Source organism: Rubrobacter sp. M3-4, from assembly GCF_059772285.1.
Window position 1 is genome coordinate 1 of the sequence record NZ_JCBAJP010000010.1, and the last position, 57,671, is coordinate 57,671.

48 protein-coding genes and 2 tRNA genes (1 of these 50 running past the window's edge) are annotated in these 57,671 nt (G+C 65.9%); 34 read left to right on the plus strand and 16 right to left on the minus strand.

Annotation, left to right across the window (positions count from 1 at the left end; all coding sequences use genetic code 11):
* Positions 1-121 precede the first annotated feature (121 nt).
* The 4 genes from AC6EKW_RS11335 to AC6EKW_RS11350 form a co-directional block, all read right to left on the minus strand.
* Positions 122-937 (minus strand): IclR family transcriptional regulator, encoded by an 816-nt coding sequence (locus tag AC6EKW_RS11335; RefSeq protein WP_498514438.1) that lies wholly within the window; start codon positions 935-937, stop codon positions 122-124.
* Between the two features lie 81 nt (positions 938-1,018).
* Positions 1,019-2,950 carry a primary-amine oxidase gene (locus AC6EKW_RS11340; RefSeq protein WP_498514439.1) on the minus strand — a complete coding sequence of 644 codons (1,932 nt, stop codon included), beginning with the start codon at positions 2,948-2,950 and terminating at the stop codon, positions 1,019-1,021.
* A gap of 62 nt (positions 2,951-3,012) precedes the next feature.
* The gene (locus AC6EKW_RS11345) at positions 3,013-4,512 is read right to left on the minus strand and encodes an APC family permease (RefSeq protein WP_498514440.1); all 1,500 of its coding nucleotides are present in this window, start codon (positions 4,510-4,512) and stop codon (positions 3,013-3,015) included.
* A 903-nt stretch (positions 4,513-5,415) separates the two neighbouring features.
* Positions 5,416-5,502, minus strand: a tRNA-Leu gene (locus AC6EKW_RS11350).
* 72 nt (positions 5,503-5,574) lie between these two features.
* Here AC6EKW_RS11350 and AC6EKW_RS11355 point away from each other — a divergent pair.
* The 4 genes from AC6EKW_RS11355 to AC6EKW_RS11370 all read left to right on the plus strand — a co-directional run bounded on the left by AC6EKW_RS11355 (position 5,575) and on the right by AC6EKW_RS11370 (position 10,643).
* A complete protein-coding gene (locus AC6EKW_RS11355; RefSeq protein WP_498514441.1) occupies positions 5,575-8,103 on the plus strand; it encodes a DNA polymerase I in 2,529 nt (842 codons plus the stop codon).
* 76 nt (positions 8,104-8,179) lie between these two features.
* Complete coding sequence (rpsA, locus tag AC6EKW_RS11360; RefSeq protein ID WP_273889031.1) at positions 8,180-9,415, plus strand: 30S ribosomal protein S1; 1,236 nt, start codon at positions 8,180-8,182, stop codon at positions 9,413-9,415.
* A gap of 17 nt (positions 9,416-9,432) precedes the next feature.
* Positions 9,433-10,047 (plus strand): dephospho-CoA kinase, encoded by a 615-nt coding sequence (coaE, locus tag AC6EKW_RS11365; protein ID WP_273889032.1) that lies wholly within the window; start codon positions 9,433-9,435, stop codon positions 10,045-10,047.
* Positions 10,008-10,643, plus strand: a complete 636-nt coding sequence (locus AC6EKW_RS11370; protein WP_273889033.1) for a lytic transglycosylase domain-containing protein — start codon at positions 10,008-10,010, stop codon at positions 10,641-10,643. The genes coaE and AC6EKW_RS11370 overlap by 40 nt, the downstream gene beginning before the upstream one ends.
* Here the strand turns inward: AC6EKW_RS11370 and AC6EKW_RS11375 are convergent.
* Positions 10,640-11,386, minus strand: a complete 747-nt coding sequence (locus tag AC6EKW_RS11375) for a MerR family transcriptional regulator (RefSeq protein ID WP_498514442.1) — start codon at positions 11,384-11,386, stop codon at positions 10,640-10,642. The two genes, AC6EKW_RS11370 and AC6EKW_RS11375, sit on opposite strands and share 4 nt — an antisense overlap.
* A gap of 133 nt (positions 11,387-11,519) precedes the next feature.
* Here AC6EKW_RS11375 and uvrB point away from each other — a divergent pair, with 133 nt between their 5' ends.
* Positions 11,520-13,523, plus strand: coding sequence for an excinuclease ABC subunit UvrB (gene uvrB, locus AC6EKW_RS11380; protein ID WP_498514443.1), 2,004 nt, complete (start codon positions 11,520-11,522; stop codon positions 13,521-13,523).
* Positions 13,524-13,595: 72 nt separating this feature from the next.
* Entirely contained in the window at positions 13,596-14,507 is a 912-nt protein-coding gene (locus AC6EKW_RS11385; protein ID WP_273889036.1) for a dihydrodipicolinate synthase family protein, read from the plus strand.
* Here AC6EKW_RS11385 and AC6EKW_RS11390 read toward each other — a convergent pair.
* The 3 genes from AC6EKW_RS11390 to AC6EKW_RS11400 all read right to left on the minus strand — a co-directional run bounded on the left by AC6EKW_RS11390 (position 14,504) and on the right by AC6EKW_RS11400 (position 18,066).
* Positions 14,504-14,788: a PH domain-containing protein gene (locus AC6EKW_RS11390; RefSeq protein WP_498514444.1), complete on the minus strand. Its 285-nt coding sequence runs from the start codon at positions 14,786-14,788 to the stop codon at positions 14,504-14,506. The two genes, AC6EKW_RS11385 and AC6EKW_RS11390, sit on opposite strands and share 4 nt — an antisense overlap.
* A gap of 6 nt (positions 14,789-14,794) precedes the next feature.
* Entirely contained in the window at positions 14,795-16,159 is a 1,365-nt protein-coding gene (locus AC6EKW_RS11395) for an ammonium transporter (RefSeq protein WP_498514486.1), read from the minus strand.
* A 230-nt stretch (positions 16,160-16,389) separates the two neighbouring features.
* Positions 16,390-18,066, minus strand: a complete 1,677-nt coding sequence (locus AC6EKW_RS11400; protein WP_273889039.1) for a PucR family transcriptional regulator — start codon at positions 18,064-18,066, stop codon at positions 16,390-16,392.
* Positions 18,067-18,344: 278 nt separating this feature from the next.
* Between AC6EKW_RS11400 and uvrA the strand changes: the two genes are divergently transcribed.
* Both uvrA and AC6EKW_RS11410 read left to right on the plus strand, forming a co-directional pair.
* Complete coding sequence (uvrA, locus tag AC6EKW_RS11405; RefSeq protein ID WP_498514487.1) at positions 18,345-21,194, plus strand: excinuclease ABC subunit UvrA; 2,850 nt, start codon at positions 18,345-18,347, stop codon at positions 21,192-21,194.
* Positions 21,195-21,283: 89 nt separating this feature from the next.
* Positions 21,284-22,156, plus strand: coding sequence for a hypothetical protein (locus AC6EKW_RS11410; RefSeq protein ID WP_498514445.1), 873 nt, complete (start codon positions 21,284-21,286; stop codon positions 22,154-22,156).
* Positions 22,157-22,216: 60 nt separating this feature from the next.
* Here AC6EKW_RS11410 and AC6EKW_RS11415 read toward each other — a convergent pair whose 3' ends face one another.
* Entirely contained in the window at positions 22,217-24,076 is a 1,860-nt protein-coding gene (locus AC6EKW_RS11415) for an APC family permease (RefSeq protein WP_273889042.1), read from the minus strand.
* Between the two features lie 142 nt (positions 24,077-24,218).
* Between AC6EKW_RS11415 and AC6EKW_RS11420 the strand changes: the two genes are divergently transcribed.
* From AC6EKW_RS11420 to secG, 11 genes are all read left to right on the plus strand, one after another.
* Positions 24,219-25,706 carry an alkaline phosphatase family protein gene (locus AC6EKW_RS11420; protein ID WP_498514446.1) on the plus strand — a complete coding sequence of 496 codons (1,488 nt, stop codon included), beginning with the start codon at positions 24,219-24,221 and terminating at the stop codon, positions 25,704-25,706.
* The gene (locus tag AC6EKW_RS11425) at positions 25,696-26,388 is read left to right on the plus strand and encodes a hypothetical protein (RefSeq protein WP_498514447.1); all 693 of its coding nucleotides are present in this window, start codon (positions 25,696-25,698) and stop codon (positions 26,386-26,388) included. The genes AC6EKW_RS11420 and AC6EKW_RS11425 overlap by 11 nt, the downstream gene beginning before the upstream one ends.
* A gap of 39 nt (positions 26,389-26,427) precedes the next feature.
* Entirely contained in the window at positions 26,428-28,260 is a 1,833-nt protein-coding gene (uvrC, locus tag AC6EKW_RS11430; protein WP_498514448.1) for an excinuclease ABC subunit UvrC, read from the plus strand.
* Between the two features lie 56 nt (positions 28,261-28,316).
* Positions 28,317-29,240: an RNase adapter RapZ gene (gene rapZ, locus AC6EKW_RS11435; RefSeq protein WP_498514449.1), complete on the plus strand. Its 924-nt coding sequence runs from the start codon at positions 28,317-28,319 to the stop codon at positions 29,238-29,240.
* A gap of 39 nt (positions 29,241-29,279) precedes the next feature.
* Positions 29,280-30,236 carry a glutathione S-transferase family protein gene (locus AC6EKW_RS11440; RefSeq protein ID WP_498514450.1) on the plus strand — a complete coding sequence of 319 codons (957 nt, stop codon included), beginning with the start codon at positions 29,280-29,282 and terminating at the stop codon, positions 30,234-30,236.
* A gap of 22 nt (positions 30,237-30,258) precedes the next feature.
* Complete coding sequence (locus tag AC6EKW_RS11445) at positions 30,259-31,218, plus strand: gluconeogenesis factor YvcK family protein (protein ID WP_273889048.1); 960 nt, start codon at positions 30,259-30,261, stop codon at positions 31,216-31,218.
* Positions 31,219-31,231: 13 nt separating this feature from the next.
* On the plus strand, positions 31,232-32,059 hold the full coding sequence (gene whiA / locus AC6EKW_RS11450) for a DNA-binding protein WhiA (protein ID WP_498514488.1): 828 nt from the start codon (positions 31,232-31,234) through the stop codon (positions 32,057-32,059).
* Positions 32,060-32,128: 69 nt separating this feature from the next.
* Entirely contained in the window at positions 32,129-33,130 is a 1,002-nt protein-coding gene (gene gap / locus AC6EKW_RS11455) for a type I glyceraldehyde-3-phosphate dehydrogenase (RefSeq protein WP_273889049.1), read from the plus strand.
* Positions 33,131-33,207: 77 nt separating this feature from the next.
* On the plus strand, positions 33,208-34,386 hold the full coding sequence (locus AC6EKW_RS11460) for a phosphoglycerate kinase (protein ID WP_273889050.1): 1,179 nt from the start codon (positions 33,208-33,210) through the stop codon (positions 34,384-34,386).
* A 6-nt stretch (positions 34,387-34,392) separates the two neighbouring features.
* Positions 34,393-35,154 (plus strand): triose-phosphate isomerase, encoded by a 762-nt coding sequence (tpiA, locus tag AC6EKW_RS11465; RefSeq protein WP_273889051.1) that lies wholly within the window; start codon positions 34,393-34,395, stop codon positions 35,152-35,154.
* Between the two features lie 72 nt (positions 35,155-35,226).
* A complete protein-coding gene (gene secG / locus AC6EKW_RS11470) occupies positions 35,227-35,451 on the plus strand; it encodes a preprotein translocase subunit SecG (protein WP_273889052.1) in 225 nt (74 codons plus the stop codon).
* A gap of 202 nt (positions 35,452-35,653) precedes the next feature.
* Here secG and AC6EKW_RS11475 read toward each other — a convergent pair.
* Positions 35,654-35,740, minus strand: a tRNA-Leu gene (locus tag AC6EKW_RS11475).
* A 102-nt stretch (positions 35,741-35,842) separates the two neighbouring features.
* Here AC6EKW_RS11475 and AC6EKW_RS11480 point away from each other — a divergent pair.
* Genes AC6EKW_RS11480 through AC6EKW_RS11490 form a run of 3 tightly spaced genes read left to right on the plus strand, consistent with a single transcriptional unit; the run spans position 35,843 to position 38,805 of the window.
* Positions 35,843-36,676, plus strand: coding sequence for a glycerophosphodiester phosphodiesterase family protein (locus AC6EKW_RS11480; RefSeq protein WP_498514451.1), 834 nt, complete (start codon positions 35,843-35,845; stop codon positions 36,674-36,676).
* Positions 36,673-37,923: an adenosylhomocysteinase gene (locus AC6EKW_RS11485; RefSeq protein WP_498514452.1), complete on the plus strand. Its 1,251-nt coding sequence runs from the start codon at positions 36,673-36,675 to the stop codon at positions 37,921-37,923. Before AC6EKW_RS11480 ends, AC6EKW_RS11485 begins: the two co-directional genes overlap by 4 nt.
* 9 nt (positions 37,924-37,932) lie before the next feature.
* Positions 37,933-38,805, plus strand: a complete 873-nt coding sequence (locus tag AC6EKW_RS11490) for a GNAT family N-acetyltransferase (protein WP_498514453.1) — start codon at positions 37,933-37,935, stop codon at positions 38,803-38,805.
* A gap of 3 nt (positions 38,806-38,808) precedes the next feature.
* On the opposite strand, the gene AC6EKW_RS11495 is transcribed toward AC6EKW_RS11490, so the two are convergent.
* Positions 38,809-40,302, minus strand: a complete 1,494-nt coding sequence (locus tag AC6EKW_RS11495; RefSeq protein WP_498514454.1) for an arylsulfotransferase family protein — start codon at positions 40,300-40,302, stop codon at positions 38,809-38,811.
* A gap of 77 nt (positions 40,303-40,379) precedes the next feature.
* Here AC6EKW_RS11495 and AC6EKW_RS11500 point away from each other — a divergent pair, with 77 nt between their 5' ends.
* Positions 40,380-40,664 (plus strand): hypothetical protein, encoded by a 285-nt coding sequence (locus AC6EKW_RS11500; RefSeq protein ID WP_273889057.1) that lies wholly within the window; start codon positions 40,380-40,382, stop codon positions 40,662-40,664.
* Here AC6EKW_RS11500 and AC6EKW_RS11505 read toward each other — a convergent pair.
* Positions 40,621-41,058: a hypothetical protein gene (locus AC6EKW_RS11505; protein WP_273889058.1), complete on the minus strand. Its 438-nt coding sequence runs from the start codon at positions 41,056-41,058 to the stop codon at positions 40,621-40,623. The two genes, AC6EKW_RS11500 and AC6EKW_RS11505, sit on opposite strands and share 44 nt — an antisense overlap.
* A 73-nt stretch (positions 41,059-41,131) precedes the next feature.
* Here AC6EKW_RS11505 and AC6EKW_RS11510 point away from each other — a divergent pair, with 73 nt between their 5' ends.
* From AC6EKW_RS11510 to AC6EKW_RS11520, 3 genes are all read left to right on the plus strand, one after another.
* Positions 41,132-41,752, plus strand: a complete 621-nt coding sequence (locus AC6EKW_RS11510; protein WP_273889059.1) for a TetR/AcrR family transcriptional regulator — start codon at positions 41,132-41,134, stop codon at positions 41,750-41,752.
* A 79-nt stretch (positions 41,753-41,831) separates the two neighbouring features.
* Complete coding sequence (locus AC6EKW_RS11515) at positions 41,832-43,103, plus strand: YhgE/Pip domain-containing protein (RefSeq protein ID WP_498514455.1); 1,272 nt, start codon at positions 41,832-41,834, stop codon at positions 43,101-43,103.
* Between the two features lie 57 nt (positions 43,104-43,160).
* A complete protein-coding gene (locus AC6EKW_RS11520; protein WP_498514456.1) occupies positions 43,161-45,575 on the plus strand; it encodes an MMPL family transporter in 2,415 nt (804 codons plus the stop codon).
* Here AC6EKW_RS11520 and AC6EKW_RS11525 read toward each other — a convergent pair.
* Both AC6EKW_RS11525 and AC6EKW_RS11530 read right to left on the minus strand, forming a co-directional pair.
* Positions 45,572-46,798 carry a DUF790 family protein gene (locus tag AC6EKW_RS11525; protein WP_498514457.1) on the minus strand — a complete coding sequence of 409 codons (1,227 nt, stop codon included), beginning with the start codon at positions 46,796-46,798 and terminating at the stop codon, positions 45,572-45,574. The genes AC6EKW_RS11520 and AC6EKW_RS11525 overlap by 4 nt on opposite strands.
* Positions 46,798-48,150, minus strand: coding sequence for a DEAD/DEAH box helicase family protein (locus tag AC6EKW_RS11530; protein WP_498514458.1), 1,353 nt, complete (start codon positions 48,148-48,150; stop codon positions 46,798-46,800). The genes AC6EKW_RS11525 and AC6EKW_RS11530 overlap by 1 nt, the downstream gene beginning before the upstream one ends.
* Positions 48,151-48,273: 123 nt before the next feature.
* On the opposite strand from AC6EKW_RS11530, the gene AC6EKW_RS11535 reads away from it, so the two are divergent.
* The 3 genes from AC6EKW_RS11535 to AC6EKW_RS11545 all read left to right on the plus strand — a co-directional run bounded on the left by AC6EKW_RS11535 (position 48,274) and on the right by AC6EKW_RS11545 (position 51,566).
* On the plus strand, positions 48,274-49,047 hold the full coding sequence (locus AC6EKW_RS11535; RefSeq protein ID WP_498514459.1) for an endo alpha-1,4 polygalactosaminidase: 774 nt from the start codon (positions 48,274-48,276) through the stop codon (positions 49,045-49,047).
* Positions 49,048-49,235: 188 nt separating this feature from the next.
* Positions 49,236-50,222 (plus strand): glycoside hydrolase family 3 N-terminal domain-containing protein, encoded by a 987-nt coding sequence (locus AC6EKW_RS11540; RefSeq protein WP_498514460.1) that lies wholly within the window; start codon positions 49,236-49,238, stop codon positions 50,220-50,222.
* Between the two features lie 111 nt (positions 50,223-50,333).
* A complete protein-coding gene (locus AC6EKW_RS11545) occupies positions 50,334-51,566 on the plus strand; it encodes an ABC transporter ATP-binding protein (protein ID WP_498514461.1) in 1,233 nt (410 codons plus the stop codon).
* Positions 51,567-51,582: 16 nt separating this feature from the next.
* On the opposite strand, the gene AC6EKW_RS11550 is transcribed toward AC6EKW_RS11545, so the two are convergent.
* A complete protein-coding gene (locus AC6EKW_RS11550; protein ID WP_273889067.1) occupies positions 51,583-52,638 on the minus strand; it encodes a LacI family DNA-binding transcriptional regulator in 1,056 nt (351 codons plus the stop codon).
* Between the two features lie 92 nt (positions 52,639-52,730).
* Between AC6EKW_RS11550 and AC6EKW_RS11555 the strand changes: the two genes are divergently transcribed.
* The 4 genes from AC6EKW_RS11555 to AC6EKW_RS11570 all read left to right on the plus strand — a co-directional run bounded on the left by AC6EKW_RS11555 (position 52,731) and on the right by AC6EKW_RS11570 (position 56,902).
* Positions 52,731-54,074, plus strand: coding sequence for an ABC transporter substrate-binding protein (locus AC6EKW_RS11555; protein ID WP_498514462.1), 1,344 nt, complete (start codon positions 52,731-52,733; stop codon positions 54,072-54,074).
* Between the two features lie 22 nt (positions 54,075-54,096).
* The gene (locus tag AC6EKW_RS11560; protein ID WP_498514463.1) at positions 54,097-55,014 is read left to right on the plus strand and encodes a carbohydrate ABC transporter permease; all 918 of its coding nucleotides are present in this window, start codon (positions 54,097-54,099) and stop codon (positions 55,012-55,014) included.
* 72 nt (positions 55,015-55,086) lie between these two features.
* On the plus strand, positions 55,087-55,896 hold the full coding sequence (locus AC6EKW_RS11565; RefSeq protein WP_420542107.1) for a carbohydrate ABC transporter permease: 810 nt from the start codon (positions 55,087-55,089) through the stop codon (positions 55,894-55,896).
* Between the two features lie 67 nt (positions 55,897-55,963).
* On the plus strand, positions 55,964-56,902 hold the full coding sequence (locus AC6EKW_RS11570) for a 3'-5' exoribonuclease YhaM family protein (RefSeq protein WP_273889445.1): 939 nt from the start codon (positions 55,964-55,966) through the stop codon (positions 56,900-56,902).
* 9 nt (positions 56,903-56,911) lie between these two features.
* Here the strand turns inward: AC6EKW_RS11570 and tatB are convergent, their stop codons facing one another.
* Positions 56,912-57,271, minus strand: a complete 360-nt coding sequence (gene tatB / locus AC6EKW_RS11575; RefSeq protein WP_498514464.1) for a Sec-independent protein translocase protein TatB — start codon at positions 57,269-57,271, stop codon at positions 56,912-56,914.
* Between the two features lie 99 nt (positions 57,272-57,370).
* On the opposite strand from tatB, the gene AC6EKW_RS11580 reads away from it, so the two are divergent.
* On the plus strand, positions 57,371-57,671 hold the start of the coding sequence (locus tag AC6EKW_RS11580; RefSeq protein WP_498514465.1) for a zinc-dependent metalloprotease. 728 nt of this gene lie beyond the right edge of the window; only the first 301 of its 1,029 coding nucleotides appear in the window; the start codon lies at positions 57,371-57,373; its stop codon lies beyond the right edge, outside the window.

Sequence of the window (57,671 nt, forward strand, 5' to 3'; positions counted from 1 at the left end):
CCTTCCGCCCGCATGTCCGACCGCCCATATAGTGCCTGCTGGCAGGCTTTGAGGAAGGCGGTGCATCTCACAGAGAACAAAGGTGGATGGATCCTACAGGGGCGGACATGTACAGGATGTCTCACGCGCTACCCCGGTATCTGTACCCTCGGATTCCCGAAGCCTCCCTGCCCGCGACTCGGATCATGTCCAGAAAATAGCGCGGCTTGGAGTAGAAGTGGCGTGAGGGGACTGAGATGCCCACCGAGGCTTCTACCTCTCCTGCGGCGTTTCTCACGGGTGCCGCGACACAACAGAAACCCTCAGCGAATTCATCCAGGTCCATGGCGAATTCCTGCGCCCTGACCTGGGTCAACTCACTCTCCAATTTCCTCGGGGATATGATGGTTCTGGATGTGAACTGGCAGAGGGTTCCCTCCTCTTCTGCCATATCCTTCTCATCCGAGTAGGCGAGCAGAACCTTACCTATGGCCAACGCATGGCTCCCGTCCCCGAAACCTATACAGACATCCGGGAGCCTGGGGGCTCCTGGGATAGATTTGATGTCCAATATTACCATCCGACCATCCTGGCGTACCGCCAGGTAGGCACGCTGACCAGAACGTTCCGCCAGATCCTTGAGCACCGGCTCTATATCAAGCGTTATGTCCGAACCGCCCAGAGACCTTTGGTAGAGTACAGAGATCATCGGTCCTAGACGGTAGCCTCGCCTCCCGGGAACACGCTCCACGTACCCCTCCCGTATGAGTGCGTTGATAAGATTGTAGGCAGTGGGCAGGCTGACCCCCGCGAGGCGGGCTATCTCCTTGGCGGTTATCTCTCCTCCATACTCCCCGATCAGTTTCAACACCTTCAAGACGCGGCGGGCACTTTTCTCTCCCTTCTGACTCTCGCCTGCCACATCTACGGATGACGTCTCAAGCTCGTTCCTGTGCATATCTCCACCTTTGTCCAGACTCCTCCGGAGAGCAGAGGCGGGCGCCATGGTGGTCTCCCTGCCGCCCGCCCCTGTTCTTACTCACCCGGCGTGGTGGTTGCAGTGACCGTTGTGCTCCGGCCTCGGTACGTCGAGCGCCGGGTTTTGATCAAAGAAACCTTCAGGCTTGAGCATGAAGCTGGCCGTCTCTACCGGCATCACCGGCCAGTCCTCAAGCCTCACCGGATGGTGCATCCCGAGTGTGTACCAGACGACGATATCCTGGTTTCTTACGGTGCGCTTCTGCTTTATCCAGCGGACCAGTCCATCATCGCCAGGGTTCTGGTTCGGATAGGCCCCAGCAGCATGTCTCTCGGCAGGCTCGTAGGGAGTCACCCAGAGGTGGCCCTTTACGAAACCTCCTCGCTTCATTACCTGTCCATCGGGTTGAGCGAAAGGTACCGTGTTGGTCTTGGGCATAAGCTTGTACGCAACGGGCTCACCCACTCGATTTTGGGAGGATTCATTCACTATCCTCCAGTAGCGAGAACTATCGGTATTCACGTTCCTCGGGCTCTCGGACTCGTTCTCTATGGGAGTGGCCTTGGCGTAGAAGGCGTTGCCATAAGGGTTCTCTTCACCGGGAGGGACCGGGACGGTATTGACCTCGTAGACCGTATTCTGTTGTCCGTCGACATCCATGTCCAGCCGGAAGTTGAAGAAGTGCTGGTGTATGGGGCCGTAGAGCCCATCATTGTTGAGAAGCTGACCGTGGCGTGTCTTCTCCCCCGGAGGGAGTGCTCCTGTGGAGACGATGCCTGTGGCCTTCATCTCGAACTCTATAGAGCCGTCCTGGTAGAAGTACCAGTAGAAGCCGTACTCGTAGTTTGCAACCGTGGCGATGAAGGAGACAACGAGCCTTCTGGAACGTCGCACTTCTGCTTTGTCAGTGCGCATGTCGTAGTGCTTCCAGAGGATGCTGTAGTCCTCCTCGTGCATGCAGACAGCGTTCTTGATGATGCGGGGACGCCCTGCCCCATCACAGACCACACCATCGAAGTAACGTATCTCCCCAAGACAGTCGCACCCGAGCTCGAGGGAATTAGCAAGAGAGCCAACATTGTATTCTCCGGCGTCGAAGGCGTTCTTGCGCCAGTGGCCGGGTCGGGGATCGCCGTAGGGCACGACCATCTCCGAGAGGGAGGCCCGGTAGAGTATGGGGCGTTCTCTTCCTCCGTCGTTGTAGCTCACGGTATAGAGAACCAGACCTTCACGGGGTGTGAATCCTATCCGGAAGCGCCACTTCTGCCAGCGTATCTCGTGCCCGTCTATCTCGAAGCTGGGACCTTCAGGCTGGGTGATCTCGATAGGCTTGAGATCTGTACGCATTTGCCCCACGGCCTCGGGGGTATAGTTGCCCTTCTCTTTTGGTACGGGCACCACACCGTAATCCTCGATCCTGACAACCTCCATTTTGTCGAGGTCAACGATCGCGATGAGGTTGTCTATGGGATGTGCGTAGGCGTTGTCTTCGGGGTCCAGCCTAACCCAGGAGAGTGCTCTCGAGAGCCTGCGTCCTTCTTCGTCTCCGTAGCTCCCTGCCGACCAGGGATCGACTAGGACCAGGTCCATGTTGGTGATCCCGCGCTTCCTGAGCGCCTCTTGGTACTCGGGGTTTGCCTTGCAAGCCGCCTCGCACTCGTCGAACTCCTCGAGAGCGATCGGTGCTTGGACATCCAGGATTCGTTCCCATGAGACGACCTCGCCTCGGCTGAGCGAGACCACCGCCTCGTAGTTGACATTCTCTTCTCTGTCGTGCACGACGATGAATGCCTCTCGGTCGAAGCTGTCGCCTGGTTTGAAGGAGAGAACCTTCTCTTTCGGCGGCTCGTTAAGTGTGACCCCCGAGAAGCGGTAGCTCTCCCCGAGATTTCTGTCCTTGCGCAAGATATTCACTGCCTGCTCTATTTCCCTGGCGCTAAGCGGCTCTAGGGGATGGCCGATCCTGGCAGAAGTTTCTTCCAAGGCCGACAATGTGTCACCTCCTCCTTTCTTGAAGTAATTACCCCGGTAGAAGGGTACCTATCCTTTATGGCTCAGGCGAGCTCCTGCTGTGTTCCTTCTCGTCCGGTCTCTCTGGTACCCTTTTCCGAGATCTTGTGATCTTCTCGCACCGAAGTATCTACGGTCACTTTCTCTGCAGACGGGTCGAAGACTACATGTCCGAGAATTGCGTAACGCTCGGGTTTTCTTGCCCTGAGATAGAGTGAGAAGGCCATCCCTCCTATGGCAATGGCACATACGATCCAGGGGATGAGTTTGAACGCCAGGCTGCTCGAAGCACTACCGGCGGCGGTCGAGAAGTTAGTGATCAGAAGGAAGACAACGACGATCATTCCGATGCCACCTACCAGAGGTGCGGCGAAGGTGGTCAGCCAGTTGCGTGCCTCTGGATGGTATCCTTTGACGTGAAAGTAGCCGATGACCGCAAACGAGCAGAGCGTCTGCACTAGCAGAAGCGCCAGCGTTCCACCCATCGCCAGTATGGTGTACAGATTGGCGTAGGGGTCCTGCCCTGTCGCCCAGAAGACCGCAACCAGAAGGGTCGCTATTGCCGTCTGGGTGAAGGAAGCTATATGCGGAGATCCGTGGACCGGATGTGTCTCACCCAGCCTCCGGCTGAAGAACCCTTCCCTGCCGAAGTTGTAGAGGTAGCGTGCTGCATCGTTGTGGAACGCCATCCCGCAGGCGAACGACCCGGTTATGAGCAGCCACTCGAAGAGGGTGACCGCCCATCCTCCGACGAATTCACGCGTCGGGTTAATGAAGAGTGCGAAGGGGTTGCTACCCTTGGCCAGCGCTACCGACTGATGCAGCCCGTTGCCGTCTATGGCCATCCAGGAAACGAAGGTGTAGAAGATCCCTACCCCGACAACGGAGATAAGGATGGCAAGTGGAACGTTGCGTTTGGGGTTCTTGGATTCCTCCCCGTAGACCGCACTTGTCTCGAATCCGACCCAGGACCAGAAAGCAAAGATCAAGCCGAGACCGGGAGCAACGCCCTTGAAGGCGTTAATGGGGTTCAGCGGAGCGAGCGATATTCCATCCGGTCCTCCCCCCGAAAAGAGCACCCCGAATGCCATGAACAGGAGCACCGAGATCTCAGTGAGCAGGAAGACCGCCAGCACCTTTGCCGTCAGGTTGATGTCGAAGTAGGTGAGTATGGCGATGGCTGCAAGCATTATCCCGGCGAAAACGGGCCAGGGAACGTTGAGTCCGAGCTGTGCTCGAACCGTATCATGGGCGAAGGCAGAGAAAATGCCGACCAATGCAGGCTCGAAGATCATGTAGCAGAAAACACACAAAAGCCCAGAGGCAAGCCCGACGACGCGCCCGAGGCCGTGGGAGATAAAGCCGTAGAACGCTCCAGCCGTCGTGATGTAGCGTGCCATCATCAGAAAACCCACGGAGAATATGGTCAGCACGACAAGGGCGAATATGTAACCTCCAGGGGCCCCTATACCGTTACCAAACCCCACGGCTATTGGTACGTTGCCCGCCATCGCCGTGATCGGGGCACACGTGGCCACGGCCATGAACAAGACTCCAACAAGTCCGACAGCGTTTGGCTTGAGGGAACGGAAGGTCTGTTCCTCACCAGCTCGCGCTTCATCCTGGGTAGTACTACTGTCCCGTTCTTGCACTTCAACCTCCTTTCTGCTCTTTCCAGGTGATTTGTTTAACAATTGCGCATCTACTACCGCAATCACTATCCAGTCTTTTTCTAGCCATGTAAGAAAAAATGGTTACGAAGATAGGAATCACCTGCTTGGAGTTGGTAGCTGAAGCTTGCAGATCAGCCAACCTAGTGAAGGGACGATCTTTTGAAATGTCATGGCTTCATTGGATCAGAGTGACTCTCAGGAGTGGCAAGCTACCCGATAAGGACTCGGTTTTACAGCAGTTACCTATACTGGCAGAGATGCTGTCCAAGGACAGAGCCCGAGTTTCCTATGCCTAAAGGGGGTGCTCGGGACAACCTTTGGATTGAATCGTGCTGGGGCGGGCTTGAGACCGAGAGCGGTAAGCTGATCCTGGATACAGAAACTGTGAGGAGAGGTCAAGAGGTCAAGAAAATAGTACGTGGAGCGCCTTTCGGATGGCAAGATACTCGGGTTTTGGACGGTTGTTTCGCTCAGCCTTACAGGGGAGTGCTATCCCATTACACTTCGGGGTCTACTCGGAGAAGACGTTAAAAGGTGGGTGGTGAGGCCTCACCTCACGCCGGTTCAGATTGCCGGAGAAAACCAGCTTCCGCGACCTGCGCCACACCTGCGTAACGCCGCTTATCAAGAATGTTAACCCAAGATCATCTACGAGATGCTAGGCACTCCAACATCTCCCGCGCCCTCGAAGAAGCCCTCGGTTGAGGGGTCGCAGTAAACGGCTCCGGCGTTCCCTTGCGGCCCAGATTTTCGCCGCTTTGCAGGGATTTCGTCTGGTGCCGGAGGTGGGACTCGAACCCACACGACCTTGCGGCCACCGGATTTTGAGTCCGGCGCGTCTACCGGTTCCGCCACTCCGGCTCTCGGGCGGGGCAAGTATAGCATGTAGCCTTCTGGTCCCGGCCGCACGACCCAGTATAATCACGATACATCATGCGCCTGTATTTGATCGACGGATACTCACTGCTCTACCGGGCTTTCTATGCTCTTCCGCAGAGCATATCCACCCGTGAGGGGCTCATGACCAACGCCCTCTACGGGTTCACGAGCGTCCTGCTCAAGATCCTCGGTGAGGAGGGCGAGAAAGGGGTCGCGGTCGTCTGGGACGGTGGGTTGCCCAGCTCCCGGACCGGGCTCTACGAGGGGTACAAGGCGCAGAGGAAACCCATGCCGGAGGAGCTCAAGGACCAGCTCGAGCACCTCGACGACATCCTCCGGGCGATGAACGTGCCGGTCGTCAGGGTCGAGGGGCACGAGGCCGACGACGTCATAGCCACCCTCTCGCGGCGGGTACCGGAGGGGAGCGAGCTCATGATCGTCACCGGGGATCAGGACGCCATGCAGCTCGTGGACGGCAACGTCAGGGTGATGCGCACCAGCTCCAGGAGCGGCTTCTCCGAGACGAAGGTCTACGGGAGGGAGGAGGTCGTCGAGGAGTACGGGGTCACCCCGGAGCAGATCCCGGACTACAAGGCGCTCACCGGGGATCCTTCGGACAACATCCCCGGCGTGCGGGGGATCGGCCCCAAGAGCGCCTCGAAGCTCCTGCAGAGGTTCGGGAGCCTGGAAGGCATCTACGAGCACCTGGACGAGGTCTCTCCCGAGGGGACGCGCCGCAAGCTCGAGGAGGGAAGAGAGAGCGCTTTCATGTCGCTCGAGCTGGCGCGGATGCACTTCGACGTACCGGTGGATTTCGATCTCGAAGGGCTCAAGTTCGAAGGGGTCTCGCCGGAGTGCCGGGAGGTCTTCGAGCGCTACGAGTTCAACAGCTTCCTCGAGAGACGGCTGCCGGAGCTCCCGGTGGCCGGTGGCGGCAGGGTCGAGGCGCCGCGCCGGAGGCGCGTCCGGATCGCGGGAGAACCATCGGAGCCGAGCCTCGACCCGGTGGCCGTGGCGCCGGTCGGCGACGGGCGCTGGGCCGTCGCCACCGCCGAGGACGAGGCGTACGTCTCAGGGGAGCTCCCGGCCGGACAGCTCTGGGTACACGACGCCAAGGGCTGCGGCGTGAGGCGGGCCAGCTTCGACACCTACCTCGCCGCCTACCTCATACAGCCCGGCACCCGCAGCTACGAGCCCGAGACGCTGGCCCGGGAGCGGGGTCTCGAGGGGGTCGAAGTCGAGCACGAGGACCCCGAGGTGGCCGGCGCCGCGCGGCGGGCGGCGCTGGTCTACGCGCTCGTCCCCGGTCTGCGCGACGAGCTCGAGGAGATGGAGCTCTCCCGCCTCTATTACGAGGTCGAGCTCCCGCTCGCCGACGTGCTCGCGAAGATGGAACGGGTGGGGATGCCGGTGGACGTGGGGACGCTCGAGGAGGTCGGGCGGGAGATAGAGGGCAGGATCTCCGAGCTCGAGGCCAGGATCTTCGAGGAGGTGGGGCACCCGTTCAACATCAGCTCGCCCAAGCAGCTCGGGGAGGTTCTCTTCGAGGAGCTCTCCATACCCCCCGTCAGGAAGACCAAGACCGGATACTCCACCGACGCCAAGGTGCTCCAGCAGCTCGCGCTGCAGGGGTACACCGTGGCCGGGCGGGTCATCGAGTACCGCGAGCTCACCAAGCTCCGCGGCACCTACGTGGAGGCCCTGAGCAGGCTCGTCGGCGAGGACGGACGCATCCACACCACGCTGAACCAGACCACCACGGCCACCGGGCGCATCTCGAGCGACTCGCCCAACCTGCAGAACATCCCCGTGCGCACCGAGCTCGGGGCGCGCATCAGGGACGCGTTCACCGCCTCCGAGGGCCGCGTCCTGCTCGTCTGCGACTACTCGCAGATAGAGCTCAGGATCCTCGCGCACATGACCCGGGAGCCCGCGCTCGTCGAGGCCTTCCGGAGCGGGGAGGACATCCACACCCGCACCGCCTCAGAGGTCTTCGACGTCAGGCCGGAGAGCGTGACCCCCGAGCTCAGGCGGAGGGCCAAGATGGTCAACTTCGGCATCCTCTACGGCATCTCCGGATACGGGCTCGCCACGCGTCTCGGCAACGTCCATCCCTCCGAGGCCGAGCGCTACATAAAGCGCTACCTCGAGCGCTACCCCAGGGTCAGCGAGTTCATCCGCAAGACCAACGAGGAGGCGAGGGAGCTCGGGTACACCACCACCCTCTTCGGCAGGAGACGCTACGTCCCCGAGCTCAGGAGCAAGAACAAGAGCGTCCAGAGGCTCGGCGAAAGGCTCGCGTTCAACGCCCGGGTGCAGGGGACGGCCGCGGACATCATCAAGATCGCGATGGTGGACATAGACGGGCGGCTGCCGGAGGGGGCGGATATGATCATGCAGGTCCACGACGAGCTCGTCTTCGACGTCGAGAGGGATCTGGTCGGGGAGGTCGCCGCGCTCGCCGCCGCGCGCATGGTCGCGGCCTGCGAGCTCGACCCCCCGCTCGAGGTCGAGGTAAAATCCGGGGAGAGATGGGGCAGCGTCGCGCCCCTGTCCCTGCAAAAGAGTGATAGAATGAGCTAGGATATCGCTCCAGGAGCGTGATCCTTGAGATAGTCGTCTGTTCGTAAGCCATGTGGAAGAGGAAAGTTACTGTTAGATGACGGAAGCCACTGAAAAAACGTCCCGAGAGCTGACGATGCGGGACTTCTTCCGCGAGGAGAACGGGGAGATAGTCCCGGTAGACGAGAGCATCCTCATAGACTTCAGCGACGGGGACATAGTCGAGGGCGAGGTCGTCCGGATAGACAAGGACGAGGTCCTCGTGGACATCGGGTACAAGTCTGAGGGCTTGATCCCGGCCAACGAGCTCTCGATCCGCAAGGGCGTCGACCCGCACGAGATCGTCGAGCTCGGCCAGCGCATCGAGGCGCTGGTGCTCCAGAAGGAGGACGCCGACGGGCGTCTGATCCTCTCCGCCAAGCGGGCGGCCTTCGAGAAGGCCTGGAACCGGATCGAAGAAGCCTACGCCGCGCAGGAGAACGTCGAGGGGCCGGTCATAGAGGTCGTCAAGGGCGGTCTGATCCTGGACATCGGGCTAAGAGGCTTTTTGCCGGCGAGCCTGGTGGACATCCGGAGGGTCAGGAACCTCGACGCCTTCCTGGGTCAGAGGCTCGAGTGTAAGGTCATAGAGCTCAACCGCAGCCGCAACAACGTCGTGCTCTCCCGCCGCGCGGTCCTCGAAGAGGAGCGCAAGGAGGAGCGTGAGAGGATCCTTACCTCCCTCAAGGAGGGCGACATCGTCGAGGGTACGGTCTCGAACCTCGTCGACTTCGGCGCGTTCGTGGACCTCGACGGGATAGACGGTCTGATCCACATCTCCGAGCTCTCCTGGAACCACGTCGACCATCCGAGCGAGGTCGTACAGGTCGGGGAGAAGGTCAAGGTCAAGGTGCTCGAGGTGGATCAGGAGCGCGAGAGGATCTCGCTCGGCCTCAAGCAGACCCGCAAGGATCCCTGGCAGGAGGTCGTCGAGCAGGTCGAGGTTGGTCAGACGATCCATGGCCGGGTGACCAAGCTCGTCTCCTTCGGAGCGTTCGTCGAGGTCGCCGAGGGGGTGGAGGGTCTGATCCACATCTCCGAGCTCGCCGACCACCACGTGGAGACGCCGGGCGAGATCGTGCGCAGCGGCGACGAGGTGGACGCGCGGGTGATCGACGTCGACCCGAAGCGCCGGCGGCTCTCGCTCTCGCTGCGTCCCGAGCGCTCCGAGAAGGAGGAGCGGCGCCGCGAGGAGCGTGAGGACCGTCCGCGCCGAGACCGGCCCAGGGACACCGGCGTGCGTACGGCTGGTGCCTTCGACCAGCTCTCCAACCTGGATCTGGAGAGGGAGTAAGCGCCGGGAGGCCGGGTGTGTCGGAAGAGGGAGGGCCGGTGACGCTCGCCGTCACCGGCCCTCTGGCCTGCGGGAAGAGCACCTTCGTGGCGATGCTCGGTGAGCTGGGGGCAGAGACCATCTCGGCCGACGGGGTGGTGCACGATCTCATGGCCACGGATGCGGAGCTGATCGAGAAGATCGTACGCCGCTTCGGGGAACACGTGCGGGGGGAGCGGGGGATAGACCGCCGGGCGCTCGGACGGGAGGTCTTCGGCGACCGGCGGGCCCTCGAGGATCTGGAAGAGATGGTCCACCCGCTCGTCTGGCGTGAGGTCGGGCGCAGGATCTCCGCCAGCCGCGCCCCGCTCTTCGTGGCCGAGGTGCCGCTGCTCTTCGAGGGTAAACACGCCTCCGACTTCGATTTCACCCTGACGGTGCTCGCTCCCCGGGAGCGCCGGCTGGGGTGGGCGCGGGAGAGGGGGATGCCCGAGAGGCAGTTCGAAGCCGTGGAGGCGAGGCAGCTCAGCGCTGAAGAGAAAGCTCGCCGGGCCGACATCGTCGTGAACAACGACGGCGGGATGGAGCGCCTCAGGGAGCAGGCCGTGAAGGTGTGGGAGCGTCTTCTGTCCGGAGGAGGGCGGGGACGGTAGTCTACACGACCAGAGGTGGACGCCGCAGGGCGGCCAGACGCAGGGCCCGGCGCAGGAGGAGGAGCGTGCTGCTCGCCGTCGTGTTGCTGCTCGCCCTCACCGTCTTCTGGCCCCGGCTCTACGGGATCTTCGAACGCGCGACACATCCTCTGGAGTACGCGCCGCAGATACGCGCCGCGAGCCAGAAGTTCGGCGTCGACCCCACGCTCGTGGCCGGTGTGATCTACACCGAGAGCCGCTTCGGTCACGACTCGGAGTCTTCGAAGGGGGCCTACGGCCTGATGCAGATCATGCCCTCCACGGCGCGCTTCATCGCCGAGCACGGCGGCATACGGGGGGATTACCGGGATCCCGGGGTCAACATCGAGATGGGCACCTGGTATCTGAGCTATCTGGAGCACCGCTATCCGCAGGACGAGCGTCTGGCGCTCGCCGCCTACAACTCCGGGGAGGGGAAGGTCGCGCAGTGGGGGCTGCGTCCGGGGTTCAGCCTCCGGCAGATCCCGTATGCCGAGACCCGCGACTACGTGAGGAACGTGCTCGCCGCGCAGAAGACCTACCGCAGGCTCTACGGTCCCGAGCTGCGCGGCGGCTAGGGCTTATCCTCGCTGGCCTCCGCCCGCGAGATGTAGGAGATCATCTCGCGCATCCGCGCGGTGTCGTGGCCGTGTATCTCTTCCTCCTCGCCCCACATCCTGCCGAGCGAGCGGGAGATCCCCTCGTCGCCGCCGGTGAACTCCTCGACCAGCTTCTTCCAGCGCCGGGCGAGCTCCCTCACCCGCTCGCTCCGGGGGTCGGTCCCCGCCTCCATCTCGGCCCGGACCTCCGCGATGAGGCGCGGCCATTCCTCCTCGACCCGGCGGATCCTCTCCCGGCCGAGATCCCGGGCCCTCTTCTCGAGGTACTCCCGCTGCTCAGGGGTGTAGTATCTCTCGAGCCTCTCCGACATCTCGATCACCTCCATCGCTGTTTGCACGAGTTCTGCTGGGGAAGACCCTCCGGACGAGCGCAGCCTCTCTGCCACCAGCTCCAGCCGCTCGAGCAGAGCCCCCTTGATGCGCAGCTCCTCCCTCACCCGTTCCGCGTGCAGCTCGACGACCCGCAGCGCCGTGAACTCCGGATCGTCCAGGCAGCGGGCGACCTCGCTCAGGGGCAGCCCCAGCGAGCGGAGCGAGAGGATCCGCTGCAGTCTGAGAACGTCCTCCGGGCCGTAGAGCCGGTAGCCGGACTCTGTTCTGCGGGCGGGGCGGAGCAGCCCGATCTCGTCGTAGTGGCGCAGCGTGCGCACCGAGAGGCCGGTGCTCCGGGCAAGCTCTCCTATCCTCCAGGTCTTCTCCATGCCACTGGAGGATAAAGCCTCACGTTGCGTGAGGGTCAAGGGACGTGGGAGAGTTTTCGCCGCTGTCACGATCCGAGCCGGACGTATAATCTCTTGACGCAGCGTCCTACGAGACGGGTTCGGGTGTGATCGCATGGAGAACCAGCTAGAGAACAGCTTCCGGGTGAACAGCGCCTACCGGCCGACCGGAGACCAGCCGCAGGCCATAGAGAAGCTCGCTTCCGGGCTCGAATCCGGGCTGCGGGCGCAGACGTTGCTCGGGGTGACCGGCTCGGGCAAGACGCACACGATGGCCCGCATCATCGAGAAGGTCGGGCGGCCCTCGCTCGTCATCGCGCACAACAAGACGCTCGCGGCCCAGCTCGCGAGCGAGTTCTCCGAGTTCTTCCCGAACAACGCCGTCGAGTACTTCGTCAGCTACTACGACTACTACCAGCCCGAGGCCTACGTCCCCCAGACCGACACCTTCATCGAGAAGGACGCCCAGATCAACGAGGACATAGACCGCCTGAGGCACTCGGCCACCAGCGCGCTCTTCACCCGGCGCGACGTGATCGTGGTGGCGAGCGTCTCGGCGATCTACGGCCTGGGGAGCCCGGAGGAGTACCGGCAGAAGATGGTCCTGCTGGAGAGGGGCGGCTTCTACGACCTCGACGACGTGCTGCGGGATCTCGTGCGCATCCAGTACGCCCGCAACGACTACCAGCTCTCCCGCGGCAACTTCCGGGTCCGGGGGGACGTGCTGGAGATACACCCGGCCTACCAGGACACGGTCTACCGCATCTCCTTCTTCGGCGACGAGGTGGAGAGCATCGCCGAGGTCGATCCGCTGACCGGGGAGGTGCTGCGCGAGCCGGAGACGCTCACGATCTACCCGGCGACCCACTTCGTCACCGGCGAGGAGAAGCTCGAGCGCGCGATAAAGGGCATCGAGGAGGAGCTCGAGGAGCGCTACGCCGAGCTCGAGCGTGAGGGGAAGATGCTCGAGGCCTACCGGCTCCGGCAGCGGACCCAGTACGACCTGGAGATGCTGCGCGAGCTCGGCTACTGCTCCGGGATCGAGAACTACTCCCGGCACCTCGACGGCCGACCCGCGGGCTCGACGCCGTACACCCTGCTCGACTACTTCCCCGACGACTACGTCACCTTCGTCGACGAGTCGCACATCACGCTGCCCCAGATCCGGGGGATGTACAACGGCGATCGCAGCCGCAAGGAGACGCTGGTGGAGCACGGCTTCCGGCTCCCCTCGGCGCTGGACAACCGGCCCCTGAGGTGGGAGGAGTTCCTCCTGAAGACCAACCAGCTCGTCTTCGTCTCGGCCACCCCGGGCCCCTACGAGCTCGAGAACAGCGACCAGATAGTCGAGCAGATCATCCGCCCCACCGGGCTCGTCGACCCCGAGGTCGAGGTCCGCCCGACGCGGGGTCAGATCGACGACCTGATGAACGAGATCCACAAGAGGGTCGAGCGGGACGAGCGGGTCCTGGTCACCGCGCTCACGATCAAGATGGCCGAGGACCTCACGGACTACCTCCTCGAGCACGGGGTGAGGGCCCGCTACATGCACGCGAATATCGAGACGCTGGAGCGCATCCAGATCATCCGTGGCCTGCGCAGCGGCGAGTTCGACGTGCTCGTCGGGATAAACCTGCTGCGCGAGGGGCTCGACCTGCCGGAGGTCTCGCTCGTGGCCATACTGGATGCGGACAAAGAGGGTTTCCTGCGCGGCGAGCGGGCGCTCATCCAGACCATAGGCCGGGCGGCGCGCAACGTGAACGGGCGGGTCATCATGTACGCGGACAGAGAGACCGAAGCGATGCGCGCGGCGATCGGCGAGACCAACCGCCGCCGGGAGATACAGACAGAGTACAACGAACGCCACGGGATCACGCCCCAGACGATCAAGAAGGGCGTCTCGGACATCCTGATCGCCGCCGAGGCGAAGGGGCTCTACAAGACGCAGCGAAGGAAGCGTCCTACTGCTCCGCGCGACCCGGACGAACTTCGCGACCTCATCGCGCGTCTGCAGGCCGAGATGATGGAGGCCGCCGAGGAGCTGAGGTTCGAACAGGCGGCGGAGCTGCGCGACGAGATCCGGGAGCTCGAACGCCAGCTGCAGGAAGCCGCTTCCTAGGAACGGGCCTTCTTCTCCGAGTGGTGCTACCATCAGCGTGAAGGGACGTCTTCCATCGCCAGGAGGTGTGGATTGCAGCGAGAGAGGGAGGGTGGTCTCAGAGGGGTCTTCACCGCCGTGCTGACGCCGCTCGACGAGCACCTCGACCCGGACCACGAGGCGTTCGTCCGCCACTGCCTGAGGCTTCTCGACGCCGGATGCCACGGGGTGAGCGTCTTCGGGACAACGGGGGAGGGGAACTCGTTCTCGGTGGCCGAGAGGGAGGAAGCGCTCGAGGCGCTCGTCGAGGGTGGCGTGCCGGGCGAGAGGCTCCTGCCGGGCACGGGTTCATGCTCGCTCACCGACGCGGTTCGTCTGTGCGAGAAAGCGATCGAGGTCGGTGCGGGCGGCGTGCTGGTCCTGCCCCCCTTCTACTACAAGGACGCCGGCGACGAGGGGCTCTTCCGCTTCTTCGCCGAACTGGTCGAGCGGGTGGGGGACGAGAGGCTCAGGGTCTACCTGTACCACATCCCGCAGGTCTCCGGTGTCGGGCTGAGCCTGGAGCTGATGCGCCGGCTGCACGAAGCGTACCCGCAGACGATCGTCGGGACCAAGGACAGCGAGGGCCGCTGGGAGCGCATCGAGAGGACCTGTCGCGAGCTCGACGGGTTCGAGGTCTTCGCCGGCTCCGAGGAGTTCCTGCTGCGTACGCTGCGCGCCGGTGGGGTGGGGTGCATCTCCGCCTCCGCCAACCTGAACTCCCGGCTCGCGCGCAGGGTCTACGATCTGCACGAGGCCGGTGAAGACGCGGAAGGGGCACAGAGGGATCTCGACGCGCTGCGAAAGGCGATGGAGGGTTACCCGACGATCCCGGCGCTCAAGGCGCTCCTGCACCGGGCCACCGGGGAGGAAGGGTGGACCCGGCTCAGACCGCCGCTCCTCCCGCTCGGGGAGCGGGAGGAGCGGGAGCTCGCCTCCGGCGTTCCGGTGGAGGAGCTGCTCTAGCCGTACAGCCCGGCCTTGCGCTTCTGGTGGCCGATGGCCGCCCTTATCTCGTTGGCGTCCGGGAGCGCCATGTGCTCCAGCCGGTAGACGCGGCCTTCGTTGGTGGATATCGTGAGGGTGCAGTTGACGAGCCCGCGCACCCGGACGTCGGCGATGCTGCGGTGGTGGATGCGCTCCGTGTGCTGTCCCTGCCAGCCGCTCACGATCTCGACCCGGTCGGCGTAGACGTTGACGATGGTGTTGCCTCGCGCCGCCGCCTGAGCCATGGGCTTCTCCGCCACCCCGCTCTAGCCCTCCCGTCCACCGGAATCGAGGGTGACTGCTTCCCGGTACTCGTCCGTCGCGACCAGGGATTCCGCGTAACCGTAGACCCCGTGCTCGCTCACGTCCAGACCGTCGAGCTCCTGGTGGGGCTTGACCCTGAGGCCGATCGTCGCCTTGAGGATCGCGAAGACGATGTAGGAGGTTGCGAACGTGAAACCGCCGGCCGCGAGTATCCCGAGCGCCTGTACGCCCAGCTGGTGCAGCCCGCCGCCGTAGAACAGCCCCGGAGCCCCCACCCCGATCTCCTTGACGAGCTGCGGGGTCGCGAAGAGGCCCGTGGAGAGCGTCCCCCAGACGCCGCCCATGCCGTGGGAAGCGATCGCGCCGAGCGGGTCGTCCACCCGGAGGCGCTCCACGAAGATGTAGGTGGCGTACATGACCACCGCGGCGACGAAGCCGATGACGATCGAGGCCCAGGGCGCGACGAAGGCGCACGAGGCGGTTATCGCGACCAGCGCGGCGAGCGCGCCGTTGCCGAGCATCCCGACGTCGATTATCCGGCGGTGCAGGTAGCTCGCCACCATAGCCCCGAGGACACCGGCCCCGGCGGCCAGGTTGGTCGTGAGCGCGATGTAGGCGAAGGGCGCGCCGACGGCCGCCATCGTCGAGCCGGGGTTGAAACCCCACCAGCCGATCCAGAGTATGATCACGCCGAGGACCGCGAGCGGCATGTTGTGGCCGGGGATGGTGCGTGGACGTCCCTCGTCGTCGTACTTGCCGAGACGGGGGCCGAGCAACAGCGTCCCGGCGAGCGCGGCGACCGCGCCCTGCAGGTGGACGACCGTCGAGCCGGCGAAGTCCTGCATCCCGAGCCCCGAGAGCCAGCCGCCACCCCAGATCCAGTGCCCCACCGTCGGGTAGATGAACCCGGCGAAGACCACCGCGAAGACGCAGTAGACGGCGAACTTGGTCCGCTCGAGCATCGTGCCCCACACGATGGCCAACGAGACGAGCGCGAAGGCCACCTCGAAGAGGAACTTGGCGCCGAGCGGCACCTCGGTCCAGGAGAGCCCGGCGAAGACTTTGTCCACCTCGCCCGGTGCCGCGCTCGTGAACCATCCCTCGGTGCCAAAGACGGCGTTTCCGGTACCGAACGCGATCGCGAAACCGAACGCCCAGAACACGACGAGCCCGATGCCCATGTTCGCCAGGATCTTGGCGACCACGCTCCCTACGTTCTTCATCCGGGAGAAGCCGACCTCGAGCATCGCGAACCCGGCCTGCATGAATAGCACCAGACACGCGGTCACGATCACCCACACGGTGTCCACCGCGACCTTGACATCTGCGATCGTCGTCTTCGCGAAGGCCGCCTGCGGCAACAACATTACCAGCGCGAGTATTACGGCGATTGTGAGGCCTGTTCGTCGCACGTCTCTTCCTCCTGGGTGAGTGGTTCTGCCTGCCCGGATACAGGTTATCCCCGCTATGTGGGGGAAGTCTTTAGCCCGATGTCCAAACAGGCGGCACACGCGGGCGGGATGTTTTGTGCACGGCGTACAGGCGCGATGTCCGCCCACGAACGGAGGATCCACGTTCCGCGGTACGGGCAGAGAGCCTAACGGTCGGAGAAGCTGGAGGTCTGCTCCGGGTGGCGACCGAGGAGCTGCATCGCCTTTATCCCGAGCGTGAGCTGCTCGCGGTCCTCGCTCTTGTCCACGTCCAGGCCGGTGAGCTCCCTTATCCGCTCCAGCCGGTAGCGGATCGTGTGCCGGTGGGCGAAGATCTCGGAGGCGGTCTTCGCCATCGAGGCGTCGTTCTTGAGGTACGTGATCAGGGTGTTGACCAGCTCGGTTCCGTAGCGGGAGTCGTAGGCGACGACCGGTTCCAGCGTGTCCCTGTAGAACGACTCTATCTCTTCCGGATCCTCCTGCAGCACCCGGAAGAGCAGCTTGTAGGTGCCGGTGCTCTCGAAGGTCGAGATGGCGGAGGGTCCATGGATGCGGTGTCCGATCTCGAGCGCTACCTCGGCCTCGGAGTACGCCTCTGGCAGATCCTTGGGGTCTTTGGCGTAGCGTCCGATGCCGACCGAGATGGTGAGCTCCGGGAGGAGTCCTTTCACGTAGCGCTGCACGCGCGAGGCGAGTTCCGGGGCCCGTTCGACGACCTCCTCGGAACCCCCTTTGCTGTTGGGCCCTATCAGGAGGATGACGTTGTCCGAGCGCGGGCCGAGCAGGAAGTTGGAGAAGAGTTGCCGGCTCTGCAGTCGCACGGCTTCCGCGAGCCTCCGCTTGAGCTCCTGGATGGAGGACTCCCCGAGCCGGCGGCGTTCCAGGTATTCGGCGAATTCGTCGATGTCGAAGATGACGGTGAGCGCTCCCTCGGAGAGATCCGCACCCAGGTAGCGCGCCCGCTGCAGCAGGATATCGACCGATCCGTAGTGCCCGTCGACCAGATCGTCCATGAAATCGCCCCGAACGCCGAGCTCGGTTTCGAGCCGGACACGCTCCTTGCTCAGCTCCCCCTCCAGCACGAGGCGGGCCCAGTAGAGCACGATCACGTCTTCGGATAGCAGGGGTTTCTGCGAGAGGTCGACCCACAGGTAGCCCATGGGCTTCTCCCTGCCCACGGGGACCCAGTGAAACTCCTCTTCTCCCACCCGCCACCGCTCCAGAGGTATCGAGAAGAAGCCGTCCGGCAGCCGGGCGTAGCGGTCCCGGCGCTCCCTCCTGGTCTCCGCCACACCGGAACTCCTGGAGGCCCTCAGGTCCAGCCGGTCGAGCGCGGCGCGCAGGGGGGTGCCTTCGCCCCAGATCAGACGCCCCACCGGATCCTCGACCACGACGTCTCTTCCCAGCAGCTTCGAGATCCTCTCCGCCACGTCCTGGACCGAGGAGCCGTCGCCGATGCGCCCGACGAGATCCTTCCCTACCTGGTGGGAGAGGAGGAGCGACTCCTCCGGGGCCGGGAAGAGCTCCATCAGACTGCGCAACGGCACTTCGGGAGGGAGCGTGATGAGGGCGAGCCCGAGCGAGCTCGCAACGGAGGCGTATTCTTCCGGGGGGTCTTTTTTCGTGCGCCAGACCACGGCCGGGCACCCTTCCCGCCTCAGCCGGACGAGAAGATCCTCGTCGAGACCGCCGCGCCAGACTACGGCGGCCTCTCCCGGTGAGAGCCAGCCGTCCGTCTCGTCTTCGAGGGCTATCCCGGAGAGCGGCTTCTCCGGTTCTCCGTCCGCCAGACAGCGGCCCCCGAGCCGCTCCGTGAGAGACCGCGTGAATTCCCCGAGGTCCACCGCTCACCCTTCGGTGCAGTGAGTGATCTTCATGACGACGTAAATATATACGAGATGCACCAGGAAGCTCCATTATTGCACCGGATTGCAAATCTTTGGTAGCCCATTGTAAAGAAAAGTGACCGGTGAACGCTGCGGTATTCTCCGGGGTGGGATGGTGGCGGGCGGGGGTATGTACCCCGGTGCTAAAATCAGGAGAAATGGATTTTGCGTGCTTTGGCCTCCACAAAGGAGGCCGTATACTTGCCGGGGTTTTTCCGGAAGACGAGGAGGCGGAGATCGCAGAGAGCCACATAGTGGTCCGCGGGGCGCGCGAGCACAACCTCAAAGAGGTGACGGTCTCGCTGCCGCGGGACCGTCTCATCGTGGTGACCGGCCTCTCGGGCAGCGGGAAATCCTCGCTCGCGTTCGACACCATCTACGCCGAGGGCCAGCGGCGATACGTCGAGAGCCTCTCGGCCTACGCCCGGCAGTTCCTCGGCCAGATGGACAAACCCGACGTGGACCACATAGAGGGTCTCTCCCCGGCCGTCTCGATAGACCAGAAGACGACCTCCAACAACCCCCGCTCGACGGTGGCGACGGTCACCGAGATCTACGACTACCTCAGGCTCCTCTACGCGAGAGCCGGGCGGCCGCACTGTCACGTCTGCGGTTTCCCCGTGGCCCGCTCGACCCCGCAGCAGATGGTCGAGCAGGTCCTGGCCCTCCCGGAGAGGACGCGCTTCATGGTCTTGGCGCCGGTGGTGCGGGGGCGCAAGGGGGAATACGGCAGGCTCTTCAGGGAGCTCGCGGAGGACGGATACGCCCGGGTGCGGGTGGACGGCGAGCTACACGAGCTGCCGGTCGAGCTGGAGCTGGACAAGAACCGCCGACACGACATCGAGGTTGTCGTGGACCGGCTGGTGGTGCGCGAGGGGATCGAGCGGCGCCTGACCGACTCTATCGAGACCGCGCTCGGGCTCGCGGAGGGGCTCGTGCAGATAGAGACCGTCGAGCGCGACGGTTCGGTAGGGGAGAGGATGCTCTTCTCGGAGAACTTCACCTGTACCAACTGCGGGGCTTCGATCGCCGAGATACAGCCGCGCACCTTCTCGTTCAACAGCCCGCATGGGGCCTGCGACCGCTGCGACGGGCTCGGGAGCCGGCTCGAGATAGACCCGGAACTGGTGGTCCCTAACGAGGACCTGAGCATCGAAGAGGGGGCGATAGCTCCCTGGGCCAACTCCTCGAGCGAGTACTACGCGAGCGTCCTCTCCGGCCTCTCCGAGGAGTACGGGGTGGACCTGGGAAGGCCCTGGCGCGAGCTGCCCGAGGAGCACAAGCGGCTCGTCCTCTACGGGACCGGGGACGGGCGCATCCACGTCTCCTACACCAACCGCTACGGCAGAAGACGCCAGTACACGACCCGGTTCGAAGGGGTCATAGGCAACCTGGAGCGCCGCTACGCGGAGACCGACTCCGAGTACCGCAGGGAGAGGATAGAGGAGTACATGAGCCACGTCCCCTGCCCGAAGTGCAAAGGGGCGCGCCTCAGGCCCGAGGCGCTCGCCGTGACCGTCGGGGGCAAGAACATCTACGAGCTGACCCGGATGAGCGTGACCGAGGCGCTCGAATTCCTCGACGGGGTCGAGTTCACCCCGAGGGAGTGGATGATCGCCGAGCGGGTCGTCAGGGAGATAAAGGAGAGGCTCGGGTTCATGGTCGACGTCGGGCTCGGGTACCTGACGCTCTCCCGCTCGGCCGGGACGCTCTCCGGTGGTGAGGCGCAGAGGATACGGCTCGCCTCGCAGGTCGGGAGCGGCCTCGTCGGGGTGCTGTACGTGCTCGACGAGCCCTCCATCGGGCTGCACCAGCGCGACAACCGCAAGCTGCTCGCCACCCTCGAGCGCCTGCGCGACCTCGGCAACACCCTGATCGTGGTCGAGCACGACGAGGAGACCATAAGGACCGCGGACCACATCGTCGACGTCGGACCCGGGGCCGGGGTGCACGGTGGGGAGATCGTCGCGCAGGGAAAGGTCGAGGACATCGTCGCCGAGCCGCGTTCGATCACCGGCGACTACCTCTCCGGACGGCGCCGGATAGAGCCGCCCGGAGAGAGGAGAAAGCCGAAGGGGTACGTCACGCTGCTCGGGGCGAGGGAGTTCAACCTCAAAGGGATAGACGTCGATTTCCCGCTCGGCGTCCTCACGTGCGTGACGGGCGTCTCGGGCTCGGGCAAGAGCACGCTGGTGAACGAGATCCTCTACAAGGCCCTCGCCAACCAGGTCAACCGGGGCAAGCACCGCCCCGGACGGCACGCGGGCCTCAAGGGGGTCGAAAGGATAGACAAGGTCGTGGACATAGACCAGAGCCCGATCGGCCGGACGCCGCGCTCGAACCCCGCGACCTACACCAAGGTCTTCGACCACATCCGGCAGCTTTTCGCCGCCACGCCGGAGGCGAAGATCCGGGGCTACAAGCCCGGGCGGTTCAGCTTCAACGTCAAGGGGGGGCGGTGCGAGGCGTGCCGGGGGGACGGTCAGATCCGTATCGAGATGCACTTCCTCCCCGACGTCTACGTCCCGTGCGAGGTGTGCAAGGGCCGCCGCTACAACGCCGAGACCCTGCGCGTCACCTACAAGGGGCGCTCCATCGCCGACGTGCTCGAGATGACCGTGGACGAGGCGTGCGGGTTCTTCGATGCGGTGCCCGCGATATCGCGCCGGCTGCAGACCCTGCGCGACGTCGGGCTCGGGTACATCCGGCTCGGCCAGCCCGCCACCACGCTCTCCGGCGGCGAGGCCCAGCGGGTGAAGCTCGCGAGCGAGCTCGGGAAGAAGGCCACCGGAAAGACCCTCTACATCCTCGACGAGCCGACGACGGGGCTGCACTTCGCCGACGTCGAGCGGCTGCTCGACATCCTGCACCGGCTCGTGGACGCCGGCAACACCGTCATCGTCATCGAGCACAACCTCGACGTGATCCGCTGTGCGGACTATCTCATAGACCTCGGTCCCGAGGGCGGTGACGAAGGGGGAGAGGTGGTCGCCGTCGGTACCCCGGAAGAGGTCGCCCGCGTCGAGGGTTCGCACACCGGGCGCTTTCTGCGCGAACTTTTGCCGGACGTCGCGGCCGCAAGTTGACATCCGTCACAAAGCGTTACGAAATCGTTACCAAAAACCCCGTCTCCGCCTTTGAAAGCACGCCCCCCTGCTGATATGTTTTGTCCGCCATGAGCGAGAGCAGGAAGCTATCGGAGGTCGTGAGCGGCAGCGCGATAATCGCCGGGGGGATAGCCTCGGCGACCGCGGCGGCGGTCACTTCGAAGTTCGGTGTCGCGGGCACCATCGGCGGGGCTGCGTTGACCTCCATGATCATCATCTCAGTCTCGTCGATCGTGAAGGCCCACCTCGAAGCGGCACACTCGAAGGTGCGGCGGCTCGGCAGCGGCCTTCAGACGCGGAACGTGAGGAAGGGCGGCTTCAGCCCTCTGCGGAGCGTGGGGCGATTCGGGGAGGCGCTCAGGTGGTTCTCTTTGATGCCCGGCTACCGCAGGAAGGCGATCGTGGTCCGCATCGTGTTCGCCGCCGTGCTCACCTTCGTCGTGGGCCTCGCTATCATCACCGCGACCGAGGCTTCGTTCGGCAAGAGCCTCTCCTGCAAGATCTGGGGCAACTGCCCGGTCGTGACCACCGCGGGAGGCACCACCGAGAAGGCGACGAGCACGGGGCTTTCGATCTTCGGCGGCGGTGCTAAGGTGACGGGCAGCGGGACCGTTACGAGCAGCGGCTCGAGCGGAGCCCCCGCGGTTCAGCAGCAGAGCCCGAGTTCTCCCGCGCCTTCCGGAGGGACCCCCTCCAACGTGCAGAGCGCTCCGGCCAACGGCTCGCAGAACAACCCCGCGCAGCCTTCGGGCGGCAATCAGCAGTCCGCTGCACCCTCCGGCGGCAACCAGCAGTCCGCCCCGGCGGGAGGAGCGCAGCAGCCGGTAACACCCTCCGGCGGCAACCAGCAGGCAGCCCCTTCCGGGAACGGGGCGATGCCCTCCGGAGGTGGGCAGGGATCCGTCCAGGTTCCTTCCGGGAACGCAGTCGGTACTCCGTGAGAGACGAGGAAGGGGGCCGGTACCGGCCCCCTTCCTCGTTGCCGCGCTGTGGGGATTTCTCTACGCCATACCACCTCCGAGCCTCTCCTCCATCTCCTCTTCCTCGGGGGTGACGAGGCCGGTGCCGGACTCGTTTAGCTCCTTCATCTCTTCGGTCTGGTAGCCCGAGGCCACGCCCCAGTAGTAGGAGATCAGACCGATGCCCAGCGCGATCAAGTTATCCCACGGGAAGGGGATGAGCGGGGACTTCAGGTCTCCGTAGGAGCCGTAGTAGGAGAGCAGATATAGCGTGAGCACCATGAACATCAGCCACCAGGCGGCATGCACCTCGCGCTTGTGGCTGGTGACGCGCCACACCAGCCCGGCGAACCCCAGGACCTCGGCCGAGGTGAGCGCCCAGTACAGCAGGAACGGCATGGAGTTCGCGAACAGGGGCCCGAAGTACTGGGTGGCGGCGAAGATGGCCAGGTACGGTATGCCTATGGCGAGCCCGGTGCCGCTGCTGAACCGTCCCCGGGCCGGAGCCTGGAAGAAAGCGTAGAGGCACAGCCCGATCAGGACCGAGGCGACCACGCCCTTCAGGCTGTCGAAGCCGGCCCAGTAGAAGATCATGCTGCCCGAGAGGAACCCGAGGGGGGAGAGTAGCCAGGCTCCCTTGAGGTAGAACGGCCTCTCGAGGTCCGGCGCGGTGCGCCGCATCACCTGTAGCTGCAGGCTGCCCATGACGAAGGTCAGCACCGTCGCCGAGGTTATGAACTCGACCAGCAGCGCCCACCCGGAGTACGGGATGAGGAAGAAGCTGCCGACTATCAGCGAGGCGACGAGAGCGACCCACGGTATCCGGTACCGCTCGCTCACTTTCGTCAGGCCACCCGGCAGGTCGCGATGCATGCCCATCCCGTAGAAGACCCGGGTGGAGGCTCCCATGTAGATGAGCCCCGTCCCGGAGGGGGATATGATCGCGTCGGCCAGAAGCACGTACGCGAAGTACGCCAGGAGCGCTATCCCGGCGGCGTTCAACGCGTGGTAGAGCGGTCCGTCGGCCCACTTGCTCGTCGAGAGCGCGGCCCAGTCTCCGGGGTGTACCCCGGCAGCGTTCCAGTCCAGCGCTCCGAGGAAAGCTATCTGCAGCAGGACGTAGATGGCTGCGGCGACGACCACCGAGCCGATGGTGGCCAGCGGTATGTCACGCTGGGGGTTGCGCGCCTCGCCGCCGAAGTCCAGACCCTGCCGGAACCCGAAGTACGAGAACACGATGCCCGAGACCGCCACCGCGTTGAAGACCGCGCCCCCGCCCAGCGGGGCGAATCCTCCGTAGGAGGTGAAGTTGGATCCCTTGAACGCGAAGAAGAGCAACACGAACGTGATCACCGGGATGGCGAACTTCCACCAGGTCACCCACCGGTTGAACTCACCGAAGAACTTGACCCCGAAGAAGTTGATGAGGAAGAAGACGAACATCAGGAAGATCGCGAAGACCAGGCCGAGACCGGTGAGGATGGTGACCCCGTTCGAGGTGGTGGTCAGGTGCATGTCCGTCGCGTAGGATGCCGCGTACTGGACGGCCGCCTCGGCCTCTACCCCGGTCACCGAGACGGTCGCCAGCAGGAACGCCCAGGCCATGATGAAGCCCAGGAACCCGCCGTGGGATAGGTGTGGATAACGCACCACCGCGCCGCTGCGCGGAAGCATGCACGAAACTTCAGCGTAGTTTAGCGCGATGAAACAGACCAGTATCCCGCCGATGATCCAGGAGATGATCGCCGAAGGGCCGGTGACCGCGCTCGCGCGCATGGTCGCGAAGAGCCAGCCGCTGCCTATGATGCTTCCGAAAGAGATGAAGAAGAGCTGTTGTACCCCTAGTTCCCTCCTGAGTTTCCTGTCCGAAGCCTCCCATTCCCTGCTGTGTGAGGATGACATGCAACTCCTTTCTCCCCGATGGCCCGCAACGATTTCCAACCATTTTAGGGCATCGATATCTGCCGCCGCAAATATCCCACAGGGGGCGTTTTGCGGTAGAGATCACCCCCGATGCCTGGATTGCGGCTAAAATAGGTAAGGTTTGAGCCTGCCGACCGACAGATCCGTGGCGAAGCCCGTGCTGCTGCTGGTGCTCGACGGCATCCGGCCGGACGTGCTCCGGGATGCCATCGAGGACGGGGCGGCCCCTGCCCTGGGAGCGCTCGCGCGGGCGGGGGAGGCCGTGTGGGACGGGGTCTCGGTCTTCCCCAGCATCACCCCTGCGGCGACCGCGGCCATAGCGACCGGATGTCCGCCGGCGCAGAGCGGCATACTCGGGCATGCCTGGTACGATCGGGAGGAGGGGAGGCTCATCGTCTACGGGGCGATGACCGAGACGGTCATCCGCAGCGGTCCGATAAAGGTCTTCCACAACAACGTCTACCGCCTGAACCGGGACGATCTGCTCGTGCCGACGATCTTCGAGCGGCTGCACGAGCGTGGCGTGGACGGATCGTGCGTGAACTTCCCGATCCGACGCGGCCCGCACGAGCACCCGGTGCGCTCGAAGGTCATCGACGGGTACGCGAGCCGGGGCGGGCGTTACCTGGGGCAGGCCGTGCGCGGACCCAAGGAGTACTACCTCGGGGATCTCTTCTACACCCGCCAGACGAAGGCCAACGGCCTCAGGGGGAGCGGCGGCCTCCTGCGCTCGGTCGGGATAAACGACGAGTACGCCTCCGAGGTGGGGGCGATGCTGATCCGGGAGCGGGCCACGCCCTTCACGCTGCTCTACTTCTTCCGGGGGGACAAGATCGCCCACCACAAGGGGCTCGCCGCGCAGCGGCGCTACGTCGCGCAGCTCGACGGATACGTCGCGCGCGTCTTCGAGGCCGGAGGTGGGCTGGAGCGGTTGCTCGACGAGTACGCCATCCTCGCCCTCTCCGACCACGGGCACGACCCCCTCCTGCCCGAGAGCCGCTACGTAGACCTGCGCTGGATTCCGGGATACAGGGTCTCCATAGGTGCCCGGGCGAGGCTGACGCCTAGACGCGATGTCGTCGCGGTGCCGGGAGGGCGCTCGGCGATGCTGTACCTGCGCGAGGAGCTTCCGGTGGAGGGGGTGGTCGACGTCTTGATGGGGCGCCGCGGCGTGGATCTCGCCGCCTGGATGGAGAACGGGTGGGTGAGGGTGCGCAAGCCGGGTGGAGACCTTAGGTTCAGGCCCGGCGGGGGCCTGCTCGATCCTTACGGGGGCTGCTGGAGGCTGGAGGGGGAGCCCGGCGTGCTCGACATCGAGGTCGGCGAAGTGGCGATCTCTTACGGCGACTACCCCGACGCCCTGGAGAGGCTCTGGGGGGCGCTCCGCTCGCCCCGTTGCGGGGACGTGGTCCTCTCTGCGGCGCCTGGATACACGTTCGGCGAAGTGGCCCGCAGCTTCCACGACGCGAGCGACCACGGATCGCTGCACGCCTCCGATTCGAGCGTCTTCGTGCTGGCGAGCGGCATCCCCGCTCCCCGGCGGATCACAGAGGTCGTCCCGGTCGTGCTCTCGCACTTCGAGGGCCACAGGGAGCGGTATGCCGTCTGAGGAGCGGCTGGCTTCCGGAAAACGCGGTGAGGAGGCAGGTCTTCGCTCCTCCCACCGGCGGGCCTTCGGTTGCGTGAGCTGGTTCTACACCGCGATACTCGTGCTGCTCGCGGCGGCCTTCCTGCTCTCCGTGCCCTTCCGCTACGCCGGTGAGCGGGAGGTATACCGGGTCGTCCTCTCGATCGTCGACCTCTACGGTTTCGTGTTCATCGTGCCGGGCACCTTCCTGGCCGCGGCGGTGGGCGCGCGCACGCAGAAGACCGACGCCCGGGCCGCCGGGAGGGCCGGGGCGGCGGGCGGAGCCGTGCTCGGGTGGGCCTGTTTCCTGCTCGTATCCTGGGTCATGAACGCGATGGGCCTGCAGGAGCGGCGGGAGCTCTCTTCCAGCGTCGTCTTCGTCGGGTTGCACGCGGGAGCCCTGCTCTACGGGTTCATAGCGCTCTCTCTAGTCTCCGTCGCGCTGCTCTTCGTCGCCGTCCTCCCCCGCACCGGAACCCGTACCCGGGAGCGGGCGCTGCTGTTCGCCGCCCTGTTCGCCGTCCTGCCCGGCCTGGCGAGCCTCGCCCTCGCCCCGAGCCTCCTCGCCGTCGCCGGGCTCGCGGTCTCCACCATCTCTTGCGCCCTGGCCGGGTGGGTGATGGGCTACGGCTACGCCCGGGCCGGGGGCAGGGAGGCACCCTAGCAAGGGTGACGCCCGGCCCGGAGGTATAATCTCTTTCGTATGCCAGAGGACGAGGTATTCCCCGATCGCTCGCATCTACCCACCACACCCGGTGTCTACATCTTCAGGGATGCCGAAGGGAAGATCCTCTACGTCGGGAAAGCCAGGAACATCCGCAGCCGGGTGGCGAGCTACTTCACCCGCTCGGGAGACGGCAGGCCCAAGGTGGCCGAGCTGCGCTCCCGCGTGCGGCGGATAGACTTCATCACGACCCGCGGTGAGACCGAGGCGCTCGTGCTGGAGTCCAACCTCATAAAGCGCCACCGGCCGCGCTTCAACGCCTCCTTGCGCGACGACAAGAGCTACCCGTACATCGTCGTCACCACCGGCGACGAGTACCCGCGTGTCTTCGCCACCCGCTCGGCCCACGACCCGCGCCACCGCTACTTCGGCCCGTTCCCGAGCGCGGGGAGCGTCCACGCCACCCTCGACGTCCTGAACAAGACCTTCCCGTTCCGCAAGTGCCGCGGCGCGAAGCCCGGGCGCAAAAGCGGCGTGCCCTGCCTGAACTACCACATCGGGCGCTCGTCCGCCCCCTGTATAGGAGCGATCTCGAAGGAGGAGTACGCCCGCATCATAGACGAGGTGATCGCCTTCCTCGAAGGGCGGGTGGATGGTCTGATCCGTGAGCGGGAGGAAGCGATGCGCGAGGCTGCTTCCCGGATGGACTTCGAACGGGCGGCGAAGCTGCGCGACGAGCTCTCCGCGCTCCGTCACGTGCGCGACCGGCAGCAGGCGACGCTCGCCTCGGAGGGCTCCTTCGACGCCTTCGGGGTCCATGCCGAGGGAGAGTCGGCCTGCGTGCAGGTCTTCGCCGTGCGCGGCGGGCAGATCGTGAACCGCGACTCCTTCCTGCTGGACAACTACGGCGAGGTGGGAGAAGGATCGATCGTCCTGCAGTTCGTCCCCCAGTACTACGAGAACGCCGCCGTCCCCCGCGAGGTGCTCGTCCCGGCGGACGCCGGGCTGGAGCCGCTCGCGGAGCACCTCTCCTCCCTGCGGGGCGGCCGGGTCGACGTGCACCGTCCCCGGCGCGGAGACAAACGGCGGGTGCTCGAGCTCGCGATGAAGAACGCCGAGGCCGGACTCGAGCACGAGCGCGCGCTCGAGGAGGCGCGCCGCAGCCGCATCGCCTCCACGCTCGAGCGGTTGCAGGAGGAGCTCGCCCTCCCGAAGCTCCCCGTGCGCATCGAGTGCTACGACATCTCCAACACGATGGGCACCGACTCGGTCGCCTCGATGGTCGTCTTCCAGGGCGGTCGCCCGGCGAAGGACCAGTACCGCCGGTTCAGGATAAAGACCGTCGAGGGATCAGACGACTTCGCGAGCATGGCCGAGGTGATAAGGCGGCGGCTCGCCCGCCTGAGGGAGGGGGACGAGAAGTTCTCCCCGGCGCCGGACCTGATGCTCCTCGACGGCGGCAAGGGGCAGCTCTCGGCGGTCGCGCCGGTGTTGGAGGAGATGGGCGTTGGGGACGAACTGCCGGACATCCCGTTGCGGGCGCTCGCCAAGCGGGAGGAGGAGGTCTTCGAGCCCGGAAGACCGGCTCCGGTCCTGCTCGGGCGTGATTCCCCCGAGCTCCACCTTCTGCAGCGGGTACGCGACGAGGCCCACCGCTTTGCCAACACCTACCACCGCAGCCTGCGTGGGAGGCGGATGACCGCCTCTATCCTCGACGAGCTCCCCGGCGTAGGCCCGGCGCGCAAGAAGAGGCTGCTCGAGCATTTTGGAACCCCCGAGGCCTTCATGGACGCCTCCCTGGAGGAGCTGGAGTCGGTCCCCGGCATCCCCGGCCGGGTGGCGCGGGAGATACACGCCCGGCTCCACCGTTGAGGGGCCGGGGGGGCGGTGCTAACCTCTGCGAGGTGGCCGGTCGCCCGGAAGGTAAGGTGCGCGGAGTGTACGCCGCAGGAGGAGAAGCAGAGGAACCCTCGCCCGATCGAGAGCGCCGGGTCGTCGTCATCACCGGCCTCTCCGGGGCGGGGAAGACCGGAGCCCTGAAGGCCTTCGAGGACGCGGGATACTTCTGCGTGGACAACCTGCCTCCCGCCTTGATCCCTGCGTTCGTCGATGCCGTCGAGGGGCGTGAGGAGGGACCGGAGAAGCTCGCGGTGGTCGCGGACATCCGGGGGCGTCGCTACTTCGGCGGCGGTCTTGAAGGGGTGTTGAACGAGCTTCGCGTCCGGAGGAGGTGGGAGAGCCGGCTCATCTTCGTCGAAGCCGACGAGCCGACCATCGTCCGGCGCTACAAGGAGAGCCGCCGGCCGCACCCCGTCGCGCGGGACGGTGACGTCCCGTCGGCGATCCGGGCCGAACGCCGCGACCTCGCCCCCTTGCGGGAGCTCGCCGACGTCGTGGTGGACACCTCTTCGCTCTCTCCGGCCGAGTTGCGCGGGCGTTTCGACGCGCTGGCCCGATCCCATGCCGGTCGGCTGGCGGTGAGCCTCGTCTCTTTCGGCTTCAAGAACGGAACTCCCCTGGACGTGGACATGCTGCTCGACGTGAGGTTCCTGCCCAATCCCTACTACGACCCCGCCCTGAGGCCCCTCACCGGTCGCGACGAGCCGGTGAGGGACGCGGTGCTCTCATCCGGGGATGCCCGGGAGTTTCTGGAGCGGACCGAAGGGTTGCTCTCCTTCCTCGTACCGCGCTACCTGGCGGAGGGCAAGGCCTACTTCACGCTCGGGGTGGGGTGCACGGGGGGGCGGCACCGCTCCGTGGCGATCGTCGAGGAACTCGCCCGCCGGCTCTCCTCGTGTCCCCGCATCGACCTCTTCGTCCGTCACCGCGACCTCCCGCGGTCTGACGGTTAGAATCGGTTGGCCGGGAGATTACGCTGGAAGGAGGCACGGTTGGCACCGGGCATGATGGTAGAGGGGGTCTGGAAGACCGAGAGGCAGGAGCAGGACGAGGGGGGCCGCTTCATCCGGCCCGAGACGAGCTTTCGCGGCAGGATCACCGCCGACGGTTCGAGCGGCTTCCCCGCCGAGAGCGGACGTTACCACCTCTACATCGCCTGGGCCTGTCCCTGGGCGCACCGCACGGCGATCATCCGCTCCCTCAAGGGGCTCGAGGATGCGATCTCCATCTCCGTCGTCGACCCGCACATGGGCGAGATGGGCTGGGAGTTCACCGAGGGACCGGGCCGCATCCCCGACACCGTCAACGGCGCCCGCTACCTGCACGAGATCTACGCCCTCGCCGACCCGCACTACACCGGGCGATGCTCCACGCCCGTCCTGTGGGACAAGGAGCGGCGCACGATAGTCAACAACGAGTCGCGCGAGATCCTGCGCATGCTCGACACCGAGTTCGGGGAGTTCGCGAAGAACGACGTCGACCTCTGCCCCAAGGAGCTGCGCGAGGAGATAGACGCGACCATAGACGCCATCTACGAACCGATAAACAACGGCGTCTACCGGGCCGGCTTCGCCGCGACCCAAAAGGCCTACGAGGAGGCGGTCACGGAGCTCTTCGAGGCCCTGGATCACTGGGAGGAGGTCCTCTCCGGGCGGCGCTACCTGTGTGGAGATCGCCTCACCGAGGCGGACATCTGCATGTTCACGACCCTCTACCGCTTCGACCCGGTCTACCACTACCACTTCAAGTGCAACCTCAGGCGCTTGCGGGACTACCCGAACCTCTGGGGCTACACCCGGGACATCTACCAGCACCCCGGCGTCAGGGAGACCTGCCACCTCGACCACATAAAAGAGCACTACTACACGAGCCACCCGCACGTAAACCCCACCTGCATCGTCCCGAAGGGCCCGATCATCGACTACGACGAGCCGCACGGGAGAGGCTAACGCTGGCGGTTATACTGGTGGTGTGGAGAGAGCGGCTGATCTCAGGGTTGTCGCCTTCGGCGGCGGGACGGGGTTGCCGGTGCTCCTGCGCGGTCTCAAGGATCTGGTAGGCGATCTCACGGCCGTCGTCACGGTCGCCGACGACGGGGGCTCGAGCGGCAGGATCCGGGATGAGCTCGGCGTGGCTCCTCCGGGGGACGTGCGCAACTGCCTGGTCGCGCTCGCCGAGCGCAGGTGGCTCGCGGAGGTCTTCAACTACCGCTTCGAGGGCGGCCGGGATCTCCGGGACCACAGCGTGGGCAACATCATCATCGCCGCCCTCACGGACATGGCCGGGGGATTCTGCGAAGGGGTCGAGCAGGCGGCCCACTTCCTGCGGGCGAAGGGACGGGTCTACCCGGCGGCGGCCCTGCCGCTCACCCTCTTCGTCCGTTACGAGGATGGCTCCGTGGTGCGCGGAGAATCCGTGGTGCGCGAGGTCGGCAAGCGCATCTCGCGCGTGTGGGTCGAACCGGAGGCCCCGGCCCCGGAGGGGGCCATCGAGGCCGTCTCTCAGGCCGACGTGGTGGTCCTCAGCGCCGGCAGCCTCTTCACCAGCACGATCCCCGCGCTGCTCGGCGTGGGGGTGCGGGCGGCGCTCGCGGGCTTCGGAGGCCCCGTGATCTACGTGGCGAACGTCATGACCCAGCCCGGAGAGACGTCCGGGTTCACCGTCTCCGACCACCTGCGGGCCATAGCCGAACATGCCGGGCCTGTCGTGACCGACGTACTGGTCCACTCCGGGAAGCTGCCGCCGGACGTCCTCGCCCGCTACGAGGCCGAGGGGGCGCATCCGGTCGAGCTCGATCGGGAAGAGGTCGAGGCGATGGAGGTGCGCGTACACGAAGGAGAGCTTCTGGCGGACGATTTCGGAGCCGGCGTGCGCCACGACCCGCAGAAGCTCGCGCGGGAGGTGCTCGCCGCTGCCCTCGTACGCCTCTGAGCTGCGCCGGGAGCTGGCTGCCCACACGGGGGACTCCCCCCGCGAGCGACGGGCCGAGCTGGCCGGGCTGGTCGACGCGGCCGGAAACTGGGACGAAGAAGGGGTCACCGTCCGTACCCCGAGCGCGGCGGTCGCCCGCAGGGTGATGCGCCTCTGGCGCTCGGAGTTCGGGGTTGCGGCGCACCTCGAGGCCGGGGGGAAGGCCCGGGGGAGCTTCGGCCGGTCCAGCTATCCCGTGCGTGCCGCGGGCAACCGGGTGCTGCAGGCGTCCGAGGAGCTGCGCGTCTCCCGGCTGGGGCGCTCGGCGGCGGAGCGCAACGCTTATCTGCGCGGGGCCTTCCAGGGGGCCGGATACGTGGTGCGTCCCGGGTATGCGAGGGGACACCACCTGGAGTTCGTCCACCGCGAGGAGTCCTTCGTCCGGCGGGTCGCCGGGATCTCCAGGGCCCCTCTCAAGGTCACCCGGCGGCGGGGAAGATGGGTCGCGTACACCAAGAGCGCCGAGGGGGTGACGACGGTGCTCTCGCAGATGGGGTTGCACGGGGCGGTGTTAGACTACGAGACGCGGGCCGTGCTGGGCGAGGCCAAGGCGAACGCCAACCGGGTGACCAACTTCGACGCGGCCAACGCCACCCGGGTCGCCCTCGCTGCGGCGCGACAGCAGAAGGCCATCTCCGGGCTCGACCCGGAGAGGTTGCCCCCGGCGCTGCGTGAGATGCGCGAGCTCCGGCTCGCGCACCCCGACGCCTCGCTCTCCGAGCTGGCACGTCTCGGCGGGATCTCCAAGAGCGCCGCCAACCACCGCCTGAGGAGGCTGCTCGCCATGGCCGACGAAGGGTGAGGGCGCTGTTAATCGGGAGGCGATTCGGGCAAAATACGACTGGAAGCGAACGCGAGAAACGGAGGGAAAATGGCCGTACGGATAGGGATAAACGGCTTCGGCCGGATCGGGATGATGGTCGCCAAGGCCGCGATGAAGCGGGGGGATCTGGAGGTCGTGGCGGCGAACGACCTGATGCCGTTCGAGAGCCTGGCGCTCCTGTTCAAGCGCGACTCGACCCACGGCGTCTGGGAGGAGGACGTAGAGTTCGACGGGAGCATCCTGCGCGTCGGGGGGCGGGAGATAAAGACCTTCTCCGAGCGCGAGCCGAAGAACATCCCCTGGGGGGACCTCGGGGTGGACATCGTCATCGAGTCGAGCGGGGTCTTCACCAACCGGGACGCGGCGGCCGGTCACCTCGAGGGCGGGGCGAAGAAGGTCGTGATAAGCGCGCCGGCCAAGGGTGCGGACGCCACCTTCGTCTACAAGGTCAACCACGAGACCTACGACCCGGAGAACCACCACGTCGTCTCCAACGCCAGCTGCACGACCAACTGCATCATCCCGATGGTCAAGGTCCTGCAGGACAACTTCGGGATAGAGTCCGGCTACATGACCACGGTCCACGCCTACACCAACGACCAGAGCCTCTTGGATGCGGCGCACAAGGACCCCCGCAGGGCCCGCAGCGCCCCGAACAACATCGTCCCCACCTCCACGGGGGCCGCGCGTACGGCCGGCGTGATCTACCCGGAGTTGCAGGGCAAGATCGACGGGATGGCGATGCGCGTGCCGGTGAAGGACGGCTCGATAACCGACTTCGTCGCGCAGGTCAGCCGCGAGGTCACCACCGAAGAGGTGAACGCCGCCTTCAGGCAGGCCGCCGAGGGGGAGCTCGCCGGCATCCTCGAGTACTCCGAGGCCCCGATAGTCTCGACCGACATCATCGGCAACCCGGCCTCGTGCGTCTTCGACTCCCCGCTCACCATGTCCACCGGCAGGACCGTCAAGGTCTTGGGCTGGTACGACAACGAGTGGGGCTACTCCAACCGCACCTGCGACATCACGGCCTACATCGGCAGCAAGCTCTAGCTGGCGTTCTCTGCGGCTATCTTCCGCCGGGCGGCCCGGAGCGCTACCCTCCGGGCCGCCCGCGGTGAGGAGGTGATATGAACAAGAGGAGCGTGAGGGACCTCGACGTGCGGGGCAAGCGGGTGCTCGTGCGGGTCGATTTCAACGTGCCGATAAAGGACGGGCGGGTCACCGACGACACCCGGATAAGGCGGGCGTTGCCGACGATCCGCTACCTGCTCTCCGAGGGGGCGCGGCCGATCCTGATCTCGCACCTCGGGCGCCCCAAGGGCGAGCCCGACCCGAAGTACAGGATGGACCCGGTCGCCCGGCGCCTCGGCGAACTCCTCGACCGGCAGGTACTCAAGCTGGATGAGGCCGTAGGTCCCGAGGTCGAGCGGGCGCTCGCGGAGTGGGACGGGCAGGGGGTGGTGTTGCTGGAGAACTCCCGCTTCTACCCCGGCGAGACGAAGAACGATCCCGAGTTCGCGAGACAGCTCGCCGCGCTCGCCGACCTCTACGTGAACGACGCCTTCGGCGCGGCGCACCGGGCGCACGCCACGACCGTCGGGGTCGCGCGTCTTCTCCCGTCCGCTGTGGGTTGTCTGCTGGAAGAGGAGCTCGACTACCTCGACGCCGTGCTCGAGTCCCCGGAGCGCCCGTTCGTCGCGATCCTCGGCGGGGCGAAAGTCTCGGACAAGCTCGGGGTGATAAAGAGCCTCCTGGAGCGGGCGGACACCCTGCTCGTCGGCGGGGCGATGTGCTTCACGTTCTTCAAGGCCAGGGGCTACGAGGTGGGGAGCTCCCTCGTCGAGGACGATTACGTCGAGCAGGCGAAAGAGCTGATGGAGAGCGCCGGGGAGCGCCTCGTCCTGCCCGTGGACGTGGTCGTCGCACGCGAGATGGAGGAGGGCGCCGAGAGCAGGACGGTGCCGGCGGACGGCATCCCGGAGGGCTGGATGGGTCTCGACATAGGCCCCGAGACGGTCGAGCTCTTCGGGCGGCACATCTCCTCAGCGCGCACGATCTTCTGGAACGGCCCTATGGGCGTCTTCGAGATCGAAGCGTTCGCGAAAGGTACCGAGGGTGTGGCGAAGGCGGTCGCCGAGAGCGGGGCTACGAGCGTCGTCGGCGGCGGGGACTCTGTCGCCGCGGTGCGCAAGCTCGGGCTCGAGGATGAGATGAGCCACATCTCTACCGGCGGCGGGGCCTCGCTCGAGTACGTGGAAGGCAGGGAGCTGCCCGGCGTCGCGGTGCTCCCGGAGAAGGAGGGGTAGCAGCGTATGGCGAGAAGACCGATGATGGCGGCGAACTGGAAGATGAACAAGACCGTGCGCGAGGCGCAGGATTACATGGCCGCCCTGATCCCCTACGCCAGCGACGCCGAAGGGGTGGACGTGGCCGTCTTCGCCCCGTTCACCTGCCTCTCCGAGGTCGCCCGGATGGCCGAGGGTACCCCGATCATCCCCGGCGCCCAGAACTTCTTCTACGAGGATGCCGGGGCGTACACCGGCGAGATCTCCGCTCCCATGCTCCTCGACCTCGGCGTGGAGGCGGTCATAGTCGGGCACTCCGAGCGGCGCGAGATCTTCGGCGAGACCGACGAGATGGTCGCGCGCAAGGCGGCGAAGGCCGTCTCGTCGGGCCTGCTTCCGGTCGTCTGCGTGGGGGAGACCAAGGAGGAACGCGACGCCGGTGGGATGTGGGAGAAGGTCTCCGGGCAGGTCAGGAGCGTCGTCGAGGCGCTGGACGATGGCACGGGAGGCGGCTCCATAGTCTTCGCCTACGAGCCGATCTGGGCCATCGGCACCGGGGATACGGCCACCCCGGAGGATGCACAGGATGCCATCGGCAGGATCCGGGATTTCCTCGGGGAGCTCAGGGGAGATGATTTCGCCTCGGAGGTGCGCATCCTCTACGGCGGTTCGATAAAACCGGAGAACGTGGCGCAGATCGTAGCCCAGAAGGACGTCGACGGCGGGCTCGTCGGCGGAGCGAGCCTCGAGGTGGATTCTTTCGCGAGGTTGATCGAGGCCGCCGGGTAGGGCGGACCATTCGCCCGGAGGCGCCGGAGAAAAGACGTCCGGGGCGGGAGAGTTTGTGGTAGAGTACGCTGCATGATCTACGTGCTCGCGTTCTTCCACATAATGTTCTGCATCGCGCTGGTCGTCCTCATCCTGCTGCACTCTGGGAAGGGCGGCGGGCTCACCACCACCTTCGGAGGTGGTATAGGGAGCACTTTCTCGGGAACCACGATAATGGAGAAGAACCTCAACAAGCTCACGGGGGTCGTCATCGTGCTGTTCCTGATAACGACGGTGCTCCTGATCTACTTCGGCTGACGAAAGAAAAAGAGGAGCCGCCCGGGGAGGATGGGGAGAACAGGCGACTCCTGAGGTTCATTATACAACGGATGGGGCTTTTCAACGTGCGGTCTGCCACGAAAGGGTGGGGAACCACCCGGGGTATCTCCGCGGGCCCGACGCCCGGCGGATTCTCGTGGGAGCACGCAGGTTCGTCGCGAGCGTGTTCCGACCCCCGATGTGTCGGAGGGGGGACTCGAACCCCCACGTCCTTGTATCGGACACTAGCCCCTCAAGCTAGCGCGTCTACCTATTCCGCCACTCCGACATGGCTGCGTGCGGAGAGTATACGAGAGATGCCCGCGGTATTCAAATACCCTCCACCGGAACGGCGGGTTTTGTGCCGTGTGCTAATGTTGTCCCTGCTGTGGTGAAGCGGAGAAGACATCAGGGGCTGCTCGGGAAGAGCTGGCCGGTGAACCTGGCCCACCGCGGGGCGTCGGCCCGGGCGCCAGAGAATACGCTGGAGGCCTTCCAGGCCGGCCTCGAAGATGGCGCGGGCGGCCTGGAGCTCGACCTGCGCCTGACCTCGGACGGGCACGTGGTGGTCATGCACGACGCCACCGTCGACAGGACCACGGATGGTTCCGGACCGGTGCGCGACATGACCCTCGAAAGGATCAGAAAGCTGGATGCTGGCTACCGCTTCACACCCGACGGTGGCCGTACCCACCCGTTTCGGGGCAGGGGGGTCGTGGTTCCGACCTTCGAGGAGATCCTCGAGGCCTTCCCCGACGTACCGGTAAACGCCGACATAAAGGATCCCATCCCCGGGGTGGAGAGGATCGTCCTCTCGGTGATAGAGAGAGCGGGGGCCAGAGAGCGTGTCATCGTCGCCTCCCGCCACCTGGGCGTGATGCGGCGGTTCCGGCGGCTGGTCGGGGGTCGGATCCCAACTGCCGCCTCGGGGCCGGAGATCCGGGCGTTCTACCTGCTCGCCGGGGCCGGGCTGCAGCGGGTCCTCAGGCCGGGGTACGGGGCGTTGCAGGTGCCTTCGGTCTACAGGGGCGTGCGGGTCGTGACCCCGCGCTTCGTGCGAGCGGCTCACGGGATGGGGCTCAGGGTGGACGTCTGGACGATAAACGGGGCGGAGGAGATGCGATCCCTGCTCGACATGGGGGTCGACGTGATCATGACCGACCATCCCGGCGTGCTCGCCGGGGTGTTGCGGCGGAGATCTCACGAAAGGACGGGTGAGGATTGAGCCAGGATTCGATCATCGCTGATCCCGCGCTCGCCCCCGAGGGGGAGCGCAAGATAGGCTGGGTGGCGCAGCACGCGCCGGTGATGAACGCCGTCTACGAGCGTTTCCTCTCCGACGGGAGGCTGCGGGGGCGCAGGATCGCGATGGCGATCCACCTCGAAGCGAAGACCGCCTACCTCGCGCTGCTCTTCGCCCGGGCCGGGGCGGAGGTCACCGTCACCGGGAGCAACCCGCTCTCCACGCAGGACGACGTGTGCGCCGCGCTCGCCGCCCGCGGGGTCCGGGTCTACGCCACCCACGACCCGACCGAGGAGGAGTTCGAGGGGTACCTGCTGCGTACGATAGAGACCGCCCCCGAGCTAATCGTCGACGACGGGGCCGAGCTCGTGAGCCGCCTGGTGCGGATGCGGCCGGACCTCGTCGACGGCGTCGCGGGCGCCTCGGAGGAGACGACGACCGGGATCATCAAGCTGCGCGCGATGACCGAGGAGGGGGTGCTACCCTTCCCGGTCCTCGCGGCGAACGATGCCCGGTGCAAGCACCTCTTCGACAACCGCTACGGGACCGGGCACTCGGCGCTCGTGAGCCTGCTCGCCGCCACGAACCTCTTCATCTCGGGCAAGACGGTGGTGGTGATGGGCTTCGGGTGGGTGGGACGCGGGCTCGCCCGCTACGCGCACGGCCTCGGGGCCCGGGTCGTCGTCTGCGAGGCCGACCCGGTGAAGCTGCTCGAGGCCCATGCGGAGGGCTACGAGGTGATGAACTCCCTCCGGGCTGCGGAGGAAGGGGACGTCTTCCTCACCGGCACCGGCAACCTGAAGGTGCTGCGCGCCGAGCACTTCGAGCGGATGAAGGACGGCGCAATACTCGCCAACGCCGGCCACTACGACCACGAGTTCGACCTGGCCGCGCTCAAGGAGATGGCCGTGACCGAGCGGGAGGCCCGCAGGAACGTGACCGAGTACGAGCTTCCCGACGGCAGGAGGCTGCACGTCCTCGCCCGCGGCAGGCTGGTCAACATCGCCGCCGGGGACGGCCATCCCGTCGAGATCATGGACCTCACCTTCTCGGTGCAGGCGCTGTGCGCCCACTATCTGGCCGGGGATGCTTCCAGGCTCGAACCGGGGCTGCGTCCCATACCCCCGGAGATAGACGACTACGTCGCCCGTACCAAACTCTCGACGCTCGGCGTCGAGCCGGAAAGGCTCACGGAGGAGCAGATCGCGTACCAGAGGAGCTGGAGGTAGCGCATAGAGTTGGAAGACATCCTGAGCTTTCGCCCGATGACCGCGGACGATGTGGACGCCGCATACGAGCTGGTCTCCCATGCCTTCGCGAGAGACCGGGAGGAGATACTCAGGCGTACCCCGGGAGAGGTGGCCCACCGCAAGGACCGCTACCGGCACTTCCTGAGCACGGACCCTGCCGGCGCCTGGCTCGCCGAAGACGAAGAGGGGCGTCTCGCCGGTGTCTCCATCGCCCTCAGACGGGAGGGGCTCTGGATACTCTCCCTGCTCGCCGTGGACGAAAGATGCAGGGGGGGGGGCGTGGGGAAGAGGCTTTTGCAGAGGGCCATGAGCTACGCCGAGGGATGCCAGGGAGGTATGATCGCCTCCTCTACGCACCCGGCGGCGATGAGGAGTTATGCGCTCGCCGGGTTCACGTTACGTCCCACCCTCACGGCCAGAGGGTACGTGGATCGCCGGAGTCTGCCCGGCAGGATACGGGTGCGCGAGGGAGGGGAACAGGACATCGAGCTCGCCGCTGAGGTGGACGGGTTCGTGCGGGGTGCGCCGCACGGTCCGGACCTCGAGTTCCTGCTCGGTGCCGGGGCGCGCATGTTCGTCTACGAGGCGGAGGGGGAGAGGGGCTACGCGCTTACACACAAGGGACGTCCCCTGATCCTCGCGGCCGAAGGCGAGAGAACGGCCACGGCTCTCCTCTGGCGGGTGCTGGCGAACGCGGAACCGCAGAGGGAGGTCGAGATCTCCTGGATCACGGCGGAGCAGCAGTGGGCCGTGAGGGTGGTGCTCGCAGCCGGGCTCGTGCTGGAGCCCGCGGGCCCCATCTGCACCCGGGGCGAGCTCGGTCCGCTGGCCCCCTATCTCCCTAACGGGGCCTTCCTGTAGACCTCAGCGGGCTCTGATCGTCCCGGAGGTGGCGAGCACGTTGCCTGATTCGTCTACGGCCTGCACGGCGAAGTACGGCCCTCCGCCACGCACGGTTATGGCCGTCTCGAACCCTTTCTTCGATACCTCACCGGCTGGCGTGAGACCGGAGGAGTCTTTGCCGGAGAGAACCCGCCACCGGCTCACTCCGGTGGCCCCGTTCCAGCTCACGTACACGACGGCGGCGTCGGCGTGCTTCTTCGCCACCACGGCGGGCCTCCCTTCCGGGTGACCCTCCCAGGGATGCCAGTAGGTCCGGTACGAGCGGCCCAGACCGGGGAGGCGGGCGTCGAAGTCCAGATCCCCGCTCCGACCGAAACCCGAGAAGAACGGCTCGTAGCCCCACCCGATGAAGGCTTCTCCGGTGGGGAGCATCTGTACGTTGCCCTCGGCCCCGGCGAGGAGTTTCTTCCCCGGGTGGACGTATTCGCGCACCAGGTCTGCCTTCATGTTCTCCGTGTCCAGCCGGATCACCACACCCCGGGATTGCTCGTGCACCGGCGGGTTGCCGCCGTTGTCGAAGATCGTGATCGTGCCGTCCGGGTGGCGCCTGGCGTCGTGCTGGTAGGCGGTCCTGGTGCCGGGGCCCATCTCGAAGTCGCTCTTCTTGCCGCCCAGACGCCAGATCACGTGCCCGTCTTTCCTGTCTACTTTGTAGACGGCCCAGGTGTTGCGGGAAGAGATGAGGAGGTTGCCGTCGTGGTCTACGTCTATGGAGTTTATGTGGAAGTAGTCGAAGGGTATGTCCGATTTCTTCGGGGGCCTGCCGTAGGATAGCTCTACGGGCACGTGGTCGAGGCTGTGCCACTCGAAGAGCACCTTCCCGCTCTCGACATCGACTTCCTGGGCGATGCCGTCGTAGACCAGGGCGTCTTTGCTCCCTCCTGCGGGGGTGAGATCGTGGCGCACGGGGTGGTAGACGGTGAAGAGGGCCGTTCCCTGTGGCGTGATGAGGAACTCGTGCAGGTCGCCTTTGTATCCGTTACCTGCCCTCACCCTCTTTGTCTCCCGGTAGGAACGGTCGAGCAGCACGTACTCGCCGAGTCCATGCCCGTTCGTGACCCTGCCTTCCCACCACGTCAGAACCGGCTCGTCGTGGTAGCGCTGCACCCGGAAGTTCTCCAGCCTGCGGCCCTCCGGCTGGTAGAACCACACGAGGTGCCCCTCGCCGTCGAGGATCATCGCCCCGTAATGTCCTGGGGTCTTGGGTTGCGGGGCGAGGAAGACGTAGTCGCCCTTTCGGTCGAAGATGCCCCTCGGTTTCTTCTCGATCTCGACGGCGGGGGGCTTCAGGTCCGGGCGCGAACGGAAACGCAGCACGTTCCCTTCGGGTACGGTCCGGGCGACGTTCTCTATCCGCGCCCGCCGCTCGGTCTGACGCACCGTCCACGCACCGCCGCCGGCTAGCACCCCCGCGCCGACCAGCGCCCCGATGAACTTCTTTCGCGTGATCTTCACGCGGGAGATTATGCAACGTCAGCGCCTCCTGCGTTAGACTCACGTCTGCCAGAAGGTTCTTCGGAGGGTGTTTTCCTGTGAGGAAGATCACGATCCGCTACACCGGGTTCCGGGAGTGCCCCAACTGCGGCGGTCTGGGAGACGACGGGGCTTCCTGGCGTCCGATCCCGTGCCGGCGCTGCAGAGGACACGGGGTTCTGGTCACCGACGTCGAGGTGGAGGACTCGGAGGAGGGCGTCCTGCCCCGCTCGCGCTACGACTTCAACGCCCTCGGGGAGGTCTTCCTGCTCGACTTCGACGAGGACGAGGAGATGGAGGTCATCCGTCCCGAGGCCCCGTGGGATCGAAGTGGGCTATCCTGATGAGCAGCCAGGAGAAAGCGGCGGCTCCTCCGACGGAGAGGATGTCCCAGAGCGCCCACCGCTCGTAAGGAGGACGGGTGAATCCGGCGAAGCGCCGCTCGTAGCCCGAAGGATCGGGGATGCTGGCGAACCCGAGCGCTGTGGAGAGGAGGGCCCACTCCGCCGCGGTGGCCACGACGACCATGAAGAGGGCGGCGACCACGCCTCTCCATCCGCCCTGGAAGACGAGCAGAACCCCAAGCGCCACGTACACGAGGAGCCGGGCCGTCTGGATCAAAGCCTCCCTCCCCACGTGCCCCGCGTAGACGCTCCTGAAGGAGAACACGTCGCTCCCGAACCCGAATATGGTCGCCGCGAGCGCGCAGGCCAGCGTGAGCGCGGCGAGAGATCTCACGCTCTTCTCCATGTAGGAGATTATAAGGACGCGGTCCCGGAGCGCACCTCAACCCGTGTGTTAGGATGCTCCCGTGGCTGATGGTCGCCGAAGGAGCCGGGGAAGACCCAGGTCCAAACCCCCCGCCGAACGCCGAAAGGAATTCCTCGAAGCGGCGCTGGAGCTCTTCACCGAGCACGGTTACGAGAGCACCAGCGTGGAGGAGCTCTGCCGCCGGGTCGGGGTCGCCAAAGGAACCTTCTACCTCTACTTCGGAAGCAAGGAAGACCTCGCCCTCGCCCTGCGCGAACGCTTCGTCGAGGAGAGCCGAACCCGGCTGATGCGCCTCGTCGAGGGCTGGGAAGGCCCTTTCACGGAGCTCATCGACGCCGCCATAGACTTCGTCTTCGAGTTCCACCACACCAACCGTTCGCTCTTCAGCCTCTTCTACCGCCACTACCCGACGGAGTTCGGACCCGGCGCCGCAGACAACCGTCGGCGCTACGTGGAGCCCATGTCCCGTATCATCGAAGAGGCGGTGAAACGCCGGGAGGCCGACGCCGCCGGATACCCAACCCTCTTCGCTTACCTGATCTCCGGCGCCGTCGAAGAGAACCTCTTCTCCTCCATGGCCTTCGGAATCCCCGATGACCCGGAAGCCCTGAAACAGGCGACCAAGCTCTTCGTCCGTAAAGCCCTCGCTCCTTCCTCCTGATCCACATGCCTTGCCCCCAACCTCATCCCGGTGTATTTTATGACCGACGGTCAGTCATAAAATGATTGGGAGTATCGAGATGCGTGAGAAGATCAGGTATTCGAGGGTATGGGTGTTGCGCTCGCCGGCGCGGTTCACGGTGTTGCTCGGGGTTGGGGTGTTCGTTTTGCAGATGCTCTTCATCTGGTCTTACGTGGGAGCGCTGCATGCTCCCAAGCCGCACGAGGTTCCGGTCGCGGTCGTCGGGTCGCAAGGTGCGGTGGTCCGGTTCGAGCGGGTGGTGGAGGGGGCGGTGGGGAACGACCTGAAGCTGGAGAGGAAGCGTGGGGTGTCGGAGGCGCGAGGAGCGATAGACGACCGCGAGGTTTACGGGGCCGTCGTTTTGGGGCGTGGGGGAGATCGCCTGCTGGTCGCGGATGCTGCGAGCCCGATCGTCTCGCGCATGCTCCGGGAGGAGTTCTCCGGGATCGAACGCTCTCAGGGCCGGACGCTCAGCGTGAAGGACGTCAAGCCGCTCCCGGGTGGGGACTCCAGGGGGCTCTCGTCCTTCTACGCGGTCGTCGGCTGGGTCGTCGGGGGCTATTTGCTGGCGACGGCGGTGGCGATCCTGCGTGGCAGGAACGTGGAGGGCTGGCGGGCGGCGCTGGGGCGCGTGGGAGGCTTCGCCGCGTACGCGGTGGCGGCCGGGGCGATCGGGGCGGTGTTGCTGGAGGGAGTAATCGGGGCGCTCGGCGGTCCGGGGGCGGATCTGGCCGCGATCGGCGCCCTCGTCGTCTTCGCCACCGCCGTCGCAGCGGCGGCCCTGCAGGCGCTCTTGGGGATCGCGGGGACGGGGATCGCGATACTGCTGTTCGTCGTGCTCGGGAATCCTTCGTCCGGGGGGCCTTACGCGCCGGAGCTTTTGCCGCAGCCCTGGCGGGCGTTGGGCATCTTGCTGCCGCCGGGGGCCGGGACGACGCTGGTGCGGAATACGGTGTACTTCGGAGGGAGCCACATCGCGGGCGCGCTCGCGGTGCTCGCGGCTTACGCGATGGTCGGGAGCGTCGTAATCCTCTTGGCGGGGGAACGGGCGAGGAGGCGTGGCGGCAGCACCGAGGGGAGCCGGTCTGGACGAGAAGAGAGATTGCTCGCGGCTTTCTTCCTCGAGTATCTTGCTCTCTACGTGGAGGGGAATGCCGGGGGATCTCCCGCGCTCGTCGGCGCGGTGGCCCGGCTCGTCCCCGAGGTCGAAGGAGAGACGGAGATGGCGCGTGCCCGGCGCGCGGCGTCCGAGGTCCTGCGGCCGATGGCCGCGAGGGTGCTGGCGTCGTTGGTTGAAACGAGCACGTCTTCGGGCGTGCGGAGGTGGTAGAAACAGGAGCCGATGTGCGGGTCCACTCCCGCGGAGCACCGGTATGACGGAGGGGTTTTGATCCGCTCGCGACCAGAGCAGAAGGGTTTCAGAGAAGAAGGCGGCCGGCGCGGCGAGAGCCTGCTCGGGAGGTGGGCGCGCCTGGCGGTCAGGAGGAGATGGGCGGTCATCGTCTGCTGGGCCGTCGTGCTCAGCGTCTTCGGCGTTCTCTCCCAGGTCTACGGAGGTCATTTCGTAGACTCCTTCAAGCTGCCCGGGGCCGAGTCCCAGAAGGCGCTCGATCTGCTCCGGAGCAGGTTCCCGAGTCAGGCTGGGGATTCCGCCACCCTGGTCTTCAAGGCGCGCCGGGGCGAGATTGCCAGCCCAGGGGTGGAACGGAAGATACAGAAGATCCTGCGCAGGGCGGAGAAGCTTCCGGAGGTGACGGGGGTCAGCTCGCCTTACAGGATGCCTGGCGCCATCTCGAAGGATGGCAGGATAGCCTACGCCGTCGTGCAGTACGACAAGCTCGCACCCGCGGTCGACCCCGAGAGCGTGAAGAAGCTGGAAGATCTCGCTGATAACTCGAACACGAAGACGCTCAGGGTCGAGGTCGGGGGGCAGGTGATCTCGGCGACCGAGACCACCCCTCCCGGGCGCTCCGAGGCGATAGGCCTCGCCGCCGCGGTTGCCATACTCCTCGTCGCTTTCGGTTCCGTCGTGGCGATGGGGCTGCCGATAGCCACCGCGCTCGCCGGGCTCGGGACCGGGCTGGCCGGCGTGGAGCTTCTCACGCGCGTCACGGACCTCAGCACCTTCACCCCGGCGTTCGGGGCCATGATCGGGCTCGGCGTCGGGATAGACTACGCGCTCTTCGTCGTCGTACGTTTCCGTGAGGGGCTCTCCTCCGGGCTCGGGGTGGAGGAGGCGGTGGCACAGGCGGTCGACACCTCTGGCAGGGCGGTGGTCTCGGCCGGCACGATCGTCGCCATAGCGCTTCTGGGGCTTTTCACCATGGGCATACCGTTCATAACCGCACTCGGTGTGGCGGCCGCCCTCGTGGTGGCTCTCAGCGTCGTGGTCGCGGTGACGCTCCTTCCTGCGCTGCTGGCGCTCGCCGGGCGCAACGTGGACCGGTGGCGGGTTCCGCTGCCGCGGGGTGAGGGGAGGAGCTCTCTGGGGAGCCGCTTCAGCGGGCAGATACAGAGGCGTCCGCTCGTGTATGCGGTCCTGGCGGCCTCCCTCCTGGTGGTGCTCGCGCTGCCGGTCTTCAGCATGCGCCTGGGGTTCTCCGACGACGGGAACAAGCCTACCTCGATGCACAGCCGCAGAGCCTACGATCTCTTGACCGAGGGGTTCGGTCCCGGGTTCAACGCGCCGCTGCTCGTGGTGCTCGAGAAGAACGGTGGGCTCTCCAGGTCCACCCTGAGCCGTGTGGAGCGGGCGCTCGGGAGCACCGGGGGCGTGGCCGAGGTGACGCCGCCGAACCTCAACCAGGAAGGCAACACCGCCGTCATAACCGCCTACCCGACGACTTCACCCCAGAGCCAGAAGACCACGGATACCGTAAAGCGTCTGCGGGCTCACGTGTTGCCCCGGGTGCTCGGGGGTACCGGTGTCAAGGCGTACGTGGGCGGGGCGACGGCCGCGTTCATAGACATCGGTGACAAGATCTCCTCCCGGATGCCCTACTTTTTCACGCTCGTGATCGGGCTGAGCTTCCTTCTTCTGATGGCCGTCTTCCGCTCGGTGCTGGTGCCTCTGAAGGCCGCGGTGATGAACCTGCTCTCGATCGGGGCGGCCTATGGCGTCCTGGTCGCCGTCTTCCAGTGGGGGTGGGCGGCGGGTATCTTCGGGGTCGGGAAGACCGGCCCGATCGAATCCTACCTGCCGATGATGCTCTTCGCGATCCTCTTCGGCCTCTCGATGGACTACGAGGTTTTCCTGGTCAGCCGCATCCGGGAGAGCTACGTGAGGAGCAGGGACCCGAGGGGTTCGGTGGGGGAGGGGCTCGCGCTCACCGCGCGCGTCATAACGGCCGCCGCCGCGATAATGGTCCTGGTCTTCCTCTCGTTCGTCATCGGGGACGACAGGATCATCAAGGAGTTCGGGCTGGGGCTGGCCACCGCGATCTTCGTCGACGCCACCGTGATCCGGCTGGTCCTCGTCCCGGCGACGATGACGTTGCTCGGGAGGTGGAACTGGTGGTTCCCGCGCTGGCTGGACCGGATCGTTCCCCGGCTGAACATCGAGGGCAAGACCGCGGAAGGGTCGCCTGAGGTGCACCGGCTGCTGCTCGCGGGGGTGACGCTGGAGTACCTGGCACGCAGGGTGGAGAGCGCCGACGGCAGGATGCCGAACCTGGTGCGCGCGGCGGCGAGGCTCTCGCCGGACGGTTCCGGGACGGAGGAGGAGCGGGCCCGCAGGGCGGCCCGGGAGATCCTCCGGCCGCTCGCCATCCGCCTGCTCGCTGGTGCGATCAGGGGACGCTAGAGCCGCTCGAGCACGTCCGCGGGGCGCAGCCGGCCCTTGAACGGGATCACCCCGCTCTCCGCGGCCTCCGAGAGGGCTTCCGGGGAGACGGAGAGGCGTTCCGAGGCCGCGACGAGCACCCTCTTCCCCCGCTTCGCGGCCTCCCGGACCAGATGCACCCGCTCGACGAGGTGGCGTCTGCTCCAGAAGCCGAGGATCTCCAGGTAGACCTCTTCTTCGTCCCGGCGCAGCGTGAAGTCCGGTACGAGCGCGGTGCCGAGCTCGGGGAGGGGGATGATCGAGGTTTCGGCGTCGAGCTCCCAGCCGGCGACATCCCGGGTGCGCTCCCAGGACGTACGGAAGGCGGAGCGCAGGTCCTCTTCCTCCGCCGCCTCGGGTGCCGCGTAGTGGCTCTCGAGATCACAGCTCTTAGAGTCGAGCTCCAGACGGGCCTCGCGGCCGCGCCAGGTCACGTCCGCGGAGAGGCGCCACGGCGAGGTCAGAAGCAGGGCGGGGAGAAACTTGGCGATCCTCAGGCCGTAGCGGCGGGTGCCGCTGAAGATCGAGAGCGGGCCGTCGAGGTGGAGCCGGTATCCATCCGGGGTGATCTCCAGGCGGTAGATCAGACCGAGCAGCTTCACGTAGCCGAAGACCGTCCTGGCGTCGGCCTCGCGGCCCAGGTCCACCACCAGCTCGCGTGCGGAGTAGAGCACGCCCTGGACCTGAGCGGTGTTGTAGCGGGCGATGAGCTCCTCGGGGGAGGGTTCGGAGAGGTTCGCGAGGATCTGCTCGGCCTGCCGGTCGGCGTACATGACGGCGGATGGATCCTCGAGGCCGGTCTCGCGCGAGACCTGCGCGAGCACCTCCTCGCGGGTCGCCACGTCGAGGAGCCCGGGCTCGGAGGCCGGGAGCTCGGGCATCGCGGCGGCGAGCTCGAAGATGCGGGTGCGCACGGTGTAGGGGTCGGCGTCGGTCGGGGGAGCCCACCCGGATCGCTCCTCGAGGAGCTTCGCCAGCGCCCGCACCACCCGGAAGCCGCGCCTCGGATCGAGCCGGGGTCCGGCCTCCTCCTCGGCGCGGGAGAGGGCCTCTTCGAGCTCGCGTCTCGGACGGCCCAGATGCGAGGCGTAGACGCGGCAGACCTTGCCCGCCGCCTCGAGTGCCCGGCCGTCTTCGGGCGAGAGCCGGTGCGGGACGACGAACCCGCGCCGGAGGTGGGCCATCACGTGCTCGCCGCGCAGCATCAGGCGAAGGCCTCGCGCCTGCGCCGGGAGGTGAACTCCTCGCCGGTCGCGCTCGTCACCAGCTCGTAGAGCACGGCCCGCTTGCCGTCTCTCGGGCGCAGGATCCGCCCCAGCCGCTGGACGTACTCGCGCACCGAGGCGCTTCCGGCCAGGATCATGGCGACGTTCGCGTCCGGCACGTCGACCCCTTCGTTGAGGACGTCGGAGGCGATTATCGCCCGGTAGCGGCCCTCGCGGAAGCGGTCCAGGATCTCCTTGCGCTCCTTCGCCGGGGTCTCGTAGGTTATGCCCGGGATCAGGAACCTGCGGCTTAGCGCGTAGACCTCCTCGACGCTCTTGGTGAAGACGATCGAGCGGTCGTCCCAGTGCTTTTTGAGGAGGCTCTCGAGCGTCGTCACCTTGCGCACCGCCGAGGACTGGATCTCGCGCCTCCTCCTGGCGGCGAGCAGCGCCTCCCTACCCCCGGAGTGGCTGGTCGAGGCGACGAGGATGAACCTCTGCCAGTCCTCCGGAGAGCGCACGCTGAGCTGGTGTTTCCGCAGGAAATCCCGGTAGACGGCGTCCGCCTGGGCGTACTCGAAGCGCTCTTTTGCGGTGAGCTCGACCGGGATGCGCACCAGCTCGTAGGGGGCCAGGTAGGATCCCGCGAGATCCTCCGCCGAGCGCCGGTAGACCACGCCCCCCACCAGCTCCGGAAGCAGCTCGTGGCCGCCGTCCGGACGCTCGGGGGTCGCGGTGAGCCCGAGGGCGTAGGGGGCGACGAGCATCTTCGGGATTATGGCGTACTTCTCGGCGGGCAGGTGGTGAACCTCGTCGTAGACGACGAGCGCGAAGCGGTCGCCGTAGCGCTCGGCGTGGATGTACGCCGAGTCGTAGGTGGTGACCGTGATCGGGGTGATCTCGTGGTAGCCGCCGCCGAGGAGCCCGATCTCTATCGATCCTCCGAAGGCGTCCTGCAGGACAGAGTACCACTGCTTCATCAGCGCGAGCGTGGGGACCACGACCAGCGTGCTGCGTGACGTCCGCTCCATCGCCCGGACCGCCACGGTGGTCTTGCCGGCACCGGTGGGGAGCACTACCACCCCGCGCAGGCCCGCCTTCCACCAGGCGGCGAGCGCCTGGCTCTGGTAGGGACGCATCTCGATGGAGACGCGAGACTCGAGCCGAAGCTTCTCGAAGTTTCCCGCGAGATCCCGGTGCGGGATGCCCGACTCGCGCAGAGAGAGTACTGTCTCGCGGTAGGCACCAGCAGGGGCCCGCCACTGACGGGTTCTGGAGTCCCAGACGAAGGGCTCCGGCGGCTTCTCGCCCGTGGCGACCAGCGTACCGGATTCGTATCTGAGCTCTATCACGCCAACCAAAGGATAACCGAGAGCGGGATGGTTCTCAGTCCCTCTCCTCGCGTGATCGCATCCTGTACACTACGTTGCGTGTTCATGCCGGGGAAGAGAGGGTATCTCACTCTGGTTCTCTCATTGCTCGTAATCGGTTTGTCGGGCTTCGTCTTCGAGGATGGGGCCGCCATCTGGAGGCCGAGGCCCGGGACCAGCTGGCAGTGGCAGCTGCAGGGGAAGGTGGATGCCTCCTATCCCGTCAGGGTCTACGACGTGGACGGTTTCGATACTTCGAAGAGGACGGTGGCCAGACTGCACCGTAAAGGTGTGAAGGTGATCTGCTACGTCGATGTCGGGACCTGGGAGAGATGGCGTCCGGATGCCGGCAGGTTCCCGAGGTCGGTGATCGGGAGGAGGGATGGCCCGTGGCCGGGGGAGAGGTGGCTGGACATCCGGAAGCTCAGACGGCTCGCCCCGATAATGCGCTCCCGCTTCGAGATGTGCAGGAGGAAAGGCTTCGACGCGATAGAGCCGGACAACATCGACGGATACACCAACCGTACGGGGTTCAGGATCACCTACGCCGATCAGCTCCGCTACAACCGGTGGCTCGCGCGCCAGGCGCACCGGATCGGGCTCTCGATCGGCCTGAAGAACGACCCGCGGCAGGTCGTGGACCTCGTCGGCTACTATGACTGGGCGCTCACCGAAGATTGCTTCGCTCAGGGCTGGTGTTACAAGCTCGAGCCTTTCGTAGAGAGGAACAAGGCGGTCTTCTCGGCCGAGTACACCGATACCGGGATGACCCTGCAGAAGCTCTGCGCGCGGGCGCGAAAGCTGGGTTTCTCCGCCATACTCAAGCACAGGGATCTTGGAGCCTGGCGGAAGGGCTGTCTTGGCCTGGAGAGGCGATGAACGGCTTCGTTCCGGGTACGAGCGCGAAGCTCTGTCTCGTCCTCTCTGTGGTTTCCCTTGCCTTGCTCTATGGGTGCGCGGGGCGGACGGGCCACGGAGCTTCGAGGGCGGCACCCGGTCCCCAAGCGCCTGCTTTCGGAGGTGGCTCCTCCGGAGGGGGAGAGACCGTCGTCTCTGAGTCACGTCGCATGAGCCTGCGCGATGCCGTGGGGCAGATGTTCATCGTGGGTATGCGCGGGACCACGCCGGACCGTCGCGTAGAGGGCATGATCCGGGAGGAGAACATCGGCGGGGTGATGCTCTTCGGCTACAACATGCAGAGCCGGGAGCAGACCCGGGCGCTGACCGGCGCGCTGCAGCGGGAGGCCCGCGTACCGCTCTTCATAGCCACCGACCAGGAGGGAGGGGAGGTCGCCGACGCCCCCTGGGTCTCTCCGGAGCCCTCCGCCGAGGTGATCGGACGCGGCGGGGATCCCGGAGAGGCGCGGAAGGTGGCCCTGAAGATGGGCCGGCAGCTCCGTGCCGGCGGCGTCAACACGGACTTCGCCCCGGTTGTGGATACCGGGTTCGGGGCCGCGATCGGCTCGCGCTCCTACGGGGAGGATCCGGCCCTCGTTTCTAAGATGGGGGCGGCGGCCGTGCGAGGCTTCAGGGAGGCGGGAATCGTCTCTGTGGCCAAGCACTTCCCGAACCACGGGGTCGCGACCAGCGACTCCCACACCGGCCTGCCGGTCGTCGATCACGACCTGCGCACCGTACGCGCGTACGATCTGCCGCCGTTCGAGGCGGCGGTGCAGGCCGGGGTGCCGATGGTGATGGTCGGGCACCTGCTCTACCCGGCGATAGACCCCGAGCGGCCCGCGAGCCTCTCCCCGAAGGCGATCGGGATGCTACGCCACGATCTCGGGTTCCGGGGCGTGATCGTCACCGACGACCTCAACATGGCCGGGGCCAAGGGGTCGGGCACCCCGGCCGAGGCCGCCGTCCGGGCCGCGAAGGCCGGGGCCGACCTTCTGCTCATAACCTCCTCTTACGGGCAGGAGGAGGCGGCGTACCGCGCCGTGCTCCGGGCGGTGAGGTCCGGGGAGATCCCGGAGCGGCAGGTCCGCGCCTCGGTCCGGCGCATACTCGAAGTCAAAAGAGAGTACCTGGGCTACGAAACGCATGCCCGATAGGTTAGAATCCGAAGTGAAGCAGCAGTGGTGGGAACAGAGGCCCCCGCAGACGTCGCGTGCGGGCGCGGGAGGCCCGCGGCGGTCTGAGGGCCGAGGAAGGAGGTCCGTCTCATGGCGGAGGTCACGCTAGAGAACATAACCAAGGTCTACGGCGAGGACGTGGTGGCCGTCAGGGACATGAACATAGACATCTCGGACGGTGAGTTCATAGTCTTCGTCGGGCCCTCGGGGTGCGGGAAGACGACGGCGCTCAGGATGATCGCGGGTCTCGAAGACATCACCGAGGGGCGGCTGTACATAGGTGACGAGGTCGTCAACGACCTCCCCCCGCGCGACCGGGACATCGCGATGGTCTTCCAGAACTACGCCCTCTACCCGCACATGAACGTGCGGGAGAACATGGCCTTCGCCCTCAAGCTGCGCAAGACCCCCAAGGACGAGATCGCTCGACGCGTCGAGGAGGCGGCGCGCATCCTCGGCATCGAGCGCTTCCTCGACCGCAAGCCGAAGGCGCTCTCCGGTGGTCAGCGGCAGCGGGTCGCGCTGGGCCGGGCGATAGTCCGCGAGCCCAAGGCTTTCTTGATGGACGAGCCGCTCTCGAACCTCGACGCCAAGCTGCGCGTTCAGATGCGCACCGAGATCTCCAAGCTGCACAACCGCATCGGCACGACCACCATCTACGTCACCCACGACCAGACCGAGGCCATGACGATGGCCGACAGGATCGTGGTCATCAAAGACGGGGTCGTGCAGCAGATCGCCGATCCCCAGCGGATGTACGAGTACCCGGAGAACATCTTCGTCGCCGGGTTCATCGGATCTCCGGCGATGAACTTCATCCGGGCGCACGTCGAGCGTGACAACGGAGATTATGCGGTCGTCTTCGGGCGCACGCGGATCCCGGTCTCCAGAGAGCTGGCCGCGAGGGGTAAGCAGGTCTACGGCCGCGACGTCGGCGAGTACCTGAACAAGGAGGTGATCCTCGGTATCCGGCCCGAGCACATGGAGGACGCGAGCCTGGCGGAGGATCTGGGAGCCGGAAGCGAGCAGAGCGTCCTGGAGGTCACCCCGCAGGTCCTGGAGAGCATGGGCAGCGAGAAGTACGTCTACTTCGAGATACCGAGGGAACAGGCGGCCCACCTGGAGACCCTGGAGGAGATGACCGAGGGGGCGGGCTCGCAGGAGGAGGACGCCGGGGAGGTTTCCACCGAGACGACCGGCGACATGATGGTGGCTCGCATCTCCGCCGAGAGCGAGGCTCGCGAGGGAGGTAAGATCCGCCTGGCGATAGACGCGAGCAAGATCCACCTCTTCGACCCGGAGAGCGAGGAGGCCGTGCTCTAGTTTTGCTGCACCTGGATCAGGGGAGCCCCGGCGCTTTGGCCGGGGCTCCCTTCTTACTACGGGTGCTCCCACGCAGGACGAGGGTGGCGGGGAGCACGACGTGCTCTTGCGCGACGTCCTCTCCTTCTATCGCCCGGACGAGCAGGTTCGCCGCGGCCGCTCCCTTCTCGACGGTGGGCTGGCGTACCGTCGAGAGCGGTGGATGGGAGATCCTGGCCGCGGGGATGTCGTCGAAGCCCACCACCTCCAGGTCTTCGGGCACCCGAAGCCCGAGCTCTCTGGCCGCGAGGAGAGCTCCCAAAGCGGCGGCGTCGCTCATGCAGATCAGGGCCGTCGGCCGCCTGCCCGCTCTCCAGAGCTCGAGCATACATCTCCTCCCTCCCTCGAAGGAGCACGGAACGTCCAGAACATGCCCCTCCTCCCAGCCCGCTCCCGCTTCCTCGAACGCCCGCCGGTAGCCGGCCATCCTGCGCTGCCCGACGTCCCGGTAGGGATCGTCCCGGTAGCGTTCCGGCTTCAGGAATGACATCAAGAGTACGTCCTCGTGACCGTGCGACAGAATGAAAGCGGCGGCCTCGTAGGCGCCCCTTTCGTCCTCGACGTTCACCGAAGGTGCGTACTCCGAAGTCCCGTCCACCACCACGAACGGCACCCCCCGACGCGCCAGCGGCGCGATGTCTTCGTGGTCCTCGCCGAGCCCGACCACCACGAACCCATCCGCCGGCGCCCGCGTGATCGCCTCGCCGATCGACTCGTCTATGGGTGAGACGATCATCATCGAAAGCTCCCGCTCGTTGCACACCCTCCCGACCCCCTGTACGAAGCAGGAGTAGAACGGGTTGGCGAACGCGTCGGTGATGCTCTCCGGTACGAGAAGCCCCAGGACCCCGGACCTGCTGGAGAGCAGCGCCTTCGCGTGCGGGTTCGGAGCATAGCCAAGCTCCCTGGAGGTCTCCAGAACCCTCCGTACCGTCTCCGGGCTCAGCTCCCAGGGGCGGTTGAACGTGAAAGAAACCGTAGTCGGCGAGACCCCGGCTCGCCGCGCGACATCGGAGATAGTAACGCGTGCCATAAACGCCACCCCAAACCAGTTTACTAAAGCCCTTTAGTATGTTACCGTACGGTAAAACCACGAGCAAAGAGCGAGGGAAAGGGGCTTCGCTGATGGAGAAAAAGAGTGGTGATGCCGGGAGGAAGCTGAGCCGCGGGGACTTCCTGCGCATTGGGGGAGGAGGTCTTGCGGGGGCGGCGCTGCTCGGGGCGGCGGGCTGTGGAGGGGGGAGCAGCAGCGGCGGCTCCGGCAGCGGCGGGCCGGTGAACATCACCGTGGCGTTCGGCCGGGAGGCTTCGGGGACGCTGGCGCAGCTCATCAAGGAGTTCAACAAGCAGAACGGCGGCAAGATCAAGGTGACCTGGCGCCACATGCCTTCGGACACGGGGCAGTATTTCAACCAGATCCAGACCGAGTTCCAGGCGCAGAAGACGAACATCGATCTGATCGCGGGGGACGTGATCTGGCCGGCGCAGCTGGCGGCGAACGGCTGGATCGTGGACCTCTCCGACCGCTTCACCGAGAGCGACCAGAAGAAGTTTTTGCCCGGGCCGATACAGTCGATGACCTGGCAGGGCAAGATCTGGGGCGTGCCTTGGTTCACCGACGCGGGGATGCTCTACTACCGCAAGGACCTTCTGGCCAAGAGCGGCTACAAGAACCCGCCCAAGACCTGGGACGAGTTGAAGTCGATGGCCAAGAAGATAACCAAGGAGCAGGGCATCCAGAACGGCTTCGTCTTCCAGGGGGACAAGTACGAGGGCGGGGTCTGCGATGCGATGGAGTACATCTGGACCAACGGGGGCAACGTCCTGAAGGACTACAACACCAACACGGTGGTGGTCGGGCAGCCGCCGGCGATCCAGGGAATCGCCACCGAGCGGAGCATGGTCACCAGCGGGGTGGCGCCGCAGGCCGTCGCGACCTACCAGGAGCCGCAGACCGAGCCGGTCTTCCTCGGGGGCAAGGCCGTCTTCGCCCGCAACTGGCCGTACATGTACGGGCTCGCCTCGCAGTACAAGATGAAGCCGAGCCAGATCGGGCTCGCCCCGATACCGGTCTCGGGGAACAACGAGACGGCGAGCACCCTGGGGGGTTGGAACTTCTACATAAGCGCTCTCTCGGACAAGACGAAGCAGGATGCCGCCTACAAGTTCATCCAGTTCATGACCTCGCCCGAGAACGAGAAGAAGTTCGCGATCAAGGGTGGTTATCTGCCGACGCTCAGCGCTCTCTACAAAGACAAGGAGCTTTTGAACAAGGTTCCGACGATGCGGAACTCGGCCGCGATCAGCCACACCCATCCGCGGCCGGTCTCGCCGTACTACTCTGACATGTCGCTGAAGATGCAGGAGCAGTTCAACGACTCGCTCAAGGGGACGGAGAGCCCCAAGCAGGCGGCGGACACGCTGCAGAAGCAGCTCACCCAGATCATCAAGCAGGGCAAGAACGCCTGAGCTTCAGGGAAAGGAGTAGCGGGTGACCACCGCAGCCAAGCCGCGAAGACGCGGCGGAGGATGGCTGAAGGAGGAGTTCGGCAACCCCGAGCGCAGGACGGCCTACCTCATGGTGCTGCCGGTGTTCGTGATCGTGCTGGCGGTCGCGTTCTACCCGGTGGCGGACGCGATCTGGCTGAGCCTGCACGGAGGCACGCCGACCGTAACGGGCTCGTTCGTCGGGGTCCAGAACTACGTGAACATGTTCCAGAACTCCGACTTCCAGAGCGGGTTCGTCAACACGATAATCTTCACGGTGGCCAGCGTGACCATAGAGCTTGTGGTCGGGATGGCGATCGCGCTGGCGATAAACCGCTCCTTCAGGGGGCGGGGGTTGGTTCGGGCGGCGGTTCTGATCCCGTGGGCCTTCCCGACGGTCATCTCGGCCACGATGTGGCGGCTGATGTTCCAGGACCAGGTCGGCGTCATAAGCTACGTGGCGCACGCTCTCGGGCTGGTCAGCCATCCCATACTCTCGGACCAGACGCTTCTCATGATCGCCTGCGTGATAGTCGACGCCTGGAAGACGACGCCGTTCATGGCGCTGCTCTTGCTGGCCGGGCTACAGACGATCCCCGGCGAGGTGTACGAGGCCGCGAGGGTGGACGGGGCCAACGCGATCCAGCGCTTCATCCGGATAACGCTGCCGCTTCTGAAGCCGACGATGCTCGTCGCGCTGCTGTTCAGGATCCTCGACGCCTACAGGGTCTTCGACCTGTTCTGGGTCTTGGGGGGGCAGCAGCTCGAGTCGCTCTCGACGTTCGTCTACCAGTCGGTGAGGGTGAGCCAGCTCCAGTTCCCGGAGGGCAACGCGGCGGCGGTGTTCATCTTCATCTCCGCGCTGCTCATCGCGCTGTTCTTCATAAGGGTCCTCGGGATGCAGACCTCCACGGAGGAGTGAGAGATGGCAGGTGCGACTACTACCGCGGCGTCCACCGGCAGGAAGAGAAAGAGCCGGGGATTCAACCTCAACATGGTCCTCTTCTACCTGTTCGTCACGCTCTTCGTGCTGGTGAGCGTGGCGCCCCTTCTGTGGGTGTTCAAGATGAGCATCGTCACCAAGACCGAGCTCTTCGCCTCGCCGCCGACCCTCTGGCCTCACCAGACGACCGGCAGCCACTGGCACACCATCTTCGCCAATCGGGACTTCCTGCTGGCTTTGAGGAACAGCGTGATCATCGCCGGAATAACGACCATAGTCTGTCTGTTCTTCGGCTCGATCGCGGCGTACGCGATAGCCCGGCTGCGCTTCCGCTTCAAGAGCACCGTGCTGACGTTCATCCTGGCGGTGGCCTTCTTCCCGCAGGTGGCGATCATCGCCCCGCTCTTCAAGCAGTTCAGCGACATCGGCCTGATAAACACCTACTGGGCGGCGATCATCGCCGATACGGTCTTCGCGCTGCCTCTCACGGTCTGGCTTCTGGTAGCCTTCTTCAAGGAGCTGCCGAAGGATCTCGAGGAGGCCGCGAGGGTGGACGGGGCGACGACGCTGCAGGCCTTCCGGAAGGTGATCGTCCCGCTCGCCGCACCGGGCGTGTTCACGGCGGCGATCCTGACCTTCATCCAGGCGTGGGGCGACTACCTCTTCGCGCTCACGTTCCTCTTCACCGCCTCGACCCAGCCCGTGACGGTGGTGATACCGAACTTCGCCGGGATACACACCATAGACTACGGCGCGCAGGCGGCGGCCGCGGTGGTCGTGACGGTCCCGCTTGTTATACTGGTGTTGATATTCCAGCGCAGGATAGTCTCCGGGCTCACCGCCGGGGCGGTCAAGGGATAACCGGAGCTAGAGGAGCAGAGACACTCTGGGGAAAGAGAGGTTCTGGGCAAGAGATCTCGAGCCGGGCATGAGGCTCGACGCGACTTTCCTGGCGACGGACGCCGCGGTGCGCAACGACAGCCGCGGCGTCCCCTATATGGCGCTCCGGCTGGTCGACAGGACGGGATCGGTGGACGCTAGGATGTGGAAGTTGCCCAAGGATCTCCTCGGCGGCCTCGACGGGCCGGAGTACGTCCGCGTCGAGGGCGTCACCCACGAGTACCGGGGGATGCTGCAGGTGAAGGTCGAACGCCTCACGATCCTCGGCCGGGAAGAGGTTGACGAAGAGGACTACGTCCCGGTCACCGAGAGGAACCTGGCGGCGCTGGCGGCCGAGATGGAGTCGGTCGGAGAGGAGCTGGAGGATGTCCACCTGAAGCGGCTCTTCGACGCCATGGTGGCGGACGAGGATTTCTGGGAGGCGTTCTGCACTGCCCCTGCGGCCAAGAGCATGCACCACGCGCGCATCGGGGGGCTGCTCGAGCATTCGGTGCAATGCGTGCGGGTGGCTCGGGCTCTGGCCGAGATCTACCCGGTCGACCGGGACCTCCTGCTGTTCGGGGCGGCCTTCCACGACGTGGGCAAGGTCGATGAGCTGTCCTGGGACGGGGGAGGGTTCTCATACTCCGACAGGGGACGCCTGCAGGGTCACGTGGTGCTGGGGGAGAGGATCCTGCACCGTTACGTCGGGCGGGTGCCGGGCTTCCCCGAGGAGCTGGAGCTGGAACTCTCTCACATCCTGCTCTCACATCAGGGAGAGCCGGAGTACGGGGCTCCCGAGCGTCCGCGGACGTTGGAGGCGATGCTGATCCATCACATAGACAACCTGGACGCGCGGGTGGCGATGTTTTTGGAGGCTACCGAGAACGTGAGCCGCGGCGGGTGGAGCAACCACGAGAACCCGCTCCGGCGTGCTCTCTACGTGCCGCCCGCTCGGAGCGGCTCGGCGGAAGAGAAGGAAGGCTGAAAGAGAAGCTCAGGAGGAAGAGCGAGCTCCTTCACCGGCGGGGCCGTCCTCCCCGCCCCGGGCTTCCGCACCCGACTTCCTGGCGCGTTCGCGCGGGGGCTCGTAATCCTCGTCTTCTTCTTCGAAGACCTCTCTCTCCGGCTCCCCGCGCCCACCGCCGTAGTAGTCTTCGAAGTCCTCGTCCTCCTCGAAGGAGTTCCCGTCGCTCTCGGCGGTGAGTTCTTCCTTGATCTCGTCTATCGACTGACGAGCCTCGTTGACGAAGCGCCCCAGGTCACGCGCCATCTGCGGCAGCTTGTTGGGTCCGAAGAGCACCAGCACGATGACGCCGATGATCAACATCTCCTGGAAGCCGATGCCGAAGCCCATGCAAGGAATATAACCCCTGGCCGGGGCGATGGCAACCGCGTGGAGCCCGGCCGGCGTTATACTCCTGGTTGTGATGGTTGTCTCGGGAAGAGAGAGGCGATGATCTCCTGGGGTGCAGCACGCGCCATAGCGGTGGCGCTGGCCGCGCGTACCGAGAGCAGCCCGGCCGCGGATGGCTTCGACTACCCGGCCGCGGTCCGTCACGCCCTCGGCCCACTCTGTGAGTTCACCGGGATCCCGCTCCGGGAGCCCTTCGAGTCGCAGCGGGTGCTGGTCTCAGACCGCGCGCGGTGGATAGACCTCAACATCGAGAACTTCGGTGCCGTGCTGGAGCCTATATTGAGGCAGGCCGCCGGGAGCACCGGAGACCTCGCGTGGGCGCTCGGCGGCGTGACGCTCA

Coding starts and splice junctions, on each gene's coding strand:
- AC6EKW_RS11335 (WP_498514438.1), bottom strand. CDS start 937: ATGCACAGGAACGAGCTTGAGACGTCATCCGTAGATGTGGCAGGCGAG.
- AC6EKW_RS11345 (WP_498514440.1), bottom strand. CDS start 4,512: ATGGCCGTGGCCACGTGTGCCCCGATCACGGCGATGGCGGGCAACGTA.
- AC6EKW_RS11355 (WP_498514441.1), top strand. CDS start 5,575: ATGCGCCTGTATTTGATCGACGGATACTCACTGCTCTACCGGGCTTTC.
- rpsA (WP_273889031.1), top strand. CDS start 8,180: ATGACGGAAGCCACTGAAAAAACGTCCCGAGAGCTGACGATGCGGGAC.
- AC6EKW_RS11375 (WP_498514442.1), bottom strand. CDS start 11,386: ATGGAGAAGACCTGGAGGATAGGAGAGCTTGCCCGGAGCACCGGCCTC.
- uvrB (WP_498514443.1), top strand. CDS start 11,520: ATGGAGAACCAGCTAGAGAACAGCTTCCGGGTGAACAGCGCCTACCGG.
- AC6EKW_RS11395 (WP_498514486.1), bottom strand. CDS start 16,159: ATGTTGTTGCCGCAGGCGGCCTTCGCGAAGACGACGATCGCAGATGTC.
- AC6EKW_RS11410 (WP_498514445.1), top strand. CDS start 21,284: ATGAGCGAGAGCAGGAAGCTATCGGAGGTCGTGAGCGGCAGCGCGATA.
- AC6EKW_RS11415 (WP_273889042.1), bottom strand. CDS start 24,076: ATGTCATCCTCACACAGCAGGGAATGGGAGGCTTCGGACAGGAAACTC.
- AC6EKW_RS11425 (WP_498514447.1), top strand. CDS start 25,696: ATGCCGTCTGAGGAGCGGCTGGCTTCCGGAAAACGCGGTGAGGAGGCA.
- uvrC (WP_498514448.1), top strand. CDS start 26,428: ATGCCAGAGGACGAGGTATTCCCCGATCGCTCGCATCTACCCACCACA.
- gap (WP_273889049.1), top strand. CDS start 32,129: ATGGCCGTACGGATAGGGATAAACGGCTTCGGCCGGATCGGGATGATG.
- AC6EKW_RS11460 (WP_273889050.1), top strand. CDS start 33,208: ATGAACAAGAGGAGCGTGAGGGACCTCGACGTGCGGGGCAAGCGGGTG.
- tpiA (WP_273889051.1), top strand. CDS start 34,393: ATGGCGAGAAGACCGATGATGGCGGCGAACTGGAAGATGAACAAGACC.
- secG (WP_273889052.1), top strand. CDS start 35,227: ATGATCTACGTGCTCGCGTTCTTCCACATAATGTTCTGCATCGCGCTG.
- AC6EKW_RS11515 (WP_498514455.1), top strand. CDS start 41,832: ATGCGTGAGAAGATCAGGTATTCGAGGGTATGGGTGTTGCGCTCGCCG.
- AC6EKW_RS11525 (WP_498514457.1), bottom strand. CDS start 46,798: ATGCTGCGCGGCGAGCACGTGATGGCCCACCTCCGGCGCGGGTTCGTC.
- AC6EKW_RS11540 (WP_498514460.1), top strand. CDS start 49,236: ATGAGCCTGCGCGATGCCGTGGGGCAGATGTTCATCGTGGGTATGCGC.
- AC6EKW_RS11545 (WP_498514461.1), top strand. CDS start 50,334: ATGGCGGAGGTCACGCTAGAGAACATAACCAAGGTCTACGGCGAGGAC.
- AC6EKW_RS11550 (WP_273889067.1), bottom strand. CDS start 52,638: ATGGCACGCGTTACTATCTCCGATGTCGCGCGGCGAGCCGGGGTCTCG.
- AC6EKW_RS11555 (WP_498514462.1), top strand. CDS start 52,731: ATGGAGAAAAAGAGTGGTGATGCCGGGAGGAAGCTGAGCCGCGGGGAC.
- AC6EKW_RS11565 (WP_420542107.1), top strand. CDS start 55,087: ATGGTCCTCTTCTACCTGTTCGTCACGCTCTTCGTGCTGGTGAGCGTG.
- AC6EKW_RS11570 (WP_273889445.1), top strand. CDS start 55,964: ATGAGGCTCGACGCGACTTTCCTGGCGACGGACGCCGCGGTGCGCAAC.
- tatB (WP_498514464.1), bottom strand. CDS start 57,271: ATGGGCTTCGGCATCGGCTTCCAGGAGATGTTGATCATCGGCGTCATC.